The sequence below is a fragment of the Microbacterium sp. NPDC058345 genome, from assembly GCF_042723855.1.
Taxonomy (GTDB): domain Bacteria; phylum Actinomycetota; class Actinomycetes; order Actinomycetales; family Microbacteriaceae; genus Microbacterium.
This window is the reverse complement of sequence record NZ_JBHXIG010000001.1, coordinates 1-53,843: the sequence shown is the minus strand read 5'-3', so window position 1 is coordinate 53,843 and position 53,843 is coordinate 1. Positions and strand designations below refer to the sequence as shown.

The 53,843-nt window shown below is 69.8% G+C and carries 57 protein-coding genes, 3 tRNA genes and 1 rRNA gene (1 of these 61 running past the window's edge); 34 read left to right on the top strand and 27 right to left on the bottom strand.

The genetic code is table 11. From position 1 onward, the window contains the following. From pstS to ACFWH5_RS00290, 4 genes are all read right to left on the bottom strand, one after another. Nucleotides 1–421, bottom strand: the start of a protein-coding gene (gene pstS / locus ACFWH5_RS00305; protein ID WP_378830497.1) for a phosphate ABC transporter substrate-binding protein PstS. It extends 680 nt beyond the left edge of the window; only the first 421 of its 1,101 coding nucleotides appear in the window; it begins with the start codon at nucleotides 419–421; the stop codon falls past the left edge of the window. Between the two features lie 171 nt (nucleotides 422–592). After that, nucleotides 593–1,531 carry an NUDIX domain-containing protein gene (locus ACFWH5_RS00300; protein ID WP_378830495.1) on the bottom strand — a complete coding sequence of 313 codons (939 nt, stop codon included), beginning with the start codon at nucleotides 1,529–1,531 and terminating at the stop codon, nucleotides 593–595. Next, nucleotides 1,528–3,693: an RNA degradosome polyphosphate kinase gene (locus tag ACFWH5_RS00295; protein WP_378830492.1), complete on the bottom strand. Its 2,166-nt coding sequence runs from the start codon at nucleotides 3,691–3,693 to the stop codon at nucleotides 1,528–1,530. Before ACFWH5_RS00295 ends, ACFWH5_RS00300 begins: the two co-directional genes overlap by 4 nt. A 40-nt stretch (nucleotides 3,694–3,733) precedes the next feature. Next, nucleotides 3,734–4,411, bottom strand: a complete 678-nt coding sequence (locus ACFWH5_RS00290; RefSeq protein WP_378830490.1) for a DNA-binding response regulator — start codon at nucleotides 4,409–4,411, stop codon at nucleotides 3,734–3,736. A 69-nt stretch (nucleotides 4,412–4,480) separates the two neighbouring features. Here ACFWH5_RS00290 and ACFWH5_RS00285 point away from each other — a divergent pair, with 69 nt between their 5' ends. The 3 genes from ACFWH5_RS00285 to ACFWH5_RS00275 all read left to right on the top strand — a co-directional run bounded on the left by ACFWH5_RS00285 (nucleotide 4,481) and on the right by ACFWH5_RS00275 (nucleotide 6,633). Beyond that, complete coding sequence (locus ACFWH5_RS00285; protein ID WP_378830488.1) at nucleotides 4,481–4,774, top strand: hypothetical protein; 294 nt, start codon at nucleotides 4,481–4,483, stop codon at nucleotides 4,772–4,774. Nucleotides 4,775–4,934: 160 nt separating this feature from the next. Next, nucleotides 4,935–5,537, top strand: coding sequence for an FABP family protein (locus ACFWH5_RS00280; protein WP_378830486.1), 603 nt, complete (start codon nucleotides 4,935–4,937; stop codon nucleotides 5,535–5,537). Nucleotide 5,538: 1 nt separating this feature from the next. Then, complete coding sequence (locus ACFWH5_RS00275; protein WP_378830483.1) at nucleotides 5,539–6,633, top strand: YgfZ/GcvT domain-containing protein; 1,095 nt, start codon at nucleotides 5,539–5,541, stop codon at nucleotides 6,631–6,633. 159 nt (nucleotides 6,634–6,792) lie between these two features. On the opposite strand, the gene ACFWH5_RS00270 is transcribed toward ACFWH5_RS00275, so the two are convergent. Beyond that, a complete protein-coding gene (locus ACFWH5_RS00270; RefSeq protein WP_378830482.1) occupies nucleotides 6,793–7,614 on the bottom strand; it encodes a class I SAM-dependent methyltransferase in 822 nt (273 codons plus the stop codon). 116 nt (nucleotides 7,615–7,730) lie between these two features. On the opposite strand from ACFWH5_RS00270, the gene ACFWH5_RS00265 reads away from it, so the two are divergent. Next, on the top strand, nucleotides 7,731–8,474 hold the full coding sequence (locus ACFWH5_RS00265; protein WP_378830480.1) for a phosphoglyceromutase: 744 nt from the start codon (nucleotides 7,731–7,733) through the stop codon (nucleotides 8,472–8,474). 51 nt (nucleotides 8,475–8,525) lie between these two features. On the opposite strand, the gene phoU is transcribed toward ACFWH5_RS00265, so the two are convergent. Beyond that, nucleotides 8,526–9,221 (bottom strand): phosphate signaling complex protein PhoU, encoded by a 696-nt coding sequence (gene phoU, locus ACFWH5_RS00260; RefSeq protein ID WP_378830478.1) that lies wholly within the window; start codon nucleotides 9,219–9,221, stop codon nucleotides 8,526–8,528. Nucleotides 9,222–9,408: 187 nt separating this feature from the next. Here phoU and ACFWH5_RS00255 point away from each other — a divergent pair, with 187 nt between their 5' ends. Both ACFWH5_RS00255 and ACFWH5_RS00250 read left to right on the top strand, forming a co-directional pair. Further along, nucleotides 9,409–10,620 (top strand): sensor histidine kinase, encoded by a 1,212-nt coding sequence (locus ACFWH5_RS00255; RefSeq protein WP_378830475.1) that lies wholly within the window; start codon nucleotides 9,409–9,411, stop codon nucleotides 10,618–10,620. Next, complete coding sequence (locus tag ACFWH5_RS00250; RefSeq protein WP_378830473.1) at nucleotides 10,617–11,300, top strand: response regulator; 684 nt, start codon at nucleotides 10,617–10,619, stop codon at nucleotides 11,298–11,300. Before ACFWH5_RS00255 ends, ACFWH5_RS00250 begins: the two co-directional genes overlap by 4 nt. Before the next feature lie 60 nt (nucleotides 11,301–11,360). On the opposite strand, the gene ACFWH5_RS00245 is transcribed toward ACFWH5_RS00250, so the two are convergent. Next, complete coding sequence (locus ACFWH5_RS00245) at nucleotides 11,361–11,903, bottom strand: DNA modification methylase (protein WP_378830472.1); 543 nt, start codon at nucleotides 11,901–11,903, stop codon at nucleotides 11,361–11,363. Between the two features lie 135 nt (nucleotides 11,904–12,038). On the opposite strand from ACFWH5_RS00245, the gene ACFWH5_RS00240 reads away from it, so the two are divergent. From ACFWH5_RS00240 to ACFWH5_RS00220, 5 genes are all read left to right on the top strand, one after another. Then, entirely contained in the window at nucleotides 12,039–12,521 is a 483-nt protein-coding gene (locus ACFWH5_RS00240) for a CarD family transcriptional regulator (RefSeq protein WP_378830470.1), read from the top strand. 89 nt (nucleotides 12,522–12,610) lie between these two features. Next, the gene (gene ispD / locus ACFWH5_RS00235) at nucleotides 12,611–13,801 is read left to right on the top strand and encodes a 2-C-methyl-D-erythritol 4-phosphate cytidylyltransferase (RefSeq protein WP_378830468.1); all 1,191 of its coding nucleotides are present in this window, start codon (nucleotides 12,611–12,613) and stop codon (nucleotides 13,799–13,801) included. Nucleotides 13,802–13,859: 58 nt separating this feature from the next. Continuing rightward, on the top strand, nucleotides 13,860–15,269 hold the full coding sequence (gene cysS, locus ACFWH5_RS00230; protein WP_378830466.1) for a cysteine--tRNA ligase: 1,410 nt from the start codon (nucleotides 13,860–13,862) through the stop codon (nucleotides 15,267–15,269). Next, nucleotides 15,262–16,266 carry a 23S rRNA (guanosine(2251)-2'-O)-methyltransferase RlmB gene (rlmB, locus tag ACFWH5_RS00225; protein WP_378830465.1) on the top strand — a complete coding sequence of 335 codons (1,005 nt, stop codon included), beginning with the start codon at nucleotides 15,262–15,264 and terminating at the stop codon, nucleotides 16,264–16,266. The genes cysS and rlmB overlap by 8 nt, the downstream gene beginning before the upstream one ends. 61 nt (nucleotides 16,267–16,327) lie before the next feature. Continuing rightward, nucleotides 16,328–16,969 (top strand): NAD(P)-dependent oxidoreductase, encoded by a 642-nt coding sequence (locus ACFWH5_RS00220; RefSeq protein WP_378830463.1) that lies wholly within the window; start codon nucleotides 16,328–16,330, stop codon nucleotides 16,967–16,969. 12 nt (nucleotides 16,970–16,981) lie between these two features. On the opposite strand, the gene ACFWH5_RS00215 is transcribed toward ACFWH5_RS00220, so the two are convergent. Continuing rightward, nucleotides 16,982–18,286: a DUF4032 domain-containing protein gene (locus ACFWH5_RS00215; RefSeq protein WP_378830461.1), complete on the bottom strand. Its 1,305-nt coding sequence runs from the start codon at nucleotides 18,284–18,286 to the stop codon at nucleotides 16,982–16,984. Between the two features lie 68 nt (nucleotides 18,287–18,354). Further along, on the bottom strand, nucleotides 18,355–19,458 hold the full coding sequence (locus ACFWH5_RS00210) for an ABC transporter ATP-binding protein (protein WP_378830458.1): 1,104 nt from the start codon (nucleotides 19,456–19,458) through the stop codon (nucleotides 18,355–18,357). A gap of 212 nt (nucleotides 19,459–19,670) precedes the next feature. Between ACFWH5_RS00210 and ACFWH5_RS00205 the strand changes: the two genes are divergently transcribed. Further along, entirely contained in the window at nucleotides 19,671–20,627 is a 957-nt protein-coding gene (locus ACFWH5_RS00205; RefSeq protein ID WP_378830457.1) for a DsbA family protein, read from the top strand. A gap of 47 nt (nucleotides 20,628–20,674) precedes the next feature. After that, a tRNA-Thr gene (locus ACFWH5_RS00200) sits at nucleotides 20,675–20,747 on the top strand. 24 nt (nucleotides 20,748–20,771) lie between these two features. On the opposite strand, the gene ACFWH5_RS00195 is transcribed toward ACFWH5_RS00200, so the two are convergent. Next, on the bottom strand, nucleotides 20,772–21,422 hold the full coding sequence (locus ACFWH5_RS00195) for an SOS response-associated peptidase family protein (protein ID WP_378830455.1): 651 nt from the start codon (nucleotides 21,420–21,422) through the stop codon (nucleotides 20,772–20,774). 94 nt (nucleotides 21,423–21,516) lie between these two features. Between ACFWH5_RS00195 and ACFWH5_RS00190 the strand changes: the two genes are divergently transcribed. Beyond that, nucleotides 21,517–22,455 carry a DMT family transporter gene (locus tag ACFWH5_RS00190; RefSeq protein WP_378830454.1) on the top strand — a complete coding sequence of 313 codons (939 nt, stop codon included), beginning with the start codon at nucleotides 21,517–21,519 and terminating at the stop codon, nucleotides 22,453–22,455. Here the strand turns inward: ACFWH5_RS00190 and ACFWH5_RS00185 are convergent, their stop codons facing one another. Together ACFWH5_RS00185 and msrB are read right to left on the bottom strand one after the other, a co-directional pair. Next, nucleotides 22,456–23,004 (bottom strand): nitroreductase family protein, encoded by a 549-nt coding sequence (locus ACFWH5_RS00185; RefSeq protein WP_378830452.1) that lies wholly within the window; start codon nucleotides 23,002–23,004, stop codon nucleotides 22,456–22,458. After that, complete coding sequence (gene msrB / locus ACFWH5_RS00180; protein WP_378830449.1) at nucleotides 23,001–23,405, bottom strand: peptide-methionine (R)-S-oxide reductase MsrB; 405 nt, start codon at nucleotides 23,403–23,405, stop codon at nucleotides 23,001–23,003. The genes ACFWH5_RS00185 and msrB overlap by 4 nt, the downstream gene beginning before the upstream one ends. Nucleotides 23,406–23,455: 50 nt before the next feature. On the opposite strand from msrB, the gene ACFWH5_RS00175 reads away from it, so the two are divergent. The 4 genes from ACFWH5_RS00175 to groL all read left to right on the top strand — a co-directional run bounded on the left by ACFWH5_RS00175 (nucleotide 23,456) and on the right by groL (nucleotide 27,081). Then, nucleotides 23,456–24,448, top strand: coding sequence for a DUF2332 family protein (locus tag ACFWH5_RS00175; protein WP_378830448.1), 993 nt, complete (start codon nucleotides 23,456–23,458; stop codon nucleotides 24,446–24,448). A 9-nt stretch (nucleotides 24,449–24,457) separates the two neighbouring features. Continuing rightward, nucleotides 24,458–24,715 (top strand): DUF3263 domain-containing protein, encoded by a 258-nt coding sequence (locus ACFWH5_RS00170; RefSeq protein ID WP_378830445.1) that lies wholly within the window; start codon nucleotides 24,458–24,460, stop codon nucleotides 24,713–24,715. Between the two features lie 56 nt (nucleotides 24,716–24,771). Next, nucleotides 24,772–25,356: a LytR C-terminal domain-containing protein gene (locus ACFWH5_RS00165; RefSeq protein WP_378830443.1), complete on the top strand. Its 585-nt coding sequence runs from the start codon at nucleotides 24,772–24,774 to the stop codon at nucleotides 25,354–25,356. A 105-nt stretch (nucleotides 25,357–25,461) separates the two neighbouring features. Further along, nucleotides 25,462–27,081 carry a chaperonin GroEL gene (gene groL / locus ACFWH5_RS00160; protein ID WP_378830442.1) on the top strand — a complete coding sequence of 540 codons (1,620 nt, stop codon included), beginning with the start codon at nucleotides 25,462–25,464 and terminating at the stop codon, nucleotides 27,079–27,081. Between the two features lie 126 nt (nucleotides 27,082–27,207). Here groL and ACFWH5_RS00155 read toward each other — a convergent pair whose 3' ends face one another. The 4 genes from ACFWH5_RS00155 to ACFWH5_RS00140 form a co-directional block, all read right to left on the bottom strand. Beyond that, complete coding sequence (locus ACFWH5_RS00155) at nucleotides 27,208–27,495, bottom strand: WXG100 family type VII secretion target (RefSeq protein ID WP_378830439.1); 288 nt, start codon at nucleotides 27,493–27,495, stop codon at nucleotides 27,208–27,210. A gap of 182 nt (nucleotides 27,496–27,677) precedes the next feature. Further along, the gene (locus ACFWH5_RS00150; protein ID WP_378833487.1) at nucleotides 27,678–29,390 is read right to left on the bottom strand and encodes a sensor histidine kinase; all 1,713 of its coding nucleotides are present in this window, start codon (nucleotides 29,388–29,390) and stop codon (nucleotides 27,678–27,680) included. 23 nt (nucleotides 29,391–29,413) lie between these two features. Further along, nucleotides 29,414–30,106, bottom strand: a complete 693-nt coding sequence (locus ACFWH5_RS00145; protein WP_378830437.1) for a response regulator transcription factor — start codon at nucleotides 30,104–30,106, stop codon at nucleotides 29,414–29,416. Between the two features lie 58 nt (nucleotides 30,107–30,164). Next, entirely contained in the window at nucleotides 30,165–30,710 is a 546-nt protein-coding gene (locus tag ACFWH5_RS00140) for a TetR/AcrR family transcriptional regulator (RefSeq protein WP_378830434.1), read from the bottom strand. A gap of 103 nt (nucleotides 30,711–30,813) precedes the next feature. Here ACFWH5_RS00140 and ACFWH5_RS00135 point away from each other — a divergent pair, with 103 nt between their 5' ends. Together ACFWH5_RS00135 and ACFWH5_RS00130 are read left to right on the top strand one after the other, a co-directional pair. After that, complete coding sequence (locus ACFWH5_RS00135; protein WP_378830433.1) at nucleotides 30,814–31,737, top strand: alpha/beta fold hydrolase; 924 nt, start codon at nucleotides 30,814–30,816, stop codon at nucleotides 31,735–31,737. A gap of 10 nt (nucleotides 31,738–31,747) precedes the next feature. Next, complete coding sequence (locus tag ACFWH5_RS00130; RefSeq protein ID WP_378830430.1) at nucleotides 31,748–31,897, top strand: hypothetical protein; 150 nt, start codon at nucleotides 31,748–31,750, stop codon at nucleotides 31,895–31,897. A 17-nt stretch (nucleotides 31,898–31,914) separates the two neighbouring features. Here the strand turns inward: ACFWH5_RS00130 and ACFWH5_RS00125 are convergent, their stop codons facing one another. From ACFWH5_RS00125 to ACFWH5_RS00115, 3 genes are read right to left on the bottom strand one after another with little or no spacing between them, the layout of a single operon-like run. Beyond that, the gene (locus tag ACFWH5_RS00125) at nucleotides 31,915–33,558 is read right to left on the bottom strand and encodes a DNA repair helicase XPB (protein WP_378830428.1); all 1,644 of its coding nucleotides are present in this window, start codon (nucleotides 33,556–33,558) and stop codon (nucleotides 31,915–31,917) included. A 48-nt stretch (nucleotides 33,559–33,606) separates the two neighbouring features. Further along, nucleotides 33,607–35,301: a helicase-associated domain-containing protein gene (locus ACFWH5_RS00120; protein WP_378830425.1), complete on the bottom strand. Its 1,695-nt coding sequence runs from the start codon at nucleotides 35,299–35,301 to the stop codon at nucleotides 33,607–33,609. Nucleotides 35,302–35,304: 3 nt separating this feature from the next. Beyond that, nucleotides 35,305–35,598: a multidrug ABC transporter ATPase gene (locus ACFWH5_RS00115; RefSeq protein ID WP_378830423.1), complete on the bottom strand. Its 294-nt coding sequence runs from the start codon at nucleotides 35,596–35,598 to the stop codon at nucleotides 35,305–35,307. A 118-nt stretch (nucleotides 35,599–35,716) separates the two neighbouring features. On the opposite strand from ACFWH5_RS00115, the gene ACFWH5_RS00110 reads away from it, so the two are divergent. Next, the gene (locus tag ACFWH5_RS00110; protein WP_378830420.1) at nucleotides 35,717–36,097 is read left to right on the top strand and encodes a cold-shock protein; all 381 of its coding nucleotides are present in this window, start codon (nucleotides 35,717–35,719) and stop codon (nucleotides 36,095–36,097) included. Beyond that, complete coding sequence (locus ACFWH5_RS00105) at nucleotides 36,081–36,677, top strand: DUF3027 domain-containing protein (RefSeq protein ID WP_378830419.1); 597 nt, start codon at nucleotides 36,081–36,083, stop codon at nucleotides 36,675–36,677. The genes ACFWH5_RS00110 and ACFWH5_RS00105 overlap by 17 nt, the downstream gene beginning before the upstream one ends. Nucleotides 36,678–36,741: 64 nt before the next feature. On the opposite strand, the gene serC is transcribed toward ACFWH5_RS00105, so the two are convergent. Beyond that, the gene (gene serC / locus ACFWH5_RS00100) at nucleotides 36,742–37,854 is read right to left on the bottom strand and encodes a phosphoserine transaminase (RefSeq protein WP_378830418.1); all 1,113 of its coding nucleotides are present in this window, start codon (nucleotides 37,852–37,854) and stop codon (nucleotides 36,742–36,744) included. A 101-nt stretch (nucleotides 37,855–37,955) separates the two neighbouring features. On the opposite strand from serC, the gene ACFWH5_RS00095 reads away from it, so the two are divergent. The 3 genes from ACFWH5_RS00095 to ACFWH5_RS00085 all read left to right on the top strand — a co-directional run bounded on the left by ACFWH5_RS00095 (nucleotide 37,956) and on the right by ACFWH5_RS00085 (nucleotide 40,550). Further along, nucleotides 37,956–38,657, top strand: coding sequence for an iron dependent repressor, metal binding and dimerization domain protein (locus ACFWH5_RS00095; RefSeq protein WP_378830416.1), 702 nt, complete (start codon nucleotides 37,956–37,958; stop codon nucleotides 38,655–38,657). A gap of 249 nt (nucleotides 38,658–38,906) precedes the next feature. Then, complete coding sequence (locus ACFWH5_RS00090; RefSeq protein WP_378830414.1) at nucleotides 38,907–39,722, top strand: M23 family metallopeptidase; 816 nt, start codon at nucleotides 38,907–38,909, stop codon at nucleotides 39,720–39,722. Nucleotides 39,723–40,052: 330 nt separating this feature from the next. Next, the gene (locus ACFWH5_RS00085) at nucleotides 40,053–40,550 is read left to right on the top strand and encodes an HNH endonuclease (RefSeq protein WP_378830412.1); all 498 of its coding nucleotides are present in this window, start codon (nucleotides 40,053–40,055) and stop codon (nucleotides 40,548–40,550) included. A 301-nt stretch (nucleotides 40,551–40,851) separates the two neighbouring features. Here ACFWH5_RS00085 and ACFWH5_RS00080 read toward each other — a convergent pair. The 3 genes from ACFWH5_RS00080 to ACFWH5_RS00070 form a co-directional block, all read right to left on the bottom strand. After that, nucleotides 40,852–40,925: transfer RNA gene (locus ACFWH5_RS00080), tRNA-Arg, on the bottom strand. A gap of 68 nt (nucleotides 40,926–40,993) precedes the next feature. Further along, nucleotides 40,994–41,338: an Lsr2 family protein gene (locus ACFWH5_RS00075; protein WP_378830410.1), complete on the bottom strand. Its 345-nt coding sequence runs from the start codon at nucleotides 41,336–41,338 to the stop codon at nucleotides 40,994–40,996. A 168-nt stretch (nucleotides 41,339–41,506) separates the two neighbouring features. Then, the gene (locus ACFWH5_RS00070; protein ID WP_378830409.1) at nucleotides 41,507–42,358 is read right to left on the bottom strand and encodes a LuxR C-terminal-related transcriptional regulator; all 852 of its coding nucleotides are present in this window, start codon (nucleotides 42,356–42,358) and stop codon (nucleotides 41,507–41,509) included. A 109-nt stretch (nucleotides 42,359–42,467) separates the two neighbouring features. Between ACFWH5_RS00070 and ACFWH5_RS00065 the strand changes: the two genes are divergently transcribed. Further along, nucleotides 42,468–42,815 carry a DUF485 domain-containing protein gene (locus tag ACFWH5_RS00065; protein WP_378830407.1) on the top strand — a complete coding sequence of 116 codons (348 nt, stop codon included), beginning with the start codon at nucleotides 42,468–42,470 and terminating at the stop codon, nucleotides 42,813–42,815. An 11-nt stretch (nucleotides 42,816–42,826) separates the two neighbouring features. Further along, entirely contained in the window at nucleotides 42,827–44,431 is a 1,605-nt protein-coding gene (locus ACFWH5_RS00060) for a cation acetate symporter (protein ID WP_378830405.1), read from the top strand. A 70-nt stretch (nucleotides 44,432–44,501) separates the two neighbouring features. Here the strand turns inward: ACFWH5_RS00060 and ACFWH5_RS00055 are convergent, their stop codons facing one another. Then, the gene (locus ACFWH5_RS00055) at nucleotides 44,502–45,029 is read right to left on the bottom strand and encodes a methylated-DNA--[protein]-cysteine S-methyltransferase (RefSeq protein ID WP_378830404.1); all 528 of its coding nucleotides are present in this window, start codon (nucleotides 45,027–45,029) and stop codon (nucleotides 44,502–44,504) included. Between the two features lie 220 nt (nucleotides 45,030–45,249). Here ACFWH5_RS00055 and ACFWH5_RS00050 point away from each other — a divergent pair, with 220 nt between their 5' ends. Together ACFWH5_RS00050 and ACFWH5_RS00045 are read left to right on the top strand one after the other, a co-directional pair. Then, on the top strand, nucleotides 45,250–48,912 hold the full coding sequence (locus tag ACFWH5_RS00050) for an AAA family ATPase (RefSeq protein WP_378833482.1): 3,663 nt from the start codon (nucleotides 45,250–45,252) through the stop codon (nucleotides 48,910–48,912). Then, the gene (locus ACFWH5_RS00045; RefSeq protein WP_378830402.1) at nucleotides 48,905–49,093 is read left to right on the top strand and encodes a hypothetical protein; all 189 of its coding nucleotides are present in this window, start codon (nucleotides 48,905–48,907) and stop codon (nucleotides 49,091–49,093) included. Before ACFWH5_RS00050 ends, ACFWH5_RS00045 begins: the two co-directional genes overlap by 8 nt. Nucleotides 49,094–49,219: 126 nt before the next feature. Here ACFWH5_RS00045 and mscL read toward each other — a convergent pair whose 3' ends face one another. From mscL to ACFWH5_RS00030, 3 genes are read right to left on the bottom strand one after another with little or no spacing between them, the layout of a single operon-like run. Continuing rightward, nucleotides 49,220–49,627, bottom strand: coding sequence for a large conductance mechanosensitive channel protein MscL (mscL, locus tag ACFWH5_RS00040; RefSeq protein WP_378830399.1), 408 nt, complete (start codon nucleotides 49,625–49,627; stop codon nucleotides 49,220–49,222). A gap of 26 nt (nucleotides 49,628–49,653) precedes the next feature. After that, nucleotides 49,654–49,926: an FmdB family zinc ribbon protein gene (locus ACFWH5_RS00035; protein WP_378830396.1), complete on the bottom strand. Its 273-nt coding sequence runs from the start codon at nucleotides 49,924–49,926 to the stop codon at nucleotides 49,654–49,656. Between the two features lie 13 nt (nucleotides 49,927–49,939). Next, complete coding sequence (locus ACFWH5_RS00030; RefSeq protein ID WP_378830394.1) at nucleotides 49,940–50,536, bottom strand: 5-formyltetrahydrofolate cyclo-ligase; 597 nt, start codon at nucleotides 50,534–50,536, stop codon at nucleotides 49,940–49,942. A 66-nt stretch (nucleotides 50,537–50,602) separates the two neighbouring features. Between ACFWH5_RS00030 and galU the strand changes: the two genes are divergently transcribed. The 5 genes from galU to ACFWH5_RS00005 form a co-directional block, all read left to right on the top strand. Further along, a complete protein-coding gene (gene galU, locus ACFWH5_RS00025) occupies nucleotides 50,603–51,487 on the top strand; it encodes a UTP--glucose-1-phosphate uridylyltransferase GalU (protein ID WP_378830393.1) in 885 nt (294 codons plus the stop codon). 12 nt (nucleotides 51,488–51,499) lie between these two features. After that, a complete protein-coding gene (locus ACFWH5_RS00020) occupies nucleotides 51,500–52,114 on the top strand; it encodes a GNAT family N-acetyltransferase (RefSeq protein WP_378830391.1) in 615 nt (204 codons plus the stop codon). 76 nt (nucleotides 52,115–52,190) lie between these two features. Beyond that, nucleotides 52,191–53,048, top strand: a complete 858-nt coding sequence (locus ACFWH5_RS00015; protein WP_378830388.1) for a hypothetical protein — start codon at nucleotides 52,191–52,193, stop codon at nucleotides 53,046–53,048. A 26-nt stretch (nucleotides 53,049–53,074) separates the two neighbouring features. Beyond that, nucleotides 53,075–53,150: transfer RNA gene (locus ACFWH5_RS00010), tRNA-Ala, on the top strand. A 615-nt stretch (nucleotides 53,151–53,765) separates the two neighbouring features. Then, nucleotides 53,766–53,843 (top strand): 16S ribosomal RNA (locus ACFWH5_RS00005); the annotation flags it as partial.

Sequence of the window (53,843 nt, the reverse complement as noted above, 5' to 3'; positions counted from 1 at the left end):
GCTCGTCGACGCCCTCGAGGTTGAACGCCACGGCGACCGGCGAGATGTACAGCGGCACCTCGACGATGGCGTCCGACGCGCAGGTCTGGAAGCCGTCGGCGAACTCGTCGGTCTTGAACGCGCGGTCCGAGCCGATGAAGTCGCTGGCGCCGGCGATGAAGTTCTCGCGTCCGGTACCCGAACCGGTGGGCTCGTAGTTGATGGTCACGTCGGGATTGGCGGTCTGGAATGCGGCGACCCATGCCTCCTGCGCGGCGCCCTGCGACGACGCGCCGGTCGCCTTCAGGGTGCCTTCGAGCGTGGAGGCGACGGTGTCATCGGAGCCGGCCTGAGCCGGGGCCTCGTTCGCGGCGCAGCCGGCGAGTGCGAGGGCAGCGACGGCGCCGACGGCGCTGATACGAGCGATGCGGGTGATCTTCACTGTGGATCCGTTCGATCGGGGATGTGTGCGGCCCGGTGCAGGGCACACAGTGACGTTAGGAGTGCCGGTTAACGAGACTCTCCCCCGCGGGTGAACGGAAGGTGAACGGATCGCGGACGGTGAATGCGCCGAGCCGGGGCGCGCCGGCGCCGGTCCGAGGGGGCGTGGGTACTAGATCTTGGGCTCGTGCGTCTCGATCGAGATGATGCCGGAGCCGGGGTTCGTCGCGGAGAGGTGCACGACCGAGAAGCCCCCGACCTCCAGCGCACCGGCGCTGTCGACGTAGGAGCCGTGCAGCGTGCCCGTCGCGAGGGCGATCTCCGACACGATGGCCGGCAGCACCGGCCCGTGGCTGCAGAGCACCGCGGGCTTGCGGGACCGGATGCGGCGGCCGATCACCGAGCGGATGTCGGCCGTGTCGTCCTCCCACGCCTGCTGGCTGATCTTCCGGGTCTGCTTCGCGGTGCGGCCGAGCTTCTTCTCCAGCGGCGCCACGGTCTGCACGCAGCGCACGGCATCGCTGGTGACGATGCGGCGTACGCCGAACGCGCGCAGCGGAGCGGTGATCGCCTTCGCCTGCCGCAGGCCGCGCTCGGTCAGCGGACGCGCGGCATCCTCGCCGTCCCAGTCGGCGCGCCCGACGGCTTTACCGTGACGCAGCACGACCAGGGGGAACGTGTGCAGCACGCCGTCGTCCACGAGCCTCGCGAACGCCTCCACGATCTCGACGTCGACCGGGTAACTCAGTCGCTTGCGGGCCTTCTTCAGGCTCACCCACTCGATCGCGGCGATCTCTCCATTCGGCACGAAGGTCGAGGCGCGGATCGCATCATCGGTGGCCTCGGCCGCCCAATAGTGCACGACCTTCTGCCGTTTCGGCCGCATCCAGTACCTGCTGATGCCCACCGGCGCGCCGAGCGTGACGCGGATGCCGGTCTCCTCGCGCACCTCGCGCACGGCGGTCTGGGCGAGCATCTCGCCGGGATCCACCTTGCCCTTGGGCAGGGTGACGTCACGGTACTTGGTGCGGTGGATGAGCAGCACGCGCAGCTTGTCGTCGATGAGCCGCCAGACCACCGCTCCCGCCGCGTAGACCGCGGTGTCGCTCATCGGACCGTTCGCTTGCGACGGCGGCGCTGCACGGCCGACATGGTGCGATCCTGCAGGTCGCTGAGCGGCTCGCCGTTCTCGTCCTCGGAATGCCGCGTCCACACCCCTTCGTCGCCGAGATGCCAGGAGGTGGTGCGGTCGTCCATCGCCTCGTCGAAGAAGGACAGCAGCTCCTGAACGTGGTTCGGGTCGGAGACCCGCACCAGCGCCTCGACGCGGCGGTCGAGGTTGCGGTGCATCATGTCGGCGCTGCCGATGTAGACGACCGGGTCGCCGTCCGCCTCGAACGCGAAGATGCGGGAGTGCTCCAGGTACCGGCCCAAGATGCTGCGCACCGTGATGTTGTCACTCACACCGGGCAGGTCGACGCGCAGGCTGCAGATGCCGCGCACCCACACCTCCACCTTCACGCCGGCCATGCTCGCGCGGTACAGCGCATCGATGATCTGTTCGTCGACCATGGAGTTGACCTTGATGCGGATGCGCGCGGGCCGCCCGGCCTCGGCGTTCTTGCGCTCGCGATCGATGTGCCGCAGCAGACCCTTGCGCAGGTGCAGCGGGGCGACCAGCAGGCGCTTGAACTTCTTCTCGATGGCGTAGCCGCTGAGCTCGTTGAACAGCCGGGTGAGGTCGCGGCCGACGAGCGGGTCGGCGGTGAACAGTCCGAAGTCCTCGTAGATGCGGCTGGTCTTGGGGTTGTAGTTGCCGGTGCCGACGTGCGAGTAGTGACGCAGCACGCCGTCCTCCTCGCGGATGACCAGCGCCAGCTTGCAGTGGGTCTTCAGGCCGACCAGGCCGTACACCACGTGCACGCCGGCCTTCTCGAGCTTGCGCGCCCAGACGATGTTGTTGGCCTCGTCGAAGCGGGCCTTGACCTCGACCAGGGCGAGGACCTGCTTGCCCGCCTCTGCGGCGTCGATCAGCGCCTGCACGATGGGGCTGTCGCCGGACGTGCGGTACAGCGTCTGCTTGATGGCGAGCACATGCGGGTCGCGGGCCGCCTGCTCGAGGAAGGCCTGCACGCTCGTGGCGAAGGATTCGTACGGGTGGTGCACGAGCACGTCGGCCTTGCCGATCGCCTTGAACACGTCGGGGCGCTCGTTGCTGTCACCCGGCTGGAACGCCACGGCGGTGGTGGGCAGGTGCGGCGGGTAGCGGAGGTCGGGGCGATCGATGCGCGAGAGGTCGAAGAGCCCGCGCAGATCGAGCGGCCCCGGCAGGCGGTACACCTCCTGATCGGTGATGTCGAGTTCCTTCAGCAGCAGCTCGAGGGTGACGTCGTCCATGTCCTCGGTGATCTCGAGGCGGATCGGCGGACCGAACCGGCGCCGCAGCAGCTCGGCCTCGAGTGCCTGGATGAGGTTCTCCGACTCGTCCTCCTCGATCTCCACGTCCTCATTGCGGGTGAGGCGGAAGGCGTGGTGGTCGAGCACCTCCATACCGGGGAAGAGGTCTTCGAGGTGGTTGGCGATGAGCTCCTCGAGCCGGATGAAGCGCAGGATCTCGCTCTCGCCCGGCACCTGCACGAACCGGGGGAGCATCGGCGGCACCTTGAGCCGGGCGAACTCCTGGCGCCCGGTGCGCGCGTTGCGGATGCGGATCGCGAGGTTCAGTGACAGGCCCGAGATGTAGGGGAACGGATGCGCCGGGTCGACGGCGAGCGGCATGAGCACCGGGAACACCTGCGTGCCGAAGTACTCGGTGAGCGCCCCGCGCTCGGCATCCGTCAGATCCGACCACTCGGTGATCTCGATGCCGGCGTCGGCCAGGGCCGGCCTGACCTGATCGTTCCACGCCGCTGCGTGGCGCATCTGCAGTGCGTGCGCGTCGCGGGAGATGTCGGCCAGCACATCGGTGGCGGCTCTGCCGACGTTGGTCGGAACCGCGAGCCCGGTGAGGATGCGGCGCTTGAGGCCGGCGACGCGCACCATGAAGAACTCATCGAGGTTGCTGGCGAAGATGGCCAGGAAGTTCGCGCGCTCGAGCTCCGGCAGCGTCGGGTCCTCGGCGAGCTCCAGCACGCGTTTGTTGAACGCCAGCCAACTCAGTTCGCGGTCGTGATAGCGGTGATCGGGCAGCATCGCGTCCGGGGCCGCGAGGGCGTCGAAATCGTCGTCTTCGGCGTCACCCAATCCGGCGTCGACCAGTTCGCGTTCGATCATGGGGTACATCCTTGCATCGCGGGGTGACGAATGCGTGAACTCAGTCCTCCTGCGGCCGCTCATCGTCGTAGAGGTTGAACCGGTATCCGACGTTGCGCACCGTGCCGATGATCTGCTCGGCCTCGCCGAGCTTGGCGCGCAGCCGCCGCACGTGCACGTCGACGGTGCGGGTGCCGCCGAAGTAGTCGTACCCCCACACGTCGCTCAGCAGCTGCTCGCGTGTGAACACGCGGGACGGGTGCGTGGCGAGGAAGTGCAGCAGCTGGAACTCCTTGTAGGTGAGATCCAGCGGCCGCCCGTGCAGCTTCGCCGAATAGGACTGCTCGTCGATCGTGATGCCGGACGCCTGCACGTGGGCGGGCTCGCCGTCGCCGGCGCGGGTGAGTGCGAGTCGGATCCGTGCGTCGATCTCGGCGGGACCGGCTCCGGTCAGCACGACGTCGGCGAAGCCCCAGTCGGCGGCGACCGCGCTCAGGCCGCCCTCCGTCGTCACCAGCAGCACCGGCTGCTCGGTGGCCGCCGTGCGCAGCAGCCGGCAGGCGCTCTTGGCCGCGACGAGGTCGGTGCGGGCGTCGACGAGGAGCACGTCGGCCTCGGGGAGGGAGAGCAGATGGCCGGGATCGAGCGGATGCCGGCGCACGCTGTGCGGCAGCAGTTCCAGCGCGGGAAGCACCGGCTCCGCATCGGGAGCCGGGGTGAGTGCCAGCACCAGGACCACGCGACCATGCTAGTGGCGGTGACCGGGCGGCTCCGCTCGATGTCGGCCGGCTCCAAGTACGATGGCCCCATGTCTGAACCGGCTCTCGCTCCGCGCAATGCCTTCCACGGCGTCATTGCGGTGTGGATCGCGTCGCTGGTCACGGCGGTCCTGCTGGCGGTGCTGCTGCCCGAGGACGTGCGCATCGGCTGGCTGCTGATCGCCTTCGGCGTGATCGTGCTTGCGTCCTTCGCCGTGCAGCTCGCCTACGGGCGAGCATCCGGATTCATCGTGCGGATCGCGGCCAGCGTGATGGGGTCGCTGCTTCTCATGGGGCTCGTCTCGATCGCGCTGGGGCTGGCCGCCCTCGCGTCCGCGGTCTGACCCTCGCCACCGCCATCGACTAGACTGGTGCACATGGACCTCGTCGCGCTCGAATTGTTCTACCTCGGCCTGCTCGGCCTTGCGAGCCTCGCGATCGCCTTCGTCTCCGGCGTCGTGCTCGTCAACCTGTTCCGCGGCCAGCGCTGATCCGACGGACGTCGTGATCGAGCTGCCGACCGACCTTCCCGCAGAGCTCGCGCCGCTGTCGTGGTTGCTGGGCGTGTGGGAGGGCACCGGAGTCATCGAGTACACCGCCGGAGACCGCCGCTTCCAGGGGGAGTTCTCGCACCGCGTGAGCTTCAGCCATGACGGCGGCCCGTTCCTGAACTATGCGGCGACGGCCTCCTTCCTGGGGATCGAGGGTGAGGACGCACCCGTCCCGCTTCTCGCCGAGACCGGCTTCTGGCGCCTCGCGCGCCGGCACACGGATGCCGACCCCGGCCCCGCCCTGCTGCCGCCGACCGAGACGGCCGCGCCGCGCACGGTGCACGACGTCGAGGCGCTGCGCACGCCGGACGGATTCCCCCTCGAAGCGTCGATCGCGCATTCCGACGGCACCCTCGAGCTGTATCTCGGCCGCATCGCCGGCCCGCGCATCGACATCGCGACGGATGCCGTCGTGCGCATCGCGGGCGCCAAGGACTACAGTGCCGCGAGCCGCATGTACGGGCTCGTCGAGGGGCACCTGCTGTGGGCCTGGGACATCACCGCCCTGGGGGAGCCGTTGAAGTCGCACGCCTCCGCTCGACTGGCCAAGGTCTGAGATGACCGAGTTCGCCTCCCTGCCCGGTGCGGTTCTCGACGGCGAGATCGTCGCGCATTTCGGGAACCCGATGATCGAGCAGCGCCTGCTCGCCGCGGGGGAGGCGGTCGTGCCGGTCGGCGACCGCACGCTGATCGAGGTCGCCGGCGAGGACCGGCTCACGTGGCTCGACTCGATCACCTCGCAGTCCGTCGCACGGCTCGCGGCGGGCGAGAGCACCGAGCTCCTCGTGCTCGATCCGCAGGGTCGCGTGGAGCACGCGGCGGGCGTCTTCGAGGACGGCACCTCCGCGTGGCTGATCGCCGACTCCGACGACGCAGACCCGCTCGCCACGTGGCTGAAGCGCATGGTCTTCCGATCGCGGGTGACCGTGACGGTGCACACGGATGCCGCTCTCGCGGGCTTCTTCGCAGGAGGCGCTGCCGAGGAGCGCGTGCCGGCGGCTGCGCCGAACGGCGTTCCGCTCGTCTGGCGGGACCCGTGGCGGAGCGTGGCCCCGGGCGGCCACCAGTACGCCGCGGTCGCGCAGCATCCGGCGTCGGACTACGCCTGGTGCATCGCGGTCGTCGACTCGTCCGCGCAGCTGACGGGCCCGTTCGCCGGCGCCCTCGCCGCCGAGGCGCTGCGGATCGCGGCCTGGCGCCCGCGCTGGTCGCGCGAGGTCGATGAGCGCTCGATCCCGCACGAGACCGACTGGATCCGCAGTGCCGTGCACCTGGACAAGGGGTGCTATCGCGGGCAGGAGACGGTGGCGAAGGTGCACAACCTCGGGCATCCGCCCCGCCGTATCGCCGCACTGCAGCTGGACGGCTCCGACACGGTGCTGCCCGTGCCGGGGGACGCGGTGCTCTCGGGCGATGCGGAGGTCGGCACGATCACGTCGGTCGCGCTGCACCACGAGGACGGTCCGATCGCGCTGGCGATCCTGTCGCGTCGCGCGCCGGACGGCGATCTCGTGGTGCGCTCGCAGGGCGTCGACATCGCCGCCGCGCAGCAGGTGATCGTGCCGGCGGACGCCGGGGCGACCGCCGGCGTGCCGCGTCTCACCCGACTGTCGCGGCGTCCGGTCGCGCCCGACCCGCGCGACCCGCGCTGATCCGCCCGCCGCTCCCACCCGCCGACGTCTGCACATCTTCGCGTTTTGAGGGGCCATCTCCTGTGCTGAGGGGTCATGAAACGCCGCGTGGGCGGGCCCCGAGGCGACGTGACGTGACCCCTCAGCCCCGTACGGCTGCTGCCGACGCGAACCGCGAGTTCACGCCTGCGGCGCGACCGTCTGCCAGGGGACGGTGAGCTCGCCGAGGCGCCAGCGTGCGGCACGGCCGATGATCGGCACGCCCTGGTCGCGCAGCGCCCCGACCGCCGCGACGAAGCGCTGACCGGGGCCGAAGGTCGACAGGGCCGCGGCGCGATCCCACTCCCGATCGAGGGCGATCAGCAGGTCGTGCACGCGCTCGCCGGGAACGTTGCGATGGATGAGCGCCTTCGGCAGGCGCTCTGCGACGATGCCGGGGCGCTCGAGCCCGGTCAGGCGCAGGGAGATCGTGAAGCGGACGGGCACGCCGCCCGGGGCGACGTCGATCCACGAGCAGACGCGGCCGATCTCGTCGCAGGTGCCCTCGACGAGCATCCCGTCTGGCGCGAGCCGTGACGTCATCCGGGTCCAGGCGTCCGCGACGTCGGCCTCGTCGTATTGCCGCAGCACGTTCATCGCCCTGATCACCGCGGGCCTTCGGCCACCGGGCAGCGGCACCTCGAAGCCGCCGCGCGCGAACGACACCCGCAGGTCGGGCGGGAAGGGGGTCCGCCCTGCGCGCACGTCGTCGAGCTGCCGGCGCGCGGACGCCACGCGCTCGGGATCGAGTTCGAGGCCGAGCACCTCGGCATCCGCGCGGACTCGTCGCAGGCGGTCGGCCAGCTCGAACGCCGTCACTCCGCTGGCGCCGTACCCCAGGTCGATCACGAGCGGATCGGCCGCCTTCCGGAACGCTTCGGACACCGCGATCCACCGGTCGTTCCGCCGCAACCGGTTCGTGCCCGTCGTCCCCCGAGTGGGCTGTCCGACCGGTGCGCTCATCACCCCATTCTCCGACACCCCTTCACCCTCCGCTGCTCACCGGCGCGCGTGGTCCGCCCCGCGCCGACAAGGTCACGGAGCCCGACCTCAGGAACAGAAAAAGATAGGCTGACAGCATGACGCGCACCCTGATCCTCCTTCGGCACGGCCAGAGCGAGTGGAACCAGCTGAACCTCTTCACCGGCTGGGTCGATGTCCGCCTCACCGAGCAGGGCAAGGCCGAAGCCCGTCGCGGTGGTGAGCTGCTCGCCGAATCGGGCCTGCTGCCCGATGTGCTGCACACGTCGCTGCTGAGCCGTGCGATCCAGACCGCGAACATCGCGCTCGACGCCGCGGACCGGCTGTGGATCCCGGTGACGCGCTCGTGGCGGCTCAACGAGCGGCACTACGGTGCTCTGCAGGGCAAGGACAAGGCGCAGACGCTCGAGGAGTTCGGCCCCGAGCAGTTCCAGCTGTGGCGTCGTTCGTTCGACGTGCCGCCGCCGGTGCTCGATGACCGCAGCGAATTCAGCCAGGTGAACGATCCGCGCTACGCGGGCATCGATGGCGACGTGCCGCGCACCGAGTCGCTCAAGCTCGTGATCGACCGGCTGCTGCCCTACTGGGAGAGCGCGATCGTCCCCGATCTCGAGTCGGGCAAGACGGTGCTCGTCACCGCGCACGGCAACTCGCTGCGCGGACTGGTGAAGCACCTCGAGGGCATCGGCGACGACGAGATCGCCGGGCTCAACATCCCCACCGGGATCCCGCTGGTCTACGAACTCGACGACGACAACGTGCCGACCGAGCCCGGGCGCTACCTCGACCCGGAGGCCGCCGCCGCCGGTGCCGCCGCGGTCGCCGCGCAGGGCAAGAAGTAGTTCGACGAGCTGAAGGCCGGATGCTGATCGGCATCCGGCCTTCACCGTATGTCAGGCGTGTCCGAGCTCCTGCTGCTCGACGGCGAGGGCGATGTCCTCCTCCTCGATCGCCCAGTCACCGGTGGCGAGGTAGACGACCTTCTTCGCGACGGCCACGGCATGATCGGCGAAGCGCTCGTGGTAGCGGCTGGCGAGCGTGGCGTCGACGGTCGCGGTGGCCTCGCCCTTCCAGTTGTCGCTGAGCACCTTCTCGAAGACCCGGGCGTGCAGCTCGTCGACGTCGTCGTCCGCGTTGCGGATCGCATCGGCGAAACGCAGGTCCTGCGTGCGCAGCAGCTCGCCGAGGGTGCGCGAGATGTCGACGTCGAGTTCGCCCATCCGGCGGAAGGTGCCCTTCAGGCCCTTGGGGACGGCGCGCTCGGGGAAGCGAAGCCTGGCGAGCTGAGCGATGTGCTCGGCCATGTCTCCCATCCGCTCCAGCGAGGCACTCACGCGCAGTGCCGTGATCACGATGCGCAGGTCGCGGGCGACCGGCTGCTGGCGGGCGAGGATCTCGATCGCCTGCTCGTCGAGGGAGACGGCGAGCTCGTCGATCTTGGCGTCGTCGGCGATGACCTCTTCCGCCAGCGCCACGTCGCTCTCCGCGAACGCGGTCGTCGCCTTCTCGATGGCGACGGTGACGAGGTCGGAGATCTCGGCGAGGCGCGCCTGAAGATCCTCGAGGGACTGGTGGAACACTTCGCGCATCGGCGCAACCTTTCGTCGGGGGCTCGGCGCACTGCGAGCCGTTCGGGCACGCGCTGGCGCGAGCCAGAGCCGATTGTGTTCGTCGAAGGTTAACGAACGGTGCCCGGAACGTGAATACTAATCTCCCCGTCCGCGAGGCGGCGGGCCCCGGCGCGGAGAGCCCCGGAACGGGCCCTACTCTGGAGGCATGCCATCGCCCCAGCTCGCGCTGATCGCGCTCATCGTCGGAGCGGTGATCGGCACCGGGTTCACCGTGCTGCTCTCCTGGGCGTACCGTGCCAGGGCGAAGTACGCCGAGGAGACGTCGACCGCCATCCCGGCCGGTGTCGACGACGTACTGGCCGGCATGGACGATGCCGCGTGCGTGATGGACGCGTCGGGCCTCGTCGTGGCGGTCTCGAAGGCGGCCGCCCGGTTCGGCATCGAGACCGGGGCCGTGCTCGAGAACACCGAGCTCCGCCAACTCGTGCGACACGTCCGCTCGACGAACGTCAGCGCGACCGAGACGTTGCGTCTCGCGGGCGGGCGCACCCTCGATCCGCGCCTCGTCTCGGCGCGCGCCAGTGCCGTGGGGACACGACTGACGCTGCTCATCATCCGCGATGTGACCGAGCGCGAGCGTCTCGATCAGATGCGCAACGACTTCGTCGCCAACACCAGTCACGAGCTGAAGACTCCGGTGGGAGCGGTCAGCCTGCTCGCCGAGGCCATCGAATCCGCCGCCGACGACCCCCAGCAGGTGCGCCTTTTCGCCTCGCGGATCTCGGCCGAGGCGTCGCGGCTGGGTCAGCTGACCGGGCGGATCATGAGCCTCTCGCGTCTGCAGGCGGCGGAGAGCCTCTCGGATGTCGCACCGGTCGCGATCGACGAGGTCGTCGCATCCTCCATCGAGGCGCACGCCGTGCAGGCGGACTCCGCCGGCGTCGAGCTCAGTCGCGGCGGCGACCGCGGCGTGTGGGTGCAGGGCGACTCGCAGATCCTCGCCGAGGCGGTGGGCAACCTCATCGCGAACGCGATCGTCTACTCGCCCAAGGGGTCGAAGGTCGGGATCGGGGTCAGCGCCGACGCGGACGTCGTCGAGATCGCCGTGACCGATCAGGGCATCGGCATCTCCGAAGCCGACCGCGAGCGCATCTTCGAGCGCTTCTATCGCGCGGACGAGGCACGCTCCCGACGCACCGGCGGCACCGGGCTCGGTCTGTCGATCGTCAAGCACGCGACGCAGCGACACGGCGGCGAAGTACGGCTGTGGTCGAGGCCGGGTCGGGGCTCGACCTTCACCATCCGGCTGCCGCGCATCGACGCGCCGGACACCGGCGGCAAGAAGAAGCACAAGAAGAAGCGCGCGCGGAAGGCCGGCAAGGGCGAGGCGCGCGTTCGAAACGGAGAGACGGCATGACCCGCATCCTTCTCGTCGAAGACGAGCCCGACCTCGCCGACCCGCTGGCGTATCTGCTGCGCCGCGAAGGCTACGAGGTGGAGATCGCCGAGGACGGCCCGGGTGCACTGAGCGCGTTCCGCGAGCGCGGCGCCGACATCGTGCTGCTCGATCTCATGCTGCCCGGCATGCCGGGTACCGAGGTGTGCCGGCAGATCCGGCAGTCATCGGCGGCGCCGATCATCATGCTCACGGCGAAGGACTCCGAGGTCGACATCGTCGTGGGTCTCGAGCTCGGCGCCGACGACTACGTCACCAAGCCGTACTCCTCGCGCGAGCTGCTCGCGCGCATGCGCGCCGTGCTGCGGCGCGTCGTGCAGGCGGAGACCGAGCTCGACGAGCGAGTGCTCGAGGGCGGGCGGGTCACGCTCGACATCGATCGCCATACCGTCGCCGTGGACGGCGCGGAGATCAACATGCCGTTGAAGGAGTTCGAGCTCCTCGAGGTGCTGATGCGCAACGCAGGACGGGTGCTGACCCGCGGCCAGCTCATCGACCGGGTGTGGGGCAGCGACTACTTCGGCGACACGAAGACCCTCGACGTCCACATCAAGCGCATCCGCTCGCGCATCGAGCAGAACCCCTCCGAACCGGTGATGCTGGTCACGGTGCGGGGCCTCGGCTATCGCTTCGAGGGGTGATCGGACGAGAAGAGGCCGGCCCGATGGGCCGGCCTCGTTCAGGTCAGACTGACGGACGCGTCAGTGGGAGGACTCCGTGCTCTCGCTCTCGACAGGCTCGGGCGCAGGCGTGAACCCGCCCGGCACCAGGTCGCTGTAGTACGGCAGCGTACCGTCGAGCACGGGCACCTGCACCGGCTCGGCATCCTCATCGCCCGAGAGGAACAGCATCTCGGCGGTCGCGCCGGGCTGCACGTCGAGCGCGTCGATCAGAAGAGGCTGATCCGCGCCGCCCAGGCTGAGGGACTCGCCGGCAGGCACGCGCACGCGCAGCTGCTCGCCCTCCACGTCGATGGTGAGCGTCGCCGCCGCATCGCTCTCGTTGACCAGCGCGGCGACGAGGTTGCCCTCGCTGCCGTCCGCGGTGGCGACGATGAACGCGTTGCGCACGACCACAGGACCACCGGTCGACTCGACGTTCACGCCGTCGGAGGCGGGATACTCGTTGGTCGTCGCCTGATGGGTGATGAAGGTGCATCCGGTGGTGCCGAGAGCCACCGCGGCGCCGAGAGCGGCGACGGCGGCGAGACGGCGGGTGGCGGACGCAGCAAGGCGCGAGTTCACGGGTCCTCCTGAGGTGCGACGGGTGTCCTGGCTCAGTCTAGTGGGTGCGGGCGCGCGCACCGCGACCGGCATCGGCGCGAACCTTAGTGCATATCCGCTGTGGTATCCTGGAGATTGCCGAAAGGACACGTTTTTATGCTTTTTGAGGTTGGCGAAACCGTCGTCTATCCGCACCATGGGGCCGCGACGATCATCGAGGTCAAGGAACGCGTGATCAAGGGGGAGACCAAGAAGTATCTCAAGCTCAACGTCACCCAGGGCGATCTGATCATCGAGGTCCCGGCCGAGAATGTCGACCTCGTCGGCGTTCGTGACGTGATCGGCAAGGAGGGCCTCGACCACGTCTTCGAGGTGCTGCGTGCGCCGTTCACCGAAGAGCCGACCAACTGGTCGCGCCGGTACAAGGCGAATCTCGAGAAGCTCGCCTCGGGCGATGTCATCAAGGTGAGCGAGGTCGTGCGCGACCTGTGGCGCCGCGACCAGGACCGCGGGCTCTCCGCCGGCGAGAAGCGGATGCTGGCCAAGGCTCGTCAGATCCTCGTGTCGGAGCTGGCGCTCGCCGAGAAGATCGACGAGGACAAGGCCGGCGAGCTGCTCGACGAGGTGCTCGCCTCCTGAGTCACAGAACCGGAGTGGTGCGGAAGGCGGATGCTGCGGCATCCGCCTTCCGTCGTCTGCGGGCGCGGACCGGACGGTAGCGTGAGAGGGTGACTCAGCTTCCCGTTCCCACTACTGCGATCGTCGTCGTCGCCGCGGGCTCCGGCAGTCGGCTGGGAGCGGGAGCGCCCAAGGCGTTCGTGGGCATCGACAGCCGTTCCGTGCTGCGTCATGCTCTCGACGGCGTGTTCGCGGCCCGGCCCATGCAGGTGGTCGTCGTCGCTCCCGCCGGTTTCGAGGGTGTGGCGGAGAGTGAGCTGCTCGCGGCCGCGGGGGAGCGGAGTGCGCTCGGCACCGTCGTCACCGGGAAAGAGACCCGCCAGGGCTCCGTCGCCGCCGGGCTCGCCGCGCTGTGGGGCGATGTCGACACGGTGCTCGTACACGACGCGGCGCGTGCGCTGACGCCGCCGGAGCAGATCGACGCGGTCGCGGATGCTGTGGCGCCCGGCACCGGGGTGATTCCCGCCCTGCCCGTGGTCGACACCCTCAAGAGCGTCGACGGCGACGCGATCGTCGCCGCGGTGGATCGCTCTCTTCTGGCCGCGGCGCAGACACCGCAGGGTTTCCCGCGCGGTGCGCTGGAGGCAGCGTACGCTCGCGCGCTCCGGACCGGTGAGGACCACACCGACGATGCAGCGCTCTTCGCGGCGTCAGGGGGAGCGGTGCGCCGGATCTCGGGCTCCGAGCGGGCGTTCAAGATCACCACGCCCGCCGACCTGGAGCGCGCCCGGATGCTGCTGCGCGGACCGGCGTCGCAAGCCGCGGCCGTTCCCCGCATCGGCGTCGGCACCGATGTGCACGCCTTCGGCGGCGATGGGAACCTCTGGCTGGCGGGGCTGGAGTGGCCGGGCGAGCAGCCGCTGTCCGGGCATTCCGACGGCGATGCCGTCGCGCATGCGATCGTCGACGCGCTGCTGGGCGCCGCGGGTCTCGGCGACATCGGTGAGCACTTCGGCACCGCGCATCCGGAGTACGCCGGCGCACACGCCGACGTCTTCCTCGCCCGCGCCGCCGCGATGCTGGCGGAGGCGGGTTTCACGATCGGGAACGTGTCGGTGCAGTTCCAGGGGAATCGCCCGCGGTTCAGCGCTCGTCGGAAGGAGGCGGAGGCTGCGCTGTCGGATGCTCTGGGCGGAGCATCCGTCTCGGTCTCGGCGACCACCACCGACGGCCTGGGGTTCACCGGCCGGGGTGAGGGCGTCGCCGTCACCGCCGTCGCCCTGATCGTGCCGCGCGGCTGAGGTCGGTCGACGGGAACGCCCCAGGTGACGCACGGGGTCGCCCCGGTAGGCTTGTGCGGTGACGATCCGGCTCTATGACACTCGCGCGCAGGAGCTGCGCGCGTTCGTTCCGCTCGACCCCTCGAACGTGACGATGTATGTGTGCGGGCCGACCGTCCAGTCCGGACCGCACATCGGCCACGTGCGGGCGGCGTTGAGCTTCGACATCCTGCGGCGCTGGCTCGAGCATCGCTATGGCCGCGTCACCTTCGTGCGCAACGTCACCGACATCGACGACAAGACCCTCGCGAACGCCACGGATGTCGAACCGTGGTGGGCGCTCGCGTACCGCATCGAGCAGGAGTTCTCGCAGGCGTATGCCGCGATCGGCATCCTCGCGCCCACGTATGAACCCCGTGCGACGGCCTCGGTGCCGCAGATGCAGGAGCTCATCGCTCGGCTCATCGAACGCGGGCACGCGTACGCCGCCCCGGACGGATCGGGCGACGTCTACTTCGACGTGCGGTCATGGCCGGACTACGGCGCGCTCACGCGGCAGTCCGTCGACGCGATGGAGGCGACGGCAGACGCCGACCCGCGCGGCAAGCGCAACCCGCAGGACTTCGCCCTCTGGAAGGGCGCGAAGTCCGACGAGCCGGCCGATGCCGTGTGGGCCTCGGCATGGGGCGAAGGTCGCCCGGGCTGGCACATCGAATGCTCGGCCATGTCGCGCCGTTACCTCGGACCGGAGTTCGACATCCACGGCGGCGGTCTCGATCTGCGCTTCCCGCACCACGAGAACGAGTTGGCGCAGTCCACGGCGGCCGGTGACCCCTTTGCCCGGTACTGGGTGCACAACGGACTGGTGACCGTGGACGGGCAGAAGATGTCGAAGTCGCTGGGCAACTTCACCCTGGCCTCCGACGTGCTGCGCGCGCACGACCCGCTGGTGGTGCGCTATGCGCTCGCCGCGGCGCACTACCGCTCCAGCCTGGATCTCTCCGAATCCTCGTGGGCGGAGGCCGAGGCCGCGCTCGGCCGCATCCGCACGTTCATGGAACGTGCCGCACGCGCGGCAGGCGGCGACTCCGGACCGGTCGCCACGGACGTCCCCGCGGCTTTCGCGGCGGCGATGGACGACGACCTCGGCGTGCCGCAGGCACTCGCCGTGCTGCACGAGACGGTGCGCGCGGGCAACGCCGCATTGGACGACGGGGACTCGGATGCCGCGATGAAGGCGTTGCGATCCGTGTCCGTGATGACCGACGTCCTCGGGATCAATCCGCTCTCCGCGCAGTGGGGGGCGGATGCGGGCGGCGCCGCCGCATCCGCTCTCGACACGCTCGTCACGACGATGATCGAGCAGCGTGCGCAGGCGCGCGCCGACAAGGACTGGCCCGCCGCCGACCGCATCCGCGATGCGATCGCCGCGGCAGGAATCACTCTGGAGGACTCTCCGGACGGAACACATTGGAGTATCGATGGCTAAGCCGCACCGCCCCGGAGCGGGCAACAGCAAGAAGAAGGGCGCCAGTAAGGGCACCGGCGGTCACAGCCGCAAGGCTCTGGAGGGCCGCGGGCCCACGCCCAAGGCCGAGGACCGCAGCTGGCACGTCGCCGGCAAGCGCAAGGCGGCCCAGGAGCGGTTCGCCGCCGCCGGCGGCAAGGGCAAGCCCGGGCAGCGTCCGCAGCAGGCGTCGAACCCGAACCGCCAGGGGCGCGCGAAGGCGTCGGACGACACCGAGACGGTCACCGGGCGCAACTCGGTGCTCGAGGCGCTGCGGACGAAGATTCCGGCGACGGCGTTCTACATCGCGCAGCGCGTGGAGATGGATGACCGCGTCAAGGAGATGCTGGCGATCGCCCGGCACCGCGACATCCCCGTGCTCGAGGTGACCCGTCAGGAGCTCGACCGGATGGCCGGCTTCGACGGCGTGCACCAGGGTGTGGCGCTCAAGGTGCCGCCGTACGAGTACGCGCACCCGCAGGACCTGCTCGAAGAGGTGATCGACCGTGGCCAGACGCCGCTGTTCATCGCCCTCGACGGCATCACCGACCCGCGCAATCTCGGCGCCATCATCCGCTCCACAGCCGCGTTCGGCGGGCACGGGGTCATCCTTCCGCAGCGCCGTTCGGCCAGCGTCAATTCCGCCGCCTGGAAGACCAGCGCCGGCGCGGCAGCGCGCACCCCGGTCGCGCTGGCGGCGAACCTCACCGCGATGCTCAAGGAGTTCAAGAAGCAGGGCGTGTTCGTGCTGGGGCTCGACGGCGGGGGAGAGGTGTCGCTGCCGGCGCTCGAGCTGGCCGACCGTCCGGTCGTGATCGTCGTCGGCTCCGAGGGCAAGGGCCTGTCGCGTCTCGTCACCGAGACGTGCGATCAGATCGTGTCGATCCCGATCTCGGCGGCCACGGAGTCGCTGAACGCCGGAATCGCGGCATCCGTCGCGCTGTACCAGGTCTCCACGCTCCGCGCCGGACGGGAATAGCCCGGCCAGGTGCGCGATTGCACCTGACGTACCCGCGCACGCGCGATCGGAAGGAAGACCTATGGCCCGCACCGTCGTCATCGGAGGAACCGGCTACGCCGGAGCTCACATCGTCCGAGAGGCGGTGAACCGAGGACACGAGGTGGTCGCCGTCTCGAGGTCGGTGCCGGATGCGCCGGTGAAGGGCGCGCAGTACGTGCAGGGGTCAGTGCTCGACCTGCCCGCGCTCGACGACGTGTTCGACGGAGCGGATGCGGTCGTGTCGACGCTCTCGCCGCGGGGCGACATGGAGAACGCGGTGCTCCCGGCGCTGCAGGACATCGCCGCCCGTCTCTCCGGGACGACGACCCGACTCGGGGTGGTCGGCGGCGCCGGCGGAAGCCTCGTCGCGCCCGGCGGTCCCCGTCTGTTCGACCTGGACTTCCCCGAGGAGTACCGGCACGAGGCGAAGGTCGGCATCGACTCGCTCGAGCTTCTGCAGAACACCGATGAGGACCTGGACTGGTTCTTCGTCCACCCAGCCGAGGTGTTCGGCCCATGGGCGGAGGGCGAGCGCACCGGGACGTACCGCAACGGCGGCGACGTGCTCGTGCGCGACGCGGACGGCAACTCGACCATCTCCGGCGCCGACTTCGCGATCGCCGTCGTCGACGAGATCGAGGCACCTCAGCACCGGCGCGCGCGCTTCACCGTGGGCTACTGATTCCCCGCTTCGTCAGACGAGGTCGCGCCAGTCGATGTCGGCGGTGTCGTCCGATACGTCGATCGCGCCGGTCACGACGGGCAGGCCCATCGTCTCGGTGGGCGGGCCCATGATCGTCGCCTCGTCACGGCGATGGCGCAGCACATCGTTGATGTAGCTCGTCAGCACCTCCGCGAGAGGCACGGAGCGGCCCTGCGCCTGCGACAGGTACCAGCGGTGCTCGAGCACCTGGTGGTAGACCTCCGCGGGCTCGAGCTTGGCGCGCAGGTCGTAGGGGATGGCGCGCACGACGGGCTCGAACACGCGGGTGAGCCACTCGTGCGCGTACATCTCCTCATCGGTCCACTGCTTGCTCGAGCGCACCCGGAACTCGTCCAGGTCGTTCAGCAGCCGGCGGGCCTGGTTCTCCTCGACGTCCAGACCGGTCAGCCGGATGAGCCGGCGCTGATGGTGCCCGGCATCGACCACCTTGGGCTGGATGCGCACCGAGGTGCCGTCGGGCGTGGCCACCATCGACATCTCGTCGATGTCGAACCCGAGGGCGTTCAGCTGCTCCACCCGTTCGGTGATGCGCCACGTCTCACCCGCCGAGAAGGACTCCTCATCGGTCAGCGCCGCCCAGAGCGAACGATACGACGAGACGATGCCATCCGCGATCTGGAGGGCGTCGACGCCGCGCTCCAGCCGCCCGCCGGCGGCGAGGTCCATGATCTCACCGGCGATGTTCGTGCGCGCGAGATCCAGATCGTAGGCGCGCTGTCCGTCGGTGAGCCCCTCCTCGTGCAGCTCTCCCGTCTCCGCATCGACCAGGTAGGCGGCGAAGGCGCCGGCGTCGCGGCGGAACAGGGTGTTCGACAGCGACACATCGCCCCAGTAGAACCCGACGTTGTGCAGGCGCACCAGCAGCAGCGCGAGGGCGTCGACGAGACGCGTGGCCGTGTCGGGGCGCAGCACCTGAGTGAACAGCGCGCGGTACGGCATCGAGAAGCGCAGGTGGGAGGTGACCAGGGCCGCCGGCAGAGGCTTTCCGTCGGCATCCGTCCGTCCCGCGATCACCGCGACCCGGCTCACGCACGGTACGTCGAGACGGCCGAGGTTGCCGAGCATCTCGTACTCGCGCTGTGCCATCTCGGCCGTCGTCTCCTTGACGGCGACGACGCGCCCGGACAGGTCGGCGAAGCGCACCAGATGGCGGGACAGACCCTTGGGCAGCGAGACGATGTGCTCGGACGGCCACTTGCCCAGCGGCGTCGACCACGGCAGCGACAATAGCGCCGGGTCGACGCTGCTCGCGGTGATGCGCAGCGACTCCTGCATGGTTCCTCCGGAAACGCCGCGGCGCGGGAGAACCGAGAGGTCCGCCCGCGCCGCGTGTGGTGGATTCGTCAGGCCGAGACGACCGGCTTGTCGTTGAGGCGCTCGCCCGACTCGATGTCGAAGGCGTGCACGTGACCCGGGTTCGCAGCCAGGGTGACGGTCTCGCCCGCGTTCGGGTGGCTGCGGCCGTCGACGCGCGCGACGATGTCGGCGCGCTTGCCGTTGATCTCGGTGTGGCCGTAGAGGTAGCCGTCCGCGCCGAGCTCCTCGACGAGGTCGACGACGACCGAGAGGCCCTTGCCGTCGGCGGGGCCGACCGTGATGTCCTCAGGGCGGACGCCGACGGTGACCTGGCTGCCGGTGGCACGGCCGGTCACATCGCGATCGAGCGGCACGACCTCGCTGCCGAAGCGCACGCCGCCGTCGGCGAGGTCGGCCGAGAACAGGTTCATCGCGGGCGAGCCGATGAAGCCGGCGACGAACACGTTGTTCGGCTTCTCGTACAGGTCGCGCGGCGACCCGACCTGCTGCAGGATGCCGTCCTTCAGCACCGCGATGCGGTCACCCATGGTGAGCGCCTCGGTCTGGTCGTGCGTCACGTACACGGTGGTGACGCCGAGACGACGCTGCAGCGAGGCGATCTGCGTGCGGGTCTGCACGCGCAGCTTCGCGTCCAGGTTCGACAGCGGCTCGTCCATGAGGAACACCTGCGGCTGGCGCACGATCGCGCGACCCATCGCGACACGCTGACGCTGACCACCCGAGAGCGCCTTGGGCTTGCGGTTCAGGTACTGCTCGAGGTCGAGCAGCTTGGCCGCCTCGAGCACGCGCGACGCACGCTCCTCCTTGCCGATGCCGGCGATCTTGAGCGCGAAGCCCATGTTCTCGGCGACGGTCATGTGCGGGTACAGCGCGTAGTTCTGGAAGACCATGGCGATGTCACGGTCCTTCGGCGGCACGTCGGTGACGTCGCGGTCGCCGATCAGGATGCGCCCGGCGTTGACCTCTTCGAGGCCGGCGAGCATGCGCAGCGAGGTGGACTTGCCGCAACCGGAGGGGCCGACCAGGACGAGGAACTCGCCGTCTCCCACCTCGAGGTTGAGCTTGTCGACTGCGGGACGGGTGCCGCCGGGGTAGAGCCGGGTGGCTTCGTCAAAGGTCACAGATGCCATTGCGTTTCTCCTTCACCGGCAGGTACGTGCCGGACGATCCGTTGTGATGGAAGCGGCGGGTCTCCCCGCCGTGACCCCTCGTCGGGTCGAGATCAGTATGGCACGGACGGCCACTTCTGGGTATTTCCCAGACTGCCTCGTTAACATCGCAGGGTGCCGCCTCACGTGCGGCCCCGTGGGATCACCCACCCACCCGATCTTCAAGAGGAACGATGTCGAGCGACCACACGCCGAACGTCCCCACCGCTCGCAACACGCGTGACGCGGTGCGGGAGAAGGCACAGCAGGTGCACGCGCAGCAGTCGAGGGCGCGCATCATGCGACGCGTCATCATCGGGCTCGTCGTCGTCGTCGCCGTCGGATCCATCGGCGCCGCCGTGGCGTTCGCGGTGAGCTCGTCCATCTCGAAGCCGACGCTCAGCCCGTCGGGCATGGACGGAGACGGCGTGCGGGTCAACGACGTGACCCTCAAGGCCGGATCGACCGAGGTGCCGGCGACGCCGACCCCGGCGCCGTCGGAGGCGGGCAGCTCGGCGACTCCCGAGCCCACGCCCACGGCGGAGGCCGTCCAGCCCACCGACATCCACATCTACGTCGACTACCTCTCCACCGGCGCGGCGGAGTTCGAGCGCGCGAACGCGCGTCAGCTCGCCGGCTGGATCGAGCAGGGCGCCGTCACCGTGACCTACCACCCGGTGGCGCTGCTCACCGCCAGCTCGAACGGCACCAAGTATTCGCTGCGTGCGGCATCCGCTGCCGCGTGCGTGGCGACGTACTCGCCGGCCCAGTTCTACGATTTCAACCACGAACTGCTCACCGATCAGCCCGAGCTCGACAGCGATGGACGCACCGACGTGCAACTCGCCGACCTGGCGGTGGCGGTCGGCGCGGAGAACGCCAAGAAGGTGCGCTCCTGCATTGAGAAGCAGGACTTCGTCTCGTGGGCGAAGGATGCCACCACTCGAGCCCTGGAAGGCCCGCTGCCCGGCTCGAAGGATCTCAAGCTCAACGGCGAGGCGCTCGTCGTCGTGGGTGGCCAGGCGTACGTGGGTGCGATGGACGATCCGGCGGAGTTCTCGCAGTTCGTGCTCACCACGTCGAGCGACGAGTACTACGGCGAGACCGAGCCGACGCCCACGCCGACGCCCACCGGGACCCCGGCTTCCTGAGCCCGGTCATCCGATCCATTCCGCCGTCGCTATGCTGGTGACGGTTCGCCGACTTAGCTCAGCTGGTAGAGCACCTGTCTTGTAAACAGGCGGTCGCGGGTTCGAATCCCGCAGTCGGCTCAGTGAGAGCTTCGCGGGCTCGCCTCAGAACAGCGCTTCGTCGCCCTTGTCGTCGGAGCGCGGTGCGGTGGAGATGCGCTCATCCATGCCGGCGGCGGCGCTCAGCGCCTGCTCGATGAGGTCCTGCGTCGGCTCTGCCGTGAGCCACTCACCGGCGAACGACGAGGGGATGAGCAGCGGCACGCGGTCGTGCAGGTCCGCCAGGTGCTCGGGAGCCGGGCGCATGATGATCGAGTAGCAGGTCGTCCACTCTCCGTCGGGCGTGCGCCCGCGCTGAGTGACCGCGCCCATCCCGAAGGCGACGCCGCGTCCGAGGCCGAACTCGTGCCAGATCCGGCTCGGCTTCTGCATCTCATACCACCCGGTGGTGGGAACGATCGCGCGCCCGCGCATCTTGCCCGGCTGCTGCCGCAGGCGCTCGGACCGGGTGTTGATCGAGGGGAAGCGGGCCGGCTGACCGTCGACGAGGAAGCCCCACCAGGCCGGGTCCAGCATCGGCTCCGTCTCGAACCGCACGATCGGATTGAGGTTGCGCAGGTTGCGGCCCGTCGGACGCAGTGTCTCGCCGGCGTTCTGCTGCGCCCAGGAGCGCAGGCCCGCCAGCATCGCCTCATCGGCTTCGTCGATCAGCTCGGCATCGGTGAAGCGGGGATCCAGTCCGTAGCTCGCGCACATGTTCACAGGGTAGTCACGCCCGCCGACACCGTGGACCCCGCAGACGGATGCGAGCGCGCGGGCGCCGTGCCGCGTCTGCGGTAGCGTGACACCGGTGACCGACGTGCGCCCCCTGCCGACCTGGATCGCCCTCGGCGGAGCCATCGCCATCGGTGCGATGACCGCCATCCAGGCCCGCATCAACGGCGTGCTCGGCGTGCGCCTCGACGATGGGATCGTCGCCGGTCTGCTCTCGTTCGCCGTCGGCCTCGTGCTGCTCGCCGTCGTCATCCCGGCGATCCCGTCGACGCGGGCGGCGGCGGGCAGGCTGATCACCGGCATCCGCACACGCCGCATCCCGTTCTGGATGCTGCTCGGAGGCACCTGCGGCGCGCTCACCGTCTCGACGCAGGGCCTCGTCGCCGGAGTGCTGGGTGTCTCGCTGTTCACGGTCGGCGTGGTGGCCGGTCAGACACTGCACGGCCTGCTGCTCGACCGCGCCGGATTCGGGCCGTCCGGCGTGGTCGCCGTGACACCGGGACGCGTCCTCGGCGGCGCGCTCGCACTCGTCGCCGTCGGCATCTCCCTGGGTGGCGATGTGCTGAGCTCCGCCCCGCCGGTGCTGCTCGTGCTGCCGTTCCTCGCCGGCGCGGGCATCGCGTGGCAGGCGGGCGCCAACGGGCGGCTCGCGAAGAGGGTCGCCTCGCCGATCGCCGCGACGCTGATGAGCTTCGTCGCGGGAACCGCGGTGCTGATCGTGGCTGCGAGCCTGAGCGTCGCCGTTCGCGGACTGCCGCGCGCGCTGCCTGCCGAGCCCTGGCTCTACATCGGCGGACTGCTCGGCTTCCTCTACATCCTGCTCGGCGCGTTCCTCGTCGCTCACACCGGCGTGCTGCTGATGAGCCTTGGCAGCGTTCTCGGGCAGCTGAGCGCGTCGATCGTCATCGACGTGGCATGGCCGACGGCGGGTCGCCCCGCGCTGTGGCAGCTCATCGCGATGGTGGTCGTCGCGTTCACCTCGGTCGTCGTGGCGCTGCCTCGGCGCCGGCGCTGATCAGCGCGGCGACTTCCGCGGCATCCGGCTGATCATCGCCTCGGCGTCGATCGGCTTGCGCCGCCCCGGCTGCTTGCCCTCCGGCTTGCCGCCGACGTAGAGCCAGCCGAGCAGCTCTTCGTTCTTCTTCAACCCGTGCGCCTTCGCGACCGCCTTCGCGCGGGTGTAGCCTCCGGTGCGCCAGATGACACCCCAGCCCGCCTCGTCCAGCAGCAGGCTGAGGGTGTGCGCCACGCCCGCCGCGACCGCCTCCTGCTCCCAGTGCGGCACCTTGTCGCTCTTGCGGTACGACACCACCACGGCGATCAGCAGCGAGGCGCGCAAAGGCTTGCTCGACGGCTTCGTGTCCTTCTGCGCCTTGGCGATCGCCGCGCCGAGCGCCAGCCGGTCGTCGCCGCGCAGCTCGATCAGGCGCCAGGGGCGCAGCGCGGAGTGGTCGGCGACTCGTCCCGCCGCGGCGATCAGCGGCAGCAGCTCGTCGTGCGTCGGCGCGTCCTCGGTGACCTTCGACCAGGAGGTGCGGGCGAGGACCGCGTCGATCGCGGTCACTGTGCGTCGGGGGTGAAGTTCAATGCGAGCGAGTTCATGCAGTATCGGTCGCCGGTGGGGGTGCCGAAGCCGTCGGGGAAGACGTGGCCCAGGTGGGATCCGCAGTTCGCGCACCGGACCTCAGTCCGTTCCATGCCCAGGCTGCGGTCCTCGACGAGCTCCACGGCGTCGGGACGCACCGACTCGTAGAAGCTCGGCCAGCCGCATCCGGAGTCGAACTTCGTGCCGCTCTTGAACAGCTCCGCTCCGCAGGCGCCGCACTGGTACAGGCCGCTGCGCTTCTCATCGAGCAGCTCGCCGGTCCATGCGCGCTCCGTGGCCGCCTGGCGCAGCACCGCGTACTGGTCATCGCCGAGTTCGGCCCGCCACTCGGCATCCGTCTTGTTCACGCTGTAGGTCATGTCTCCATTCTCTCCCGTCGCAGCGGCACCGGCACGGCGAGAATGGACGGATGACCGATGCTGTGCGCGCGAGATACGAACGCTTCGCGCGGGACGAGGCGCCCGGGCGCAGTGCGATGTACGTCGTGTGGGCGCGGGGAGTCGCCGGCGATGCCGAGGTGCTCTCAGTGCTCGACCGGCTCGACGAGCGGCATCGGCAGCCTCCGCTGGTTTTCGCGGTGTCGCGGTTGCGGGGCGCGCCGCTGGGCGACTATCGCGCCTGGCGGGAGTTCGTGCTGGCGCACGTCGACGACGTGGTGGCGGAATGCCGGCGCCGCGCCGTGCAGACCAATGAGCCGCTGCGCCTGGCCGCGATGCTCCCCGCGCTGAGCGAGGTCGACGGTCCCATCGCCCTGCTCGAACTGGGAGCCGCCGCCGGGCTCTGCCTGTACCCCGATCGGTACTCCTTTCGCTTCATCGACGGGTCAGGGCGGGAGCGTGCGCGCATCGACCCCGAAGGCGGGCCGTCGCCGGTGCGGCTGGTGAGCAGGGTCAGCGGGGAGCTTCCGCCGCTGCGGATGCCGCAGATCGTCTGGCGTGCCGGGATCGACATCGCCCCGCTCGATGCCGCCGACGCCGACGACAGGGCCTGGCTGGAAGCGCTGATCTGGCCGGGGGAGACCGAGCGGGCGGAGCGGATCGCCGCCGCCCTCCAGATCGTCGCCGCCGATCCGCCGCTGCTGATCGCCGGCGATGTCGCCGCGCGGCTGAACGAGGCGGTGGCGTCCGCGCCCGCCGACGCCACGCTGGTGGTGATGACCCCCGGTGTGCTCGTGTACCTGCCCCGCGCGGAGCGCCTGACGCTCATCGAGCGCATCCGTGCGCTCGACGCCCGGTGGATCACGATCGACCCGCCGGCGCTGCACGACGCATGGCGGCCGGCGCTGGACGCCTCGTCCTGGAACGGCTTCGCCGTCGCGCTGGACGGACGGGTGCGCGCCGCCGCCGATCCGTTGGGCCGCTGGTGGGAGTGGCGCGCAGGTTCGGGACCGGATGCCGCGTAGCCTGGCCCCATGCTCGGAGACCTCACCGATCGCGACCGCGCGATCCTGACGCTGGAGGCCGCCTGGCCGCGGCACGGCGGCATGAAGGAGGAGACCATCCGGGCGCAGCTGGGCATGAGTCCGGCGCGCTACTACCAGCTGCTGGGGCGCCTCATCGAGACGCAGCAGGCGCTGGAGTTCGACCCACTGCTCGTGCGGCGCCTGCGGCGGCTCGCCGACACGCGCGCATCGCGGCGCACCTCGCGGATGCGGGGCTTCGTCGGCTGAGCCGCCGCTGTGCCGCTCGGAGCGGGATCCCGGGATCCTCCGGCTAGCATCGAGGGGTGTCCAAGCACCCGCATGACCGATTCGACGACGTTCCCCACGCCACCGGCCGCGTAGGCGCCCACCGTGCCGAGCAACCCGGCATGAACGGAGCGGTCGTGCTGCTGTGGTCGGCCGCGGTCGCCCTGGTGCTGATCGTCGTCGGCATCTTCGTCGCGCTGGTGATGATGGGCCGCATCTCGCTGTTCCCCGCGGCGGAGGAGCCGACGGCGCAGCCGCCGGGTGTCGTCGCCGAGGTGGACACCTCGTACCGCGTGCTGATCCTGAATGCGACGCCCGCCGACGGGCTGGTGGAGTCGGCCCGCCAGAGCCTGCTCGCCGAGGGCTGGGCCGCCGCCGACGTGTTCGGCAGCGACGGCTCGAGCCAGGAGTTCACCCAGACGACGGTGTTCTACGTCGACGAGGCCGATGAGGCCGCCGCCCTGGGAGTGGCCGAGGTCCTCGGCGGTGCAGAGGTCGAGCAGAGCGACTTCTACGCGACGCTGAACGATTCCGATCGCAAGCAGCTCACCGTGGTGATCGGACTCGACCGGGTGTCGGGCGGCGGAGAGACCGCCGGCACGGAGGAGACGCCGGAGGGCTGATCCCGGTGGCTTGCACTCTCATGGGTCGAGTGCCAGACTGGTGTTAGCACTCGATCACCCTGAGTGCTAAATCCAACGCCTACGTCCGGGAGGGACGAAAGACTCATGGCAAAGATCATCGCTTTCGATGAGGAGGCCCGTCGTGGCCTCGAGCGCGGCCTGAACATCCTGGCCGACGCCGTCAAGGTGACCCTCGGCCCGCGCGGTCGCAACGTCGTGCTCGAAAAGAAGTGGGGCGCTCCCACCATCACGAACGACGGTGTGTCGATCGCCAAGGAGATCGAGCTCGACGACCCGTACGAGAAGATCGGCGCGGAGCTCGTCAAGGAGGTCGCCAAGAAGACCGACGACGTCGCCGGTGACGGCACCACGACGGCGACCGTCCTCGCTCAGGCACTGGTCCGCGAGGGTCTGCGCAACGTCGCAGCCGGCGCCGACCCCATCTCGCTCAAGCGCGGCATCGAGAAGGCCGTCGCCGCGATCACCGAGGAGCTGCTGAGCAGCGCCAAGGAGATCGAGTCGAAGGAGCAGATCGCCGCGACCGCATCCATCTCCGCCGCCGACACCGAGATCGGGGCGCTCATCGCCGAGGCGATCGACAAGGTCGGCAAGGAGGGTGTCGTCACCGTCGAGGAGTCGCAGACCTTCGGCACCGAGCTCGAGCTCACCGAGGGCATGCGCTTCGACAAGGGCTACCTGAACCCGTACTTCGTGACGGACCCGGAGCGCCAGGAGGCGGTCTTCGAGGACCCGTACATCCTCATCGCCAACCAGAAGATCGGCAACATCAAGGACCTGCTGCCGGTCGTCGACAAGGTGATCCAGGACGGCAAGGAGCTCGTCATCATCGCCGAGGACGTCGAGGGCGAGGCTCTCGCGACGCTCGTGCTGAACAAGATCCGCGGCATCTTCAAGTCGGTCGCCGTCAAGGCCCCCGGCTTCGGCGACCGTCGCAAGGCTCAGCTGCAGGACATCGCGATCCTCACCGGCGGCCAGGTCATCACCGAGGAGGTCGGCCTCAAGCTCGAGAACACTACCCTCGACCTGCTCGGCCGCGCTCGCAAGGTCATCGTCACCAAGGACGAGACCACGATCGTCGAGGGCGCCGGCGAGGCGTCCCAGATCGAGGGCCGCGTGACCCAGATCCGCCGCGAGATCGAGAACACCGACAGCGACTACGACCGCGAGAAGCTGCAGGAGCGCCTCGCCAAGCTCGCCGGCGGCGTGGCCGTCATCAAGGCGGGCGCGGCCACGGAGGTCGAGCTCAAGGAGCGCAAGCACCGCATCGAGGACGCCGTGCGCAACGCGAAGGCTGCGGTCGAGGAGGGCATCGTCGCCGGTGGTGGCGTCGCCCTGATCCAGTCGGGTGCGAAGGCCCTCGGTGCCCTCGAGCTGTCGGGCGACGAGGCGACCGGTGCCAACATCGTGCGCGTCGCGATCGAGGCCCCGCTGAAGCAGATCGCCCTGAACGCCGGCCTCGAGCCGGGCGTCGTGGCGAACAAGGTCTCCGAGCTCCCCGGCGGCCAGGGCCTGAACGCCGCCACCGGCGAGTACGGCGACATGTTCGCACAGGGCATCATCGACCCGGCCAAGGTCACCCGCTCGGCGCTGCAGAACGCCGCGTCGATCGCCGGTCTGTTCCTCACCACCGAGGCGGTCGTGGCCGACAAGCCCGAGAAGGCTCCGGCCGTGCCGGCCGACCCGTCGGGCGGCATGGACTTCTGATCCGCTTCCTCCCTGCGAGGACGTGAGTCCAGACAGAACACCCTCTGCTTCGGCAGGGGGTGTTCTGCGTTGCGCCGTGGCCTGCGGAACAGCGACCGGCGCAGCCGCCGCCCGGCGCGTGGTCGCTCAGCGGAACAGGCTGGCCGAGTACTGGTCGGCATCCGCGTACTGCGAGGCGGCTGACGCGAGAGCGGAGCCGATCGACGCGAGCACCTGCTCGACGTGCATCTGGGCACCGCGCCACTGCTCGCTGCACTGCTGGAACGCATTCGACGCGGACCCTGTCCACGACGACTGCAGTTGCGTCAGCTGCGCCATGAGGGCCGTGGATTCGCCCTGCAGGCGCTCCATGGTTCCTCGTGCGGCGCCGTGCGCGGCCAGGACCGCGTCGGTGTCCACGGTGAAGACGGACATGGGATCTCCTCTCGATGGGCTTCCGACACTAGGCGCCCGGTCGAGAGGGGAACGCCGCAGACCTGGTGGCTGGGGACAACCCTCCGGCACACGTCCGCTGTGCACACAAGTGCGGCACGACCGCCCGCGGGCGCGGCGGCGCCGACGCGGCCTGGCACGGCGCGTGGCCGAGGCCGTCGGCGTCAGGAGTCGAGCCGGTCCAGCGGCTGCGTCTCCTCGAGGAGGTGCTCGGGGGTGGCCTGCGAGGGAGCGAGCGGCAGCGAGACGACGAAGGTCGCGCCCCCGCCTGGGCTCTCCTCGACGCGCACGGATCCGTGCAGCGTCTCGATGATCGACGAGACGATCGCGAGGCCGAGGCCGGATCCGCCGGTCTCGCGGGCTCGCGATGTGTCGGCGCGCCAGAACCTCTCGAAGATGTGCTCGCGGATCTGCGGAGGGATGCCCTCGCCGTGATCCACGACGGCGATCGTGCCGACGTCGCGGCGCCGGTCGGCGCCCACGATGATCTCGATCGGGCTGTCCTCGGGAGAGAAGCGCCTGGCGTTGCCGAGCAGGTTCGTGACGACCTGTCGGACCTTGTTGTCCTCGCCCAGCACGATGGGAGGCGTGCGCACCGGAGCATCCGTCGCCTCGGTGAAGTCGATCGCCGGCACCGGCTCCGCCGGCTTGGGGCGACGGCGAAGGCGGGCGAGCGTGGCACCGGCACGGCCGCGCGCGGCCGTCGGCGCCGAGGCCGTCGGCGGCGGGGGAGCGGGGTGCAGGCGAGGAGCCGGGTCGGTCTCGGCGGTCGTGTCGATCACGGTCACCGTGCGTCCCGGTGCCGACACGCGCACATCGAGCGCGGCATCCCGAGCGATCGGACGCAGATCGAGGGGGGTGATCTGCAGCTCACGTGAGCGCTCCTCGTCGAGCCGTGCCAGTGCGAGCAGGTCCTCGACCAGCACGCCCATGCGGATCGCCTCCTTCTCGATGCGCTCCATGGCCCGCGCGGTGTCGTCCTCGGTGCGGATCGCGCCCATCCGGTACAGCTCCGCATAGCCGCGGACGCTGACCAGGGGTGTGCGGAGCTCGTGGCTGGCGTCGCCGATGAAGCGGCGCATGTTCTGGACGGTGCGGTCGCGCTGCGCGAGCGAGCGGTCGACGCGGTCCAGCATGGTGTTGATGGCCGAGTTCAGCCGGCCCACCTCGGTGGTCGGCTCCAGATCGGTGAGCCGCTGGCTGAAGTCGCCCGCGGCGATCGCCATCGCCGTCGACTCCACGTGTCCCAGCCGCCGGAAAGTCAGGGTGACGAGTCCGCGCGTCAGCAGCGCGGCCAGCAGGATCGTGACCAGCGCCACGGTCGTGTACACCGCGAAATACGTGCCGACGATGCGATCGGCTTCTTCGAGCGGCAGCGCGACGACCTGCACGTAGGTGTTGCCAGGGGCGCTCTGCGCGGGCTGGATCGACACGGCGGCGTTGTAGCTGAGACCGCCCTCCGATTGCAGCGGCATCACCCTGTCCTCGTTGGCCTTCGCCGCGAGCAGGGTGAACGTGTCGGGGAACACCGGACGATCCGTGTTCACCGAGCCTCCCGCCACCGCGATGCGAGCGCCGTCCGAGTCGTAGAAGGCGACGACGAACTCCGTCGCCCGGCGTGCGTTGGCGGCGGGCTCGAACACGAGGCGGCCGTCCCGTGCGCTGACGTCGAAGAACCGCTCCGCCTGGCTGGTGGTCGCCAGAGCGGGCAGTTGCGCGTTGATGTTGTTGATCATCGCGCCGCGCAGGATCGGGACGGTTCCGATCCCGGCGATCACCAGGCCCAGCGCGAGCACGGCGACGGTGACGCCGGTGACCTTGGCGCGCAGGCTGATCCGCCGCCACCATCGGGTGACGGAATCGGACTCGCTCGCCATGGCGGTCACAGACGCGCCCGCGCTCAGGCGGACTTGCCGACCTTCAGCATGTAGCCGAAGCCGCGCTTGGTCTGGATGACCGATTCGTCGGTGTGCGGATCGATCTTGCGGCGCAGGTAGGAGATGTAGCTCTCCACGATGCCGGCGTCGCCGTTGAAGTCGTACTCCCAGACGTGATCGAGGATCTGCGCCTTCGACAGCACCCGGTTCGGGTTGAGCATGAGGTACTTCAGCAGCTTGAACTCGGTGGGGCTCAACTCGATCGGCGTCTTGCCCACGAACACGTCATGCGTGTCCTGGTCCATCGAGAGCTCACCCGCCCGGATCAGTGACTCCTCATCGGCCTGCATCGTGCGACGCAGGATCGCCTGGGCCCGGGCGACGATCTCGTCGAGGGCGAACGGCTTGGTGACGTAGTCGTCGCCGCCGGCGTTCAGGCCCTCGATCTTGTCCTGCGTGTCGTCCTTGGCGGTGAGGAAGAGGATCGGCGCAGTGAATCCGGCGCCGCGCAGCCGCTTCGTGACGCTGAATCCGTTCATGTCGGGCAGCATGACGTCGAGGATGATGAGATCCGGTTCCTCTTCGAGCACTGCCGAGATGGTGGCCGCGCCGTTCGCGACCGTCCTCACCTTGAACCCGGCGAAGCTGAGACCCGTCGAGAGCAGGTCGCGGATGTTCGGCTCGTCGTCGACGACCAGGATGCGTGCATCAGTCATGACCCCATTATGGTGATCCCGCCGATGCCGCGCCTGATTGTCTTCGGTGGTGCGGCGGTCAGACGCTCAGGGCGGCGGTCACCGCGCGCCGGATCGCATCGCCGATGGGGGCCTCGGGGTCGACGGTGATCCGGTGCAGGAGAAGGCCGTCGCAGGCGGCCATGAGCATGTGGGTGCCTGCGGCGGCATCCGGTCCACCGATCCGCACGAGCGCAGCGCGCGTCCACTCCTCGAAGATGCGGCGCTGCCGCCGCAGCGGTGCGGCGGCATCCGCGTCGAGGGACTCGAGGAACAGCGCGTAGCGGGCGCGGGTTCGGGTGGCTCCCGGTCCCGACTCCAGTTCGAGAGCACGCTCGAGCATCGTGATGAGATCGTCGGCGGTGTCGACCACCACCACGGGGAAGCCGCCCTCGGAGCGCTCGGCCGTCGCTATCCATTCGATCACCCCGGCCAGCAGCGCCGCCCGGGTGCGGAAATGATTCGAAGTCGAGCCGGGCGGAAGGGATGCCGCGGCGTCCACCCTTCCGTGCGTCAGCGCTCGGATGCCCTCCGTGCCGATCAGCGTCACGGCGGCCTCCAGGGCGCGACGCCGGGTGCTGCTCACGAGGCGAGCCTACGCGCTACTATTTCCATAGTGACAAACTACTATGAAAGTAGTAGAGTGCAAGCAGGCCGATGGCGACCGCAGAGCGACTGGGAGGCTCACCATGGACACGCCGGCATCCTCGGGCACATCCGTTCGCAGCGAGTGGTCTCCGCCCCTGCCGCCGGCGACCGGATTCGAGCATCACATCGTCGAGACGCCGGGCGCCCGGATGCATGTCGCCGTCATGGGCGAGGGCGATCCGGTGCTCATGCTGCACGGATTCCCGCAGCACTGGTGGGAATGGCGGGCCGTCGGCGCGCGGATCGCCGCCGCGGGACGCCGCGTCATCTGCCCGGACCTGCGCGGATCCGGGTGGACGGAGGCGGACGAGCCGGGGATCGCGCGCACATCGATGCTCCACGATGTCGTTGCCCTGCTCGACGTCCTCGGCATCCCGCACGTGGACGTTGTCAGCCACGACCTGGGTGCCGTGGTCGCCGGGCAGCTCGCCTACGAGCATCCGGAGCGCGTGCGCGGCGCCGTGCAGTTCGCGGTGCCCCCGGCCTTCATGCGCTTCAGCCCCCGGCTGCTGCCCGCCTTCAGACACATGCCGCCGCTGCTCGCGCATCGCGACGGCGGCTCACTGGCTTGGCTGTTCGGCCCCGACTACGCGGCTCAGCCGATGACGGCGGAGGTCCTCGACGGGTACCTCCGCGTGCAGCGGCGCACGGGGTTCGACGCGGCGGTCCGTGCGCTGTACCGCGGCATGATCATCCCCGAGGTGATGCGCCTCGCGAGCGGTCACTATCGACGGCGCCGACTGCATCCGCCCACGCTCGCGGTGTTCGGGCGGCGCGACGGTCCGTTCACCGAGCAGACCGTGCGGAGGATCTGCCGCGGCCACGAGCGGTGCGCCGATCGCTTCGAGTTGGCCTTCATCGACGGCGCCGCCCACTTCGTCATCGACGATGCGCCCGAGGAGGCCGCCGCCGTGGCGCTGGAATGGTTCGCGCGGAACGCTGCTGCGCCGGGCTTCCCGGAGTAGCCTCAACGTCATGAGCGGGACCGACGAGCCGGAGTATGGCGACAGCGCCTGCTGGCTCTCGCAGGTCTGTCCGGAGTGCGGAGCGCTTCTCGACGACCTGTCCGCACCGTGCTGGCGCTGCGGTCTGCGCCCCGGCGAGGAGCACTCGTCCGGCGACTGAGCGCGGTTGCCGGCGCGTCAGGCCGCCTTCAGGTCGGTGGCATCCATGATCGTGTAGCTGTACCCCTGCTCGGCGAGGAACCGCTGCCGGTTCTGCGCGTAGTCCTGGTCGACGGTATCGCGCGCGATCAACGTGTAGAAGCTCGCGGTGTGATTGGACTGCTTCGGACGCAGCAGCCGGCCGAGGCGCTGTGCCTCCTCCTGGCGCGAGCCGAACGACCCCGAGACCTGGATCGCCACCGACGCCTCGGGAAGGTCGATGGAGAAGTTCGCCACCTTCGACACCACGAGCAGCGAGATCTCGCCCTCGCGGAACTGCCGGTACAGCTCCTCCCGCTCGTCGACCGGAGTCGCCCCGGTGATCTGCGGGGCGTTCAACGCGTCGGACAGCGTGTCGAGCTGGTCGAGGTACTGCCCGATCACCAGGATGCGCTCCCCGGGATGTTTCGCGATCAGTTCGCGCACCGCCGTGATCTTCGCCGGCGCCGACGCCGCGAGCCGGTAGCGCTCGTCGTCGGCGGCAGCGGCGTACTCCAGCCGGTCGCCGGGCGGCAGGTCGACGCGCACCTCGTAGCACGCGGCGGGGGAGATGAACCCCTGCGCCTCGATCTGCTTCCACGGCGCATCGAAGCGCTTCGGCCCGATCAGGCTAAATACGTCGCCCTCACGGCCGTCCTCGCGCACCAGCGTCGCCGTCAGTCCGATGCGGCGGCGGGCCTGCAGGTCGGCGGTGAGCTTGAACACCGGCGCCGGCAGGAGGTGCACCTCGTCGTAGACGATGAGACCCCAGTCCAGCTCGTCGAGCAGGGAGAGGTGCGCGTACTCGCCCCGGCGCTTCGCGGTGAGGATCTGATAGGTCGCGATCGTGACCGGCTTGACCTCCTTCGCCTGGCCGGAGTACTCGCCGATCTCGTCCGGCGTGAGCGAGGTGCGCTTGAGCAGCTCGTCGCGCCACTGGCGCGCGGACACCGTGTTGGTCACCAGGATGAGCGTCGTGGTGCCCGTCGCCGCCATCGCGCCGGCGCCCACGATCGTCTTGCCCGCACCGCAGGGCAGCACGACCACTCCGGAGCCATCCTTGGCGAACGCGTCGACGGCCTCGCGCTGGTAGGGGCGCATGCTCCAGCCGTCTTCGTCGAGGTCGATATCGTACGGCGTTCCGGGGGTGTAGCCGGCGAGGTCCTCAGCCGGCCAGCCGATCTTCAGCAGCTCCTGCTTGATCTGCCCGCGCGCCCAGGCGTCGACCGCATACGTCGTCGGCGACGGATGTCCGATGAGCAGCGGCTGGATGCGCTTATTGCCTGCCACCTGCGTGAGCACGGCCGGGTCGCTGGAGCGCAGCAGCAGAACCCCCTCGTCGTCGCGCTCGATGACGAGGCGGCCGTATCGGTCCACGGTCTCGCGCAGGTCGACCGACACCGACGGCGGCACGGGGAAGCGCGACCAGCGGTCGAGGGTGGCGAGCATGTCGTCGGCGGTGTGGCCGGCGGCGCGCGCGTTCCACAGCCCCAGCCGGGTGATGCGGTAGGTGTGGATGTGCTCGGGCGCCCGCTCCAGCTCGGCGAAGATCGCCAGCTCGTGCCGCGCGGCTTCGGCATCGGCGTGCGCCACCTCGAGCAGCACCGTGCGGTCGCTTTGGACGATCAGGGGGCCATCAGACATAGCAGATCAGTCTACCGGGCCCCCGGCCGGGTCGGCCGGCTCGGGTTCTCAGTCCTCGCGCACGCGAACCGAGCGGATGCTGCGCACCGGCAGCGTGCGCTCCACGTCGGCGGCCCGATCGCGACCGCGCAGGCGCCCTCCGCCGAGGCCGGTGGCCTCGAGGACGAGCTCACGGCTCGAGCCGTCCGGCATGGCCACCTCGACGGTGACGAGCGCGCGGCTGCGCACGGCGGCATCCAGTTCTCGGTCGAGCCAGGCGGCGTCGGCGTCGGGACCCTGCCGGGAGCGCAGTCGCCCGATCAGGGCGGCGTAGGACTCCTCGGGTTCCGGCGCGGCAGCCGTGATCCGGCGTCGGGAGGTCGCCGCCGGCCGGCCGTCGTGGCCGATCAAAGTGGCCGGATACTTCGCGTCCGCCAGCGCCCACGACACGGTCTCGGCATTGACGCGGGACACCAGACGGCCGCTCTCGCGTACCAGTCCCAACGGCCGAAGGCCCCGGTCGACCGCGATCGCCTCGAGAAGGTGCGCATCGGTGCTCGACACGACCGTGCCGCCACCGTCGTCCCGGCTGACGCGCACCAGTCCGTGTCGCGCTGCGGTCTGCGTGATGAGGTACTCCAGCGGCTGCGGCACCCCGGTCAGCGACACCTCGCGGAGGAACGTCAGGATGCTGTCCGCCGTCTCGCCCTCCACGAGCGCGAGCGCCACGGAGTCGGCGGTGAAACGGTACGACGACGCCTGAGCGGCGGACTCATGCGCTGTCATCGCGCGGAGTCTGTTGTCCAGAGCGGGTTGCAGCGGCCCTGGTGCGATCGCGGTGAGATCGTTCTGCAGGAACAGCCGGTCGACCTCGGTGGGCAGGAGCGCGTCGAGCGCGCTGGTGTCCGCGGGTCCGCCTCGGCGCATCGAGGCGGCCCAGTCCGGTTCGTCGCCCTCCTCCGTCGCCAGACCGAGCAGTCGCGCGAGCCGCAGCAGGCCCTCGGCGTGAGCGGGCCAGGCCGGGTCCCAGGGGTGTGCCGCGGGCCACGCGGACATCGGGATCCACCCGGTGCCCGACCGCACGCCGCGGGGAAGGCCGGCGCGGAACGCCTCGGTCAGTCGCTCCCAGCGCGGTGCGAACGATGAGGCCAGCCAGCTCTCCGCCGCATCCGTCGCCAGCAGTTCCCGTTCGACCGCGCGGACCAGGCCGGCGGACTCGGCGGCCGCGCGCAGATCGTCGGCGGCGCCGGCATCCGCTCCGGATTCCGCCAAGCGCTTGCGCTCGCCGGCGCTGAGGGCACCCGTCGCCACCAGCGCCAGTGGACGCACGCGGGCGGCGAGGAGCAGGTCGGCGAGGAAGCCGACCGTCGTGAACGCGCGCTCGGCGGCCCTGGCCGCGGACGCAGCGGATGCCGGCTGCGGCGCGCTCTGGTCCGGTTCGACGATCGGTGTGCGAGTCGAGACCACGGCGGCGACCGGCGCCGGCACCCGACCGTCACCGTCGACCAGCGCCAGGATCGTCAGGATCTCATCATGGGCGGGGCGCTCTCCGCGTGCCGCACCCAGCAGGGCGCGCGCCTCAGCGGGTGTCAGAAGCGCCAGGGCCCGCTCGACCGATGCGGAGTCGAGCAGCGCCTCGGCGGCATCGAAGAAGTCCTCCCACGAGGCGTCCGGCCGCACCCCTCGCAGACGAAGCAGGCGCTCGAGCTGCGCATCGCTCAGCTCGGCGAGCCGAGTGGCGAGCGGACGCGCATGGGTGCTCATGGATCAGGACCGTTTGCCCGCGCGTCCCTTGCGGACGAAGCTCATGATCAGCAGCGCGACGATCATGAGGAAGGCCAGCGGCAGCCCGTAGGTCGGCAGTGCGGCCACCGCCGGCCACACGCCCTCGCCGAAGGCGTCCTGGTCCATGCCGGTCGACGTGCCGATGATGATCGCGAAGAAGCACAGGATCGAGGCGGCGGCGAGTGCGAGCGCCCCGTAGGCGAGGAGGCGGTCGATGCGGCGGACCGAGGCGGTGCCGTCGTCCGGGGGCTCGGGGCGGGTGGGATGGGTGCTCATCGGTCTCAGCGTATCGCTCCGCGTGGTCACCGGGTCCCCGCGAGCGCGCGCGGCCGGTAGGCTGGAGAAGTCGCGCTGCCGCGCGACGTCTCTATAGTGCGCACAGCGAGGTTCTCCCATGCCCACCGGCAAGGTCAGGTTCTACGACGACGAGAAGGGGTTCGGCTTCATCGCCTCCGATGACGGTCAGGACGTCTTCCTGCACGCCTCTGCCCTCCCGGCAGGCGTCAGCGTGAAGAAGAACTCCCGTGTGGAGTTCGGGCTCGCCGACGGGCGCCGGGGACCGCAGGCGCTCTCGGTGCGGGTGCTGGACGCGCCGCCGAGCCTGGCGAAGGCGAGCCGCAAGCCCGCCGACGACATGGCGATCATCGTCGAGGACCTCGTGAAGCTGCTCGACAGCATCGGCGGCGACCTGCGTCACGGCCGCTATCCCTCTTCGAGCCACGGCCGCAAGGTCGCGGCAGTGCTGCGCAAGGTGGCTGATGACCTCGACGCCTGACGAGCTCGCCGCGTCGGCCAGGGAGCTGGCGCTCGCCGCGCTGTACGAGATCACGCCCGCTTCGACGGTGGGCCCGGCCGCGGGCCATGTCGTCGAGGAGAGCGGCGCCGTCTCGCTGCGGTTCCAGAATCGGCTGCCCGGATACCCGGGCTGGTACTGGACGGTCACCGTCGCGCAGGTCGACGACGCGGAGCCGACGGTGCTCGAGGCCGAGCTGATGCCCGGTGACAGCGCGCTGATCGCCCCCGAATGGGTTCCGTGGGCCGAGCGTCTCGCCGACTACCGTGCGCATCAGGCCGAGCTCGCGGAGCAGGCGGCCGCCGACGAGGCCGGAACACCGGCGGATGCCGATGACTCGGATGATCCCGATGACGCGGACGATGACGACGACGTGACGGCACTGCTGCACGCCGGCGATCTCGACGGCGTCGACATCGATGAGCTCGACGACTCGCAGGACGACGAGGACGACGACTCCGAGGACGACGAGGTCGAGGACGACTCCGACGACGAGGACGTCGAGGTCGAGGTCGAGTCCGACGACGAGGACGCCTCCGGCGAGGCCGACGAGTCGGAGTAGCTGCCGCGGCCAGCGGATGCCGTTCGGTGCGCGCCCGCCTCGCTGACGAGCGCGCAGCCCGGCATCAGCGGCGCGTGTGCTCCAGCACGTAGTCGATGGAACGGATCAGCTGACGCACGTCGTCGGGCTCGATCGACACGAACGTCGCGACCCGCAGCTGGTTGCGGCCGAGCTTGCGATAGGGCTCGGTGTCGACGATCCCGTTCGCGCGCAGCTCCTTGGCCACGGCCGCCGCATCCACGCTGTCGTCGAAGTCGATCGTCGCCACCACGGGCGAACGGTCGGCGGCATCCGCCACGAACGGCGTCGCCACCTCGGATGCCTCCGCCCAGGCGTAGAGCAGCCCGGACGACTCCGCCGTACGCGCCGCGGCCCACTCCAATCCGCCGTTCGCGAGGATCCAGTCGAGCTGACTGTCGAGCAGGTGGAGCGTCGTGAGCGCCGGAGTGTTCAGCGTCTGGTTGAGACGCGAGTTGTCGACGGCGTTCTTGAGACTGAGGAACTCGGGGATGTACCGGCTCGATGCCGCGATGCGCTCGATCCGCGCGATGGCGGCGGGCGACGCGGCGGCCAGCCACAGACCGCCGTCGGAGCCCAGGTTCTTCTGGGGAGCGAAGTAGTAGACGTCGGCCTCGGCGACATCGAAGTCGATGCCGCCTGCGGCGCTGGTCGCGTCGATGACCGTCAGCGCGCCGTCGGCCGCGACCCGGCGAACAGGCGCGGCGACCCCGGTCGAGGTCTCATTGTGCGGCCAGGCGTACACGTCCACGCCGTCGACGATCTCACTTCGGGCACTGGTGCCCGGTTCTGCACGTCGCACGTCCGGAGCCTCGAGCCACGGTGCTGCGGCGGCCTTGGCGAACTTGCCACCGAACTCGCCGAAGACCAGGTTCTGCGCCCGCTTCTCGATCAGCCCGAACGCCGCGGCATCCCAGAAGGCGGTCGACCCGCCGTTGCCGAGCAGGATCTCGTATCCGTCCGGCAGCCGGAAGAGCGAAGCGAGGCGCTCACGCACGCTGGCGACGAGGTTCTTCACCGGTGCCTGACGGTGCGACGTGCCGAGCAGACGAGCCCCCCCCGAGGCGAGCGCCTCGATCTGCGCTGCGCGCACTTTGGACGGACCGCAGCCGAAGCGTCCGTCGACGGGCAGGAGTTCGCGGGGGATCTCGATCGCCATGGCTCGATTGTATGGGGACGGGGCTGTGCGGCCGGTCCGCGTGACGCGCCGCGTCCACCCCTGGAAGGTAGGCTTGCCTAATCACCTCCGGAGGGGCCCGAATGACCGACCTGATCGACACGACCGAGATGTACCTGCGCACCATCCTCGAGCTCGAGGAGGAGAACATCGTGCCGCTGCGTGCTCGCATCTCCGAGCGTCTCGGCCACTCGGGTCCGACCGTGTCCCAGACCGTCGGGCGCATGGAGCGAGACGGCCTGGTGGTCGTCTCCGAGGATCGTCGGCTCGAGCTCACGGACGCCGGCCGCCGCAAGGCGGTCGACGTGATGCGCAAGCACCGCCTCGCCGAGCGCCTGCTCTCGGACGTGATCGGACTCGACTGGGCGTACGTGCACGAGGAGGCGTGTCGCTGGGAGCACGTGATGAGCGAGCAGGTGGAGCGCCGGCTCGTGGAACTTCTCGGACACCCGACCGAGTCGCCGTACGGCAATCCGATCCCCGGTCTCGACCAGCTGGGCGATCTGCCCGCCCGCACGTTCGACGAGGGCGTGGTCGGCCTGGTCAAGCACCTCGACGCCGCCGGTGGCCCGGTCGCGGGCACGGTGCGCCGACTGGCCGAACCGGCTCAGGTCGATCCTGAGCTGCTCGAGCAGCTTCGCGAGGCGGGTGTCGTGCCCGGTGCACGCGGTGACTACCGGTACAACGAGGGCTACGTGCTGATCCGCATGGAGGGCAACGACGAAGGTCTGGAACTGCCCGTCGAGCTCGCCTCGCACATCTTCCTCGTCGTGGAGAATGCCTGATCAACGCGCACTTCACCGCACGCCGAGGGGATTGCCAGCTCGGCAGGGTGACAGAATCGTTATCTTCCGGTAACCTCGTTGAGGTCGCCGGTGAAGAAGCCCGCCGGTGACAGACGCGAAGATCGCCTCCCTGGCTCGTCGTCTTCGCCGTGAGTTGCCCAACGTGCCGTGCGAGACGCGTGCGCGAAACGACTTTGCTGACGAGCCAACGCTCACCCGAAGAGCGCGGAGGCGCAGGAGGATTCCCTTTTGGCCGCAGACATCGAACCGAACGCGACGACATCTGAAAAGAAGGCTCTCGCCCCGAAGCGCGGGAGCAGCCGGACATCCGGCGTCAAGCCCATGCGGACGGTCGCGATCTTCGCTGCCGTGAGCGCCCTGGTCGCCGCGATCGCGCTGCCCGCCTACGCAGCATCCAAGCCCGCGCAAGCCGGCGCGACCACGCTCCAGCAGATGGCCGTCGGTGATGCGCAGTCGCTGGTCGTGGCCTCCGAGGCGACATCGGCGCCGATGCAGCGCGGCACCTACTCGGCGACCACGCCCGAGGAGATCGCCAAGAAGAAGGCCGAAGCGGCCGCGAAGGCGCGTGCAGCCGCGGCCGCGAAGCTGGCCTCCTCCGGTGGAGCATCCCGACTCAGCGAAGCCGACCTCCGTCTCGTCGCCGCCGGCTCCGGTGAGGTGCGCTACCCCCTGCCTCAGGGCTCCTACTACGTCAGCCGAACGCTCGGCAGCGGACACGACGGCGCCGACATGGTGGCTTCGGCGGGCACGCCGATCTTCGCCGCCGCCGGCGGTGTCGTGCGCACGTCGGCCGACAGCGTCGGAGGGTACGGCGTGGCCGTCATCATCGACCACGTCATCGGCGGCCAGCGCGTGTCGACCCTGTACGGGCACATGACCTACGGCACGCGCGCCGTGCAGGCCGGTCAGGTCGTCCAGCCGGGCCAGCTCATCGGCAAGGTGGGCAACACCGGCCGCTCGTACGGCTCGCACCTGCACTTCGAGGTCCGCGTGAACGGTTCGCTGGTCGAGCCGGTCGGGTGGCTGCGGGCGAACGCCGGCTGAGCCACGCGCGAACGCAGCCGGAGGTGACACACCCCGGACGTTCACCGGGGATTTCGCCCATCGTGCATCTTCATGGGCTACCCTGATCCCGTCGTCGAACGGGCGGGAGAAGCCGATGGAACAGGTACCGGGCATCCGAACCATGGATGCGCTCGGTCGTCTGGTCCTTCGGCATCGCTCGCAGGGACGGCTCGGAGCGTCCGAGCACGAAAGGCGCTGTCGATAGACAGCGCCTTTTCTCATCCCTGCGATCGTCTGCCGTCCGGGCGGCGTCGTGTGAGTCGAGAGAGCGCCGGGAAGCCATCCCGGCTGATCGAGAGGATGACGACGATGCGCACACTGGTACTGAACGCCGGATACGAGCCGCTCACGGTGGTCTCGTTCAAGAGAGCCCTCGTTCTCGTGATGAACGACAAGGCGAGCGTGATCGAACACGTCGAGGGCGAGCCGGTGCGCGCCGGCCGCAACGCCTACGAACGGCCGGTCGTGATCATCCTCTCCCGGTACGTGCGCGTACCCAACGCAAGACGGATGCCGGTGACGCGACGCGGCGTGCTGCGCCGAGACGATCACCGCTGCGGCTACTGCGGAAAACCGGCCGCGACGATCGATCACATCCTGCCCCGCTCCCGCGGCGGTGCGGACTCGTGGGAGAACCTCGTCGCGTGCTGCCTGAGGTGCAACAACATGAAGAGCGACCGAACGCCGCAGGAGATGGGCTGGGAACTGCGGTTCACGCCGCGCCCGCCGCACGGCACCGCCTGGACGGTCCGGGGTGCCGAGCGCAGCGATCCGCGGTGGGAGCCGTACCTCGCGCTTGCGGCGTGAGCGCGGGGCGTGAGAGGGGGCTCGTCGCTTCGCGACATCGCAGGAGGCTCGGGGGGCTCGTCGCTTCGCGACATCGCGGAGAGCTTGGGGCGGCTCGTCGCTGGCGCGACGAGGCCTTGGCGGGGAAGGTCACCTGCCCTCGCGTCCCCATCGGCCCCTCCACGCGCCGCCCGGTGAGAGGTCTGCGGCGGTTCGTGGGATAGCGGCGCGTGGAGCCTCCGGCCGATGGGGCCCGGCTGACGAGGGGTGTAGATGCTGAGAGAGGGGACCACCCTCCGGGCGGTCCCCTCTCTCAGCATCGTGCCCTCGACAGGATTCGAACCTGCGACCTGCCCTTTAGGAGAGGGCTGCTCTATCCGGCTGAGCTACGAAGGCGCGGAACAAGTCTAGTCGCGCCCGGGCGCACCACCGCCCGGGCGACGGACGCCGGCCGGTGCCACCGATCAGTTGGCGGCCTGATATGCGTCCATGACATCGGCCGATATGCGACCGCGCTCCGAGACCTTGTGTCCGTTCGCCTTCGCCCACTCGCGGACCGCGGCAGTGTCGTTGCCGCGTGACGCGCGACGGCGAGGTGATGCTGCGCGGGCCGATCCGCCTGCAGTCGCCCTGCGACCCGCCTGGATGTACGGCGCGAGAACATCACGCAGTTCATCGGCGTGAGCGGTGGTGAGGTCGATCTCGTAGGCGGTGCCATTGAGTGAGAAATGGACGGTCTCGCCCTCTCCCGCCTCCAGCAGAGCGCCATCGATGTCGTCAACCAGCTGATGCACAATTCGTCGGGCCATGCGAATAACATTAGGGGTTGCATTACCCCGCGGACAACTGATGCCACCGGGAATTTCGCGCATTCACCGGAGAACGCGAATTCGACAATGGATTCCGCGCACGCGGCAATCGAATCCTTCAGAAAATGACCGCCCTGAATACACCGTCGGATGCCCGGGCCGAGAAGGTCAGGGAAGCAGGCCGGCGCGGCGGGCGCGCGCCACCGCGGCATGGCGAGTCGACGCATCGAGTTTCGCCATCGCCGACCCCAGGTAGGCCTTCACCGTGCCTTCCCGCAGACCGAGCCTCGCGCCGATCTCGGCGTTCGTCGCACCCGTCGCGGCGCACGCCAGCACATCGGTCTCGCGAGGGGAGAGACGCACCGTACTCGCCTGCGGGGTGGACGGCGTCTCCGCACGCGCGATGCCGAGGAGCCGCCGCTCGACCTCGGAGAGACGCTCGCGCAGTGTCGGATCCGTCACCGTCGCGGCGATGCTGCGCAGCTGCGCGTAACTCTCTCGGAGCTCTTCATGCTGCGCCGGCGGCAGTGCAGGAGCAGGCACCGCGGCGCGCACCCGCCGTTCCACCTCATCGCGGATGCGCAGCTCGGTCGCGACGTTCTGGGCGACGGACATCGCCGGCGCGGTGGTCACACCGCCGATCTGCGACTCCTCCCACGCCCCGGCGTACAGCACGCCCCTCGATCGGCCCTCGACCACGATCGGGAGCGCGAGCAGCGTGCGCAGCCCCTCACCGAGCACGAAGACGTCGTAGTCGTGCGTGATCTGCTGCGAGGTGCGATAGTCGTTCGTCATGCGCGGGCGAAGCTCCATCATGGCGCGCCCGCCCAGTCCGCGCTCAGGACGCACACGAAGGCCGTTCAGACTGTGCGTGCGATTGCCGACGATGCTCGACACCCGGACGACGCCGCCCTCGATCAGCCCTCCGAAGGCGACGGGAAAGCGGGTTCGCCGCGACAGCTCGCGCACCGCGTCGGCGACGAGCTGCTCCTCGGAACCGCCCTGCGTGTTCGTGTTCACGGACTACCAACTTTCGGGGGTGACGGCGCCGTGCCCCGTTTTCGTAGCGTCGACCCTACCACCCGTGCGGCACTCGCCGTACGGCCAGGACATGCGGCAAGGAGGCCTCATGACACATCCGGTAGATCCAGGTCCCGGTGCGGGGATCGACTACATCACCGTCGAGGAGTCGGAGAGGTTCCAGGGACTCAAGCGGATGCAGCGCTCATTCGTGTTCCCCCTCGCCGTCTTCTTTCTCGTCTGGTATTTCGCCTATGTGCTGCTCGCGGCGTTCGCCGTCGATTTCATGAGCCAGCGGGTATGGGGTGACATCACGGTCGGCCTGCTGTTCGGACTCGGGCAATTCGTCACGACGTTCGCGATCACGATGGCGTACGTCTCCTTCGCCAATAGAAAACTCGACCCGGTGGCAGCCGAGATCCGTGAGGACCTCGAGAAGGCGCAGGTGAACCCGTGAACATGGCACCCTTGGCTGCCACGCAGGCGCAGAACAATCCCGTTCTCAACATCGCCATCTTCGGCGCCTTCGTCGCGGTGACGCTCTTCATCGTGATCCGGGCCAGTCGCAACAACAAGACGGCGGCCGACTACTACGCGGCGGGGCGCTCGTTCAGCGGGCCGCAGAACGGGTTCGCCATCGCGGGCGACTACCTCTCGGCGGCGTCCTTCCTCGGGATCTGCGGTGCCATCGCCGTGAACGGCTACGACGGGTTCCTCTACTCGATCGGGTTCCTCGTCGCGTGGCTGGTGGCGCTGCTGCTCGTCGCCGAGCTGATGCGCAACACCGGCAAATTCACGATGGCGGACGTCCTGTCGTTCCGCCTCAAGCAGCGTCCGGTGCGCATGGCAGCCGCGATCACGACGCTCGCCGTGTGCTTCTTCTACCTTCTGGCGCAGATGTCCGGCGCCGGCGGACTGGTCTCGCTGCTGCTCGGCATCGACAACAGGGTCGGACAGTCGGCGGTCATCGCGGTCGTCGGCGTGCTCATGATTCTGTACGTGCTGATCGGCGGCATGAAGGGCACCACCTGGGTGCAGATCGTGAAGGCGGTCCTGCTGATCGCCGGTGCGATCGCGATGACCATCTGGGTGCTCGCCCTGCACGGCTTCAGCCTGAACGGGCTTCTGGAGCACGCGGTCGCGGAGTCGCCCCAGGGGGAGAAGATCCTCGGCCCGGGCCTGCAGTACGGCGCCAACCCGCTCGACTTCCTCTCGCTGGGCATGGCTCTGGTGCTCGGTACGGCCGGGCTGCCGCATGTGCTGATGCGGTTCTACACGGTGCCCACGGCCAAGGAGGCACGACGCTCGGTGGTCTGGGCGATCTGGCTGATCGGGCTGTTCTATCTGCTGACTCTGGTGCTGGGCTACGGCGCCGGCGCACTCGTCGGCGCGGACAACATCCTCGCGGCGCCAGGAGGGGTGAACTCCGCCGCTCCGCTGCTCGCGCAGGCACTCGGCGGGCCGATCCTGATGGGCTTCATCTCAGCGGTCGCCTTCGCCACGATCCTCGCGGTCGTCGCAGGCCTGACCATCACCGCCGCGGCGTCGTTCGCGCACGACATCTATGCCAACGTCATCAAGCGAGGCAAGAAGGGCGATGGCGTCGCCGACCCGGACGGTGAGGTCCGCGTCGCCCGCCGCACCGTCGTGGTGATCGGCATCCTGGCGATCATCGGCGGTATCGGCGCCCAAGGCCAGAACATCGCGTTCCTCGTGGCACTCGCCTTCGCCGTGGCGGCGTCCGCGAACCTGCCGACGATCCTGTACTCGCTGTTCTGGCGTCGGTTCAACACGCGCGGAGCCGTGTGGAGCATGTACGGCGGCCTGATCGCCGCCATCGGCCTGATCATCGTCTCGCCGGTGTTCTCCGGCAGCGAGAAAGCGATGATCCCCGGAATCGACATCGTGATCTTCCCGCTGAACAATCCCGGCATCATCTCGATCCCGGTGGGCTTCCTGCTCGGCTGGCTCGGGACCGTCACCGCGCGGGCTCCGGAGTCGAAGGCCCTGGCGGCCGAGATGGAGGTGCGCTCGCTCACCGGCTTCGGCGCCGAGAAAGCGGTGGAACACTAGTCCCCGATCGCAGGAGCTTCACATAGAGACGGGCGGATCCCGGCGGCCTACACGCCGGGGTCCGCCCGTGTCATGCGCCGGGCGCGGCCTCGCGTTCGAGATCGAGCAGGAACCTCTTGCGCTCAGGATGCGCGCCGTAGTGCCCCGGTGTGCCATCGGAGCGGATCACGCGATGCACGGGGACGACCACCGAGAAGGGCGTGAGCCGGCATGCGGTGCCCACCGCCCTGGCCGCCCCGCGGCTGCCGGCCACGACCGCCACCTCGCCATAGCTCATCGTCTCTCCCCAGGGGATCTCGCACACCGCCTGCAGAGCGGCACGGGAGAATCCCTCGGTCAGCCGCCAGTCGAACGCGATCCGGTCATCGAAGCGCACCGGGTCACCGTCGAAGTACGCCGCGAGCAGCTGCGACAGCTCATCGGCGGCGCCGGGCCGCGGCTCGGGCACATCGCCCAGCCGGCGGCTCACACCCTCCAGCAGCCACGGCACGCGGGGATCCTCGGATTCCGAGAGGTCGAAGCTCACCAGGCCGGCAGACGAGAAGACCGCCAGTCCGTCGCCGAACGGAGTGGACGCGAAGTCGTATCGGAAGCTCATGTGCCCATCTTCGCGCGGCGGCCGTCCGCGGCCGCCGAAGATCGCGGCGACGGGGGAGAACCCGCTCGCGCCGGCGGCTGTGCAGAGCGAAGCGGAGGCCACCGCGCGAATCGTCGCGAAACGGCCGGGAATACCGGCCGGAACGCGTCTCGCGCCTAGGCTTTCACTTGTGTGGCGACGAGAGGCGAAAGGCGCCGAGGGCACCGGGCAGGAAGCCGCGGTGAATCTCGGAGAGCTCAGCGACTCATCGACGGGCGTAGAGATCGCGCACGCCGCGGAGGCCCATCGCACCGGCCTGCGTGCCGAGGCCGCCGATCTGGGCGGACCCTCACCGCTGGTCACCTTCGTCGACGCGCCGGAAGCCGGTATCGACATCTCCAAGGCCCATCCCGGCAGCCTTCCCCAGTTCATCACCGGTCGATCCACGCTGCTGTCGAACCTGTTCCGCGACGAAGTCGGGCTGCGCACGGCACGGATGGCGGCCGAGCGGATCACCGCGCGCAGCACCGAGCTGCGCACCGTGCGCGGCATCGACGCGGTGCGGCTGGCGGTGGGCCTCGCGCGCTGGCGGCTGGGCGGGGCGGACTTCGCCGCCCCCGTGCTGCTGCGCCCGCTCGCGATCCGCCGTCATCACGCCGACTTCGAGCTGAAGCTGCAGGGCGCCTTCGAGGTGAACCCCGAGCTGATCCGCGTCGCCCGTGAACACTTCGGCCTCACGCTCGATGCGGCGGGACTCGCTGCGCTCGCCTACGACGGCGGCATCTTCAAACCGCAGCCGGTGATCGACCAGCTGCGGGCGCTGACGCACTCCATCGACACCTTCGCGGTGCATCCGAGGCTGGTCGTGTCGACGTTCGCCGACGTCGCCGGGCCGATGGTGCGCGACATGGTCGACCTCGACCATCCGGTGCTGAACGCGCTCGCCGGCCATGCCGCCGACCGCGAGCAGGTGTCCGCGTCGCGCCCGGCGCCGACGCTGACCGACCCCGACGATCGCGCGCCGGCCTCCGAGAGCCTGCTGCTCGACGCGGACGCCGAGCAGGAGGAGGTGCTCGCGCGTATCGCGGCGGGGCACTCCCTGGTGGTGTCCACGCTGCCCGGCACGGGCGGCACCCAGACCGTGATCAACGCGCTCGGCGCGTTCGTCCGCGCCGGCCGACGCGTCCTCGTCGTCTCCACCCGACGCTCGACCCTCGACGGCGTGCGGCATCGGCTGGCCGGCATCGGCCTCGACGGGCTCGCGGTGTCTCCGACGCACATGCGTCGCGACCTCATCAGGGCGATCGCACGCAGTGAGAAATCCGTCCAGCCGAAGGCCACCGAGGTCGACGACGCCCTGGTGCGTCTGCGTGCGGTGCTGCGTGATTACCGCACGGCGCTGAGCCACCCGGTCGGCCGCACGGGGGCATCCGTGCTCGAGGCGACGCGCCAGCTCGCGCGCCTGGCCTCCCTGCCCGTTCCCCCGTCGACCGGAGCGCGGTTGTCGATGGACGCCCTCGAGCGGCTCGCCGGCGACCGGCGCGCCGCGGCGGAGGCGCTCACGCGGGCGGCCCGGCTGGGCGAGTTCCGCTTCGGCCCCGATGACTCGCCCTGGTACGGCGTCAGCTTCGACAGCGCCGAAGCCGCTCAGGCGGCGCACGCCCTCGCAGGACGGATGCACGGCACAGCGGTGCCGTCGCTGCTCGAGCGCGGCTACGAGCTCATCGCGCAGACCAGCATGCGGCCGTTCGCGACGATCGACGAGCTGGGGGAGTACCTCCGGCTGCTGCAGGGCATCCGCGACTCGCTCGACAGATTCAGCCCCACCGTCTTCGAGCGCCCACTCGGCGAGCTCATCCAGGCGCACGGCTCCCGGCGCGACGCACCGGGCATGTCGGCGGCCAACAGGCGACGCCTCAAGCGGCTGGCTCGCGAGTACGTGCGACCGGGTGCGCACGTCTCCGAGATGCATGAGGCGCTGCTGCGCATCCAGCAGCAGCGCACGCAATGGCAGCGCCACGTGGATGCCGGCGTCGCGCCGCAGGTTCCGCTCGGCCTCGCCGACGTCTACACCGCGTGGCAGCGGGTGTCGGCCGATCTCGCCGAGCTCGACGCGGCGCTCGGTCGCAAGGAGCCGCTGGCCGCGCTTCCCGTCGCCCGGCTGGTGCGCACGCTGTCCGGGCTCGCGGCGCGGTCGGCCGTGTTCGACAACCTCGTCGAGCGCACCGAGATCCGCGATGCGCTCGCGAGTCTCGGTCTGAGTCCGCTGCTCTCCGACCTGTCGGTGCGCCATGTGCCGGAGGAGCGCGTGGCCGACGAGCTGGAGTTCGCCTGGTGGCAGTCGCTGCTCGAGCGCGCCCTGCAGGACGATCGTTCCCTGCTCGGGGCGAACACCGCCGTGGTCGATCGGCTCGAACGGGACTTCCGCCTCGTCGACGAGGCGCACACCGCGATGGCGGGTCCGCTGCTGGCCTGGAACCTCGCGAACCAGTGGCGCATCGCGCTGGTCGACGAACCCGAGCAGGCGGCGCACCTGCGTCGTGCGCTGACGCAGGGCGACGCCTCGCCCGCCCAGATCGTCACCGCGGCGCCCGACCTCACCCGCGTGCTGGCGCCGGTGTGGATCGCCTCACCGTACGAGGTGCCCGAGATCCCCGACGCGGTCGAGTTCGACGCGGTGGTGCTGGTGGATGCGGCCGCGATCAACCTCGCCGAGGCGACGCCGGCGATCCGCCGTGCCCGACAGATCATCGCCTTCGGCGACCCGGTGACGCAGCGCCCGACGCCGTTCACCGTGGCGACGCTTCCCGAAGCCGACTGGGAGCCGGAGGTGCCGTTCGACGACGTCTCCGCCTTCGAGCGTCTCGCCGAACTGTTCCCCGTCATGACGCTGACGCGCAGCTACCGCGCGGGCGGCGAGGACCTCGCCGAGCTCATCAACGACGCGTTCTACGGGGGTGAGATCGTCTCGCTGCCGTGGGCAGGGTCCTACCTCGGTCGGGGCAGCCTCACGGTCGACTACGTCGAGGGCGGCGTCGGAGCGCCCGACCCCGTCTCCGGTGCCGTGGAGAGCCCGGATGCCGAGGTCGCCCGCGTCGTCACGCTGGCGGTCGAGCACGCCATCCACCGGCCAGCGGAGTCGCTCATGGTCGTCACGGCGAGCAGGCGCCATGCCGAGCGCGTGCGTGCGGCCGTGGCATCCGCCTTCGCCGGCCGATCCGACGTCGCGGACTTCGTCGGCCGCGACACGGCGGAGCCCTTCGCCGTGCTCACCCTGGAGGAGTCCGTCGCGGAGAGCCGCGACCGGGTGATCTTCTCGCTCGGCTACGGGCTCACCAAGCACGGCCGCGTGCTCAGCGACTTCGGCGACCTCTCGCAGGAGGACGGCGAGCGGCTGCTCACCGTCGGGATGACCCGGGCTCGACGCTCGATGGTGATCGTGTCCTGCATACGCCCGTCGGCGTTCGACGAGGGGCGGCTCGAGCACGGTGCCTCCACGCTCATGTCGATCCTCGGCGGTCTCGCCACGCGCAGCCGCGACGCACGCCTCGAGGACCTCGCGGATCCGCTCACGCTCGCCCTCGCGCGAGAGCTGCGCCGTCTGGGCGCCTCGGTCGACGTGGACTACCGCGGCCTGCTGCCGCTCGTCGCCCAGCACGGCGGCCGCGCGGTCGTGATCGAGTCGGATCCCGAGTCGCGTGACGAGTCGCTGCGCGAGAGCCTGCGACTGCGGCCGCAGGTGCTGCGCCGGCTCGGCTGGCACTACGTGCGGGTGCACGCCTTCGATCTGTACAGCGATCCGGCGACCGTCGCGCGGCGCATCGCCACAGTGCTCGGCATCGAGGAGGACGCGGTGCGCGCCGAGCACGACACGCAGCCGCTGGACCTCGACCTCGATGACTGAGGGCGCGGGGGATGGCCGGCAGCGGGTCGTGCGCGTCCCCGGCTCCCGGCGGGCGAAGCTGACGCCGGCGCCCGGTACCGACACCGAGCCGGAGTCCGCCGACGCACGGCGTCCGGCGCCGGAGAAGCAGCAGGGGCCGAACGACGACCGGATGCTGCGGGACGTGCCGCCGCACTACTGAGTCGCGCACACTGCGTCGAGTCGCGGACACGGAGTCGCGGACGCGTGCCCGCGTCGCCGGGACGAGCAGCGGCCAGACGACGAACGCCCCACCCGGAAGGGCAGGGCGTTCGTCGAGTGGGGAAGGTCAGTGCGCGTCGTGCTTGCGCAGCGCGTCGCGGATCTCGATGAGCAGCTCCTGCTCGCTGGGCAGCGTCTCCTCCTCGACGGCCGGGTTCTTGGCGGCCTGGCGCTCCTTCCACTTGTTCATCGGCACGACGAACACGAAGTACACCACGATCGCGACGGCGAGGAAGCTGATCACGGCGGAGATCAGCTCGCCCAGCGGGAAGGTCACCGGCTCGCCGTAGATGCTCGTGAGCTGAGGGCCGAATCGACCGGCCGCATCGGCCTTGAAGAACAACGCGACCAGCGGGTTGATGATCGCGGAGACCACCGCGTTCACGATCGCGGTGAACGCACCGCCGATGACGACCGCCACGGCCAGGTCGATGACGTTGCCCTTGGTGATGAACTCTTTGAATCCCTTGAGCATGACTCCCCCTGTGAGTGTGGCCGGCCTCAGCTCGAGGCCGGGGCCTTCGCGGGAGCCGGGCTGGCGCTCGTCGAAGAATCCGCCTTCGATGATGCCGAATCCGCCGGCTTGGTGCCAGTGCCTCCGCGCGAGTCCGTGCGATAGAAGCCCGACCCGTTGAAGGTGACACCGACCGAGCCGTACTGCTTGCGCAACGCGCCGCCGCACTCCGGGCAGAGGGTGAGAGCGTCGTCAGAGAATTTCTGCACGGCGTCGAATCGGTGATCGCACGCGGTGCAGGCGTAGGCGTAGGTGGGCATGCGGAGGCTCCGGTCAGTTGCGCGCGGGGGACAGCACGATGGTCTGCGTCGGCGTGACCAGACCGTCGACAGGCTGGTCGTGCAGCTCGCGCGGCAGGGAATCGAGTACCTCGGAATCATAGATGACCGCGTACACCGGCGGGCACTTCTCCATCGAGCCGATGGTCTTGTCGAAGTATCCCCGGCCCCACCCCAGGCGTGTGCCCGTGCGGTCCACGGCGGCCGCGGGGATGATCATCAGGTCCACATCGTTCACCGCGATCGGCCCGAGCACCTCGCCGGTCGGCTCGGGAAGTCCGAACAGTCCTTCGCTCACGGCGTCGAGGTCGTCGGCGACGGCCCAGTCGAGCAGGCCGTCGGCGCGGGTGATGGGGAGCAGCACGCGGATGCCGCGGGCCACGGCACCGCGCACGAACTCATGCGTGCCCGGTTCGGTGGTCGCCGAGAGGAAGCAGGAGACGGAGCGCGCGCCGTGCGCGGCGACGAGAGCGTCGAGCTGCGCGGCGATCCCGGCGGCCGCGGACTCCCGCTGCGGGTCGGACAGCAGCTGCCTTCTTTCCCGCAGCTCCGCGCGAAGGGCGCGTTTCTGCTGTTCTTCCTCGCTCGGCATGCCCCGATCATACGGGCCCGGGCTGTGCGACCGAGGTGTCGTCCGCACCGCCGCTAAGCTGGCGGAATGAAGAAGCTCAAGGCTGTCATCCCCGCGGCGGGATTGGGAACGCGTTTCCTCCCCGCGACCAAGGCGATGCCGAAGGAGATGCTTCCGGTCGTCGACAAGCCCGCGATCCAGTACGTCGTCGAAGAGGCCGTGAGTGCCGGCATCGACGACATCCTCGTGATCATCGGGCGCAACAAGAACGCCATCTCCGATCACTTCGACTCCGTGCCCGAGCTGGAGGTCAAGCTGCAGCAGAAGGGCGACCACGGTCGTCTCGAGCGCGTCATGAAGTCGAGCGACCTCGCCGACATCCATTTCGTGCGCCAGGGCGAGCCCAAGGGTCTCGGCCACGCCGTGCTGCGGGCGCGTACCCATGTCGGCGACAGCCCGTTCGCCGTCCTGCTGGGAGACGACCTCATCGACGAGCGCGACGCACTGCTCACCGACATGATCGCCGCCCACGAGCGCACCGGTGCCGCGGTGATCGCGCTGATGGAGGTCGGCCCCGAGCACGTTCACATGTACGGAGTGGCAGAGGTCGACGGCGCCGCCGCGGCAGACGGCACGGTGAAGGTGACGGGCCTCGTCGAGAAGCCGGCGGCCGAAGAGGCGCCCTCTAACCTCGCGGTGATCGGTCGCTACGTGCTGCCGGCGCGCGTGTTCGAGATCCTCGAGCGCACCGAACCGGGCAAGGGGGGAGAGATCCAGCTCACGGACGCGCTGCAGGAGCTCGCCGCCGACCCCGACGGCCCCGGAGTCGTCGGAGTCGTGTTCGGTGGTCGGCGGTACGACACGGGCGACCGCGTCGACTACATCAAGGCGATCGTGCAGCTCGCCGTGGATCGCGACGATCTCGGCTCCGACCTTCGTCCGTGGCTCAAGGACTTCGCCGGCCGCATCTAGCCGGAGACGACGATGCCGGTCGATGCCCTCGCGCCACTGCAGCACGGTTCGGTCGGGTTGCGCCTGGTGCGCGCTCGGGACGCGCGGATCCTGCAGCGCGAGCTGCTCGCCAACCGCAGCTGGCTGCAGCCCTGGGAGGCGACCATCCCGGGCGGCGTCGCCACGTTCGACATGCGCGTCAGCATCCGGCGGCTGCTGCAGCAGTATCGCGACGGCGTCGGATACCCCTTCGTCATGGAATGCGACGGCGAGATCGCCGGGCAGCTGAACATCTGGGGGGTCTCGCGCGGATCCCTGGGGTCGGCGACGATCGGGTACTGGGTGAGCGAGCGCTTCGCCGGGCGGGGCATCACCCCGACCGCCGTGGCGCTGGCGACGGATGCGAGCTTCGAGCAGTACGGGCTGCACCGCATGGAGATCTGCATCCGGCCCGAGAACCGGGCGAGCCTCCGCGTGGTGCAGAAGCTGGGGTTCCGCTACGAGGGGCTGCGCCGCCGTTACATCCACATCGATGGCGAATGGCGCGATCATCATGCGTTCGCTCTCACCCGGGAGGACGTCCCGGACGGTGTGCTGGCCCGCTGGATGCAGGGAAGGGTTCCGCGCGACGCCGCGGCGATCCCCTGAACCGGCAGGCGGATTCGCCGCGACACGCGATGCCCGTGCCGGGCGCGTCGGAACGCCGTCGCCTACCGTGGTGTCTATGGACGGGCCGGTGCTGAGTGGAGGCGTGATCGCCGTCGTCGCCGTGCTGCTGTGGGCGCTGTACTTCATGCCCAGCTGGCGCGGACGCCATCAGTACTATGCCGCGGAGCGCAATGCGGTGCGCCTGAATCAGGCGCTGCGCGTTCTCGCCGAGACCAGCGAGACGCCCGACGAAGTGCGGCTCGAGCTGACCGCGCGGACGGCGCTCGCTCAGCAGAGGCTGGCCAAGCGGATGCAGGCCGAGAAGGAGCAGCTCGAACTCGCACAGCTGCGGCAGGAACTCGCGGCCACCAGAAGGGACCCCCGAGTGCGGCAGGCCCGGGCTCGCCGCCGGGTGCGCGTCACGGCGACCAGTGCGCTGGTGCTGGCCACGGGCATGCTCTCGGTCGGTGCGTGGCAGCTCGTCGCGACGGGCGGTTGGATGCTGCTCGCCGCTGGTGTCGTGCTCGCCGGTCTCGGAGCGACGGCGCTGGTGCGCATGGCGCAGGTCGCCGCGCGCGCTGCGCGCCGGGCCACCCGGCCTGCTGCCACGCCGAAGGTCGAACGCGTCTCCCCGCCGCTGCACGACCAGGGCGCGGCGACGTGGACTCCCCGCCCCCTGCCGCAGCCGATGGTGTCCGTCGCCGGGTCGCGCGCGCAGGCGGCCAGGGCCCAGATCGACGCTCAGGATGCCCGGCGCCGTGCGGCGCGGCTCGCCGAACTGCAGCGTCGTGCGGAGGAGCTCGCGCCGCCGGCGCCGGTGGACCTCCCGGCACCGGCAGCAGAGACGTCCCCGTACGCGCGGATGGGTTTCGTCGACGACGCGGAGATCGAGGCACACGTCCGCGAACTGCTCGCGCGTCGAGCGGCGGGTTGAGCGCGTGGTAATGTAGCTGAGTCCACGGGCCCATGGCGCAGTTGGTAGCGCGCTTCGTTCGCAATGAAGAGGTCGGGGGTTCGAATCCCCCTGGGTCCACCACATGATCATCGGGCTCCCGGCTGTCGCCGGGGGCCCGATCGTCGTTTCTGCGACCACTCCGCTGACGGTGCGAGGAGCGCTCGGATCGCGCGGCTCTCAGAGGCCCGAGGGCTCACGGAAGCGCCGGCACGGATCACGGAGGCGCGACACGCCCGGGGGGACGGCGCGATTTGCCGTGATCCGGGGATCCACGTAAATTATTACTTGTTCGCCCCAAGCGGTTGAGCGGAAGGCCGGAAGGCCTGGCTCCCCTCCAAGCAGCGAACAGCCTCCAGCTCTTCCGGTCGCGGTTTCGCGGGTGTAAGATGGAGGTTCCGGCTCCGGTCCGGCTGCTTTGACAGCCCCGGATGTGCCGGATAAGATTGTGAAGTTGCCCTGCGCGTCCTGCCTTGGTTGGTGGGTGTGTGGGTGCGTCCGATCCTTGAGAACTCAACAGCGTGCACTTGTCAAATGCCAAATTATCCTCGTCCGGTCTTTGGATCGGTTGAGAATTCCTTTGGATCAAAGACCAGGTCTTCGGGCCTGGCATTGGATGAAGTCAGTTGATTTTGTCTCTTTGGTCAGTTTCAAACTCGCTGCGCTGGTCGTTTTCCCGGCTGGTGTATGCATTTCTTTTTTACGGAGAGTTTGATCCTGGCTCAGGATGAACGCTGGCGGCGTGCTTAACACATGCAAGTCGAACGATGAACCGGG

Bases quoted from the DNA above. Each gene is read 5' to 3' on its own strand.
- ACFWH5_RS00265 (WP_378830480.1), top strand. From the start codon at position 7,731: ATGACGCGCACCCTGATCCTCCTTCGGCACGGCCAGAGCGAGTGGAAC.
- ACFWH5_RS00255 (WP_378830475.1), top strand. From the start codon at position 9,409: ATGCCATCGCCCCAGCTCGCGCTGATCGCGCTCATCGTCGGAGCGGTG.
- ACFWH5_RS00035 (WP_378830396.1), bottom strand. From the start codon at position 49,926: ATGCCCACCTACGCCTACGCCTGCACCGCGTGCGATCACCGATTCGAC.
- ACFWH5_RS00215 (WP_378830461.1), bottom strand. From the start codon at position 18,286: ATGCAGGAGTCGCTGCGCATCACCGCGAGCAGCGTCGACCCGGCGCTA.
- ACFWH5_RS00205 (WP_378830457.1), top strand. From the start codon at position 19,671: ATGTCGAGCGACCACACGCCGAACGTCCCCACCGCTCGCAACACGCGT.
- ACFWH5_RS00275 (WP_378830483.1), top strand. From the start codon at position 5,539: ATGACCGAGTTCGCCTCCCTGCCCGGTGCGGTTCTCGACGGCGAGATC.
- ACFWH5_RS00150 (WP_378833487.1), bottom strand. From the start codon at position 29,390: ATGGCGAGCGAGTCCGATTCCGTCACCCGATGGTGGCGGCGGATCAGC.
- ACFWH5_RS00170 (WP_378830445.1), top strand. From the start codon at position 24,458: ATGCTCGGAGACCTCACCGATCGCGACCGCGCGATCCTGACGCTGGAG.
- ACFWH5_RS00085 (WP_378830412.1), top strand. From the start codon at position 40,053: ATGCGCACACTGGTACTGAACGCCGGATACGAGCCGCTCACGGTGGTC.
- ACFWH5_RS00075 (WP_378830410.1), bottom strand. From the start codon at position 41,338: ATGGCCCGACGAATTGTGCATCAGCTGGTTGACGACATCGATGGCGCT.
- ACFWH5_RS00130 (WP_378830430.1), top strand. From the start codon at position 31,748: ATGAGCGGGACCGACGAGCCGGAGTATGGCGACAGCGCCTGCTGGCTC.
- ACFWH5_RS00065 (WP_378830407.1), top strand. From the start codon at position 42,468: ATGACACATCCGGTAGATCCAGGTCCCGGTGCGGGGATCGACTACATC.
- ACFWH5_RS00270 (WP_378830482.1), bottom strand. From the start codon at position 7,614: ATGAGCGCACCGGTCGGACAGCCCACTCGGGGGACGACGGGCACGAAC.
- serC (WP_378830418.1), bottom strand. From the start codon at position 37,854: ATGGCGATCGAGATCCCCCGCGAACTCCTGCCCGTCGACGGACGCTTC.
- ACFWH5_RS00015 (WP_378830388.1), top strand. From the start codon at position 52,191: ATGGACGGGCCGGTGCTGAGTGGAGGCGTGATCGCCGTCGTCGCCGTG.
- ACFWH5_RS00105 (WP_378830419.1), top strand. From the start codon at position 36,081: ATGACCTCGACGCCTGACGAGCTCGCCGCGTCGGCCAGGGAGCTGGCG.
- ACFWH5_RS00030 (WP_378830394.1), bottom strand. From the start codon at position 50,536: ATGCCGAGCGAGGAAGAACAGCAGAAACGCGCCCTTCGCGCGGAGCTG.
- ACFWH5_RS00175 (WP_378830448.1), top strand. From the start codon at position 23,456: ATGACCGATGCTGTGCGCGCGAGATACGAACGCTTCGCGCGGGACGAG.
- groL (WP_378830442.1), top strand. From the start codon at position 25,462: ATGGCAAAGATCATCGCTTTCGATGAGGAGGCCCGTCGTGGCCTCGAG.
- ACFWH5_RS00095 (WP_378830416.1), top strand. From the start codon at position 37,956: ATGACCGACCTGATCGACACGACCGAGATGTACCTGCGCACCATCCTC.
- ACFWH5_RS00110 (WP_378830420.1), top strand. From the start codon at position 35,717: ATGCCCACCGGCAAGGTCAGGTTCTACGACGACGAGAAGGGGTTCGGC.
- msrB (WP_378830449.1), bottom strand. From the start codon at position 23,405: ATGACCTACAGCGTGAACAAGACGGATGCCGAGTGGCGGGCCGAACTC.
- ACFWH5_RS00285 (WP_378830488.1), top strand. From the start codon at position 4,481: ATGTCTGAACCGGCTCTCGCTCCGCGCAATGCCTTCCACGGCGTCATT.
- ACFWH5_RS00135 (WP_378830433.1), top strand. From the start codon at position 30,814: ATGGACACGCCGGCATCCTCGGGCACATCCGTTCGCAGCGAGTGGTCT.
- ACFWH5_RS00240 (WP_378830470.1), top strand. From the start codon at position 12,039: ATGCTTTTTGAGGTTGGCGAAACCGTCGTCTATCCGCACCATGGGGCC.
- ACFWH5_RS00020 (WP_378830391.1), top strand. From the start codon at position 51,500: ATGCCGGTCGATGCCCTCGCGCCACTGCAGCACGGTTCGGTCGGGTTG.
- ACFWH5_RS00125 (WP_378830428.1), bottom strand. From the start codon at position 33,558: ATGTCTGATGGCCCCCTGATCGTCCAAAGCGACCGCACGGTGCTGCTC.
- rlmB (WP_378830465.1), top strand. From the start codon at position 15,262: ATGGCTAAGCCGCACCGCCCCGGAGCGGGCAACAGCAAGAAGAAGGGC.
- ACFWH5_RS00250 (WP_378830473.1), top strand. From the start codon at position 10,617: ATGACCCGCATCCTTCTCGTCGAAGACGAGCCCGACCTCGCCGACCCG.
- ACFWH5_RS00145 (WP_378830437.1), bottom strand. From the start codon at position 30,106: ATGACTGATGCACGCATCCTGGTCGTCGACGACGAGCCGAACATCCGC.
- ACFWH5_RS00220 (WP_378830463.1), top strand. From the start codon at position 16,328: ATGGCCCGCACCGTCGTCATCGGAGGAACCGGCTACGCCGGAGCTCAC.
- ACFWH5_RS00115 (WP_378830423.1), bottom strand. From the start codon at position 35,598: ATGAGCACCCATCCCACCCGCCCCGAGCCCCCGGACGACGGCACCGCC.
- galU (WP_378830393.1), top strand. From the start codon at position 50,603: ATGAAGAAGCTCAAGGCTGTCATCCCCGCGGCGGGATTGGGAACGCGT.
- ACFWH5_RS00155 (WP_378830439.1), bottom strand. From the start codon at position 27,495: ATGTCCGTCTTCACCGTGGACACCGACGCGGTCCTGGCCGCGCACGGC.
- ACFWH5_RS00210 (WP_378830458.1), bottom strand. From the start codon at position 19,458: ATGGCATCTGTGACCTTTGACGAAGCCACCCGGCTCTACCCCGGCGGC.
- ACFWH5_RS00045 (WP_378830402.1), top strand. From the start codon at position 48,905: ATGACTGAGGGCGCGGGGGATGGCCGGCAGCGGGTCGTGCGCGTCCCC.
- ACFWH5_RS00195 (WP_378830455.1), bottom strand. From the start codon at position 21,422: ATGTGCGCGAGCTACGGACTGGATCCCCGCTTCACCGATGCCGAGCTG.
- ACFWH5_RS00055 (WP_378830404.1), bottom strand. From the start codon at position 45,029: ATGAGCTTCCGATACGACTTCGCGTCCACTCCGTTCGGCGACGGACTG.
- mscL (WP_378830399.1), bottom strand. From the start codon at position 49,627: ATGCTCAAGGGATTCAAAGAGTTCATCACCAAGGGCAACGTCATCGAC.
- ACFWH5_RS00300 (WP_378830495.1), bottom strand. From the start codon at position 1,531: ATGAGCGACACCGCGGTCTACGCGGCGGGAGCGGTGGTCTGGCGGCTC.
- ACFWH5_RS00295 (WP_378830492.1), bottom strand. From the start codon at position 3,693: ATGATCGAACGCGAACTGGTCGACGCCGGATTGGGTGACGCCGAAGAC.
- phoU (WP_378830478.1), bottom strand. From the start codon at position 9,221: ATGCGCGAAGTGTTCCACCAGTCCCTCGAGGATCTTCAGGCGCGCCTC.
- ACFWH5_RS00120 (WP_378830425.1), bottom strand. From the start codon at position 35,301: ATGAGCACCCATGCGCGTCCGCTCGCCACTCGGCTCGCCGAGCTGAGC.